Here is a 56,766-nt window from a genome sequence, read left to right as displayed (position 1 = left end):
TCTGACCAGCGTTTTCAGCAATCCGCTTCAGAGGCGCAGGCAAAGCACGAGCGACAATCAAAGCCCCAATCAACTCTTCATCCTTAAGACTGCTCTTTGCCCAAGTCTCCAAATCGGGAGCTAAGTGAGCCAGAGTTGTACCACCGCCAGGAACGATACCTTCTTCCACAGCAGCTTTGGTAGCGTTGATAGCGTCTTCTAGGCGCAGCTTTTTGTCTTTCATTTCTGTTTCGGTGGCTGCACCGACTTTTACCACGGCGACACCACCAGAGAGTTTAGCAAGACGCTCTTGCAGCTTCTCTTTATCGTAGGAAGATTCGGTTTCTTCAATTTGACGACGAATCTGCTCAACACGAGCCTTGACACCAGCTTCATTACCTTCGGCAACAATTGTGGTGTTGTCCTTGGTGATGGTGATGCGGCGAGCTTTGCCCAAGCTCTCCAGCTTGGTATTTTCTAACTTCAAACCAGCATCTTCAGTGACTAGTTGACCACCAGTCAATACGGCTATGTCTTCTAGCATAGCTTTGCGGCGATCGCCAAAACCAGGAGCCTTAACAGCAGCAACATTTAGTACACCGCGTAGGCGGTTTACTACTAAGGTTGCCAAAGCTTCTTTTTCGATATCTTCGGCAATAATCACTAGAGGGCGACCTGCACGAGCTACTTGCTCTAGAACTGGTACAAGGTCTTGTACTAAGGCGATTTTCTTGTCAGTTAGTAACAGATAAGGCTCATCGAAAATCGCTTCCATCCGCTCAGGGTCAGTGGCGAAATAGGGAGAGATGTAGCCTTTATCAAAGCGCATCCCTTCAGTGATTTCCAACTCAGTGAACATAGATTTCCCTTCTTCAAGGGAAATTACGCCTTCTTTGCCTACTTTGTCCATGGCTTGGGCTATCATCTGACCAACTTCTTCATCGTTGCCAGCTGAGATAGAACCCACTTGAGCAATGGCTTTAGAATCTTCTACAGGACGAGCGTGTTCAGCAATTTTATCTACCAGGAAGTTGGTAGCTTTATCAATACCGCGCTTCAGCAATATCGCATTAGCACCAGCTGCAACGTTCCGCAAGCCTTCTTTGACGATAGCGTGAGCTAAAACGGTGGCAGTAGTAGTACCATCGCCCGCAGCATCGTTGGTTTTAGAAGCAGCTTGACGAATTAGAGCCACGCCAGTATTTTCAATGTGGTCTTCTAATTCAATTTCTTTAGCGATGGTTACACCGTCATTAACAATTTGCGGTGCGCCAAATTTCTTTTCTAGGACTACGTTACGACCTTTGGGGCCAAGGGTAACAGCTACAGCCTCGGCTAGGATGTCAATGCCTCGCTCTAAGGCACGACGGGCGTTTTCGTTGTAGATAATGCGCTTTGCCATAGGTGTCTAAATTCAGGGAGTAAGTCAACTTTTTCTTGAATTGGGCATTGGGCATTAGGTATTGAGTATCGGGTATTGGGCATCGGTGATTGTCTTTGTTTTTGACATTTCCTGTTCCCTATTCCCTATTCCCTGTTCCCTATTCCCCATTCCAGTTAGATAACGACTGCTAAAATATCTTTTTCAGAAAGCAGTACATATTCTTCAGTGCCGAGCTTGATGTCGGTGCCGGCGTACTTGGAGTACAACACCTTGTCGCCGACTTTAATTTCCAATTCCTGACGGCTACCGTCGTCGTTACGCTTGCCAGGGCCAAGGGCGACTACTTCCCCTACCTGGGGCTTTTCTTTAGCGGTGTCGGGTAAATACAGACCACCTGCGGTTTTTTCTTCAGAGGCGCTCACTTTCACAAAAACGCGATCGCTTAAAGGTTTAACTGTAGAAACGCTTAGAGATACAGCTGCCATAATAATTTCTCCAGAGTTTAGCACTCTCGACTCCTGAGTGCTAATTTACCGAAAAGCATCATGCAATGGCAACAATTTCCTTAGTACGGGTTCCCGAACTAGAGGAACGCAGGACTACTTAAGTATAAATGCTTAATTATTCTTGACTTTCAGGTTCCGTTCCGTAAGTTCCGAATATTTTTATATAGACAACTTTATTTGCAAACCTGGGAAATTGTTATAGAACTGTAATCAGGGAGCCGCTCGATGAGTAACAATCCAGTGATCCAGTCCAGCCATCCAATCCCCAAAACTACTAAATCTCCAGAACATAAAGCCCTAAGTAATTGTGTAGAATCTCTAGGACTGGCTAAAATTCAGCGACACATTTTTGTTTGTGCTGACCAAATTGCTAAGTGCTGCTCAAAACAAGCTAGTCTGGAGTCTTGGGAATACTTGAAAACGCGACTTAAAGAGCTAAAACTCGACCAGACGCAAGATAGTCGTCCCATTTATGTCTTTAGAACTAAGGCTAATTGCTTGCGTGTTTGTTGTTCTAGACTGATAATGGTTGTTTACCCGGATGGTATCTGGTATCGCCAAGCAAACTCGGAAGTCATTGAGCGGATTATCCAAGAACACTTAATAGGCAATAGAGTGGTAAAAAAATATGCATTTTTAACCCATCTTTTGCCATAAACTTCCCTAGTTTCTTGTGAATGTCTCGTAAAGACTTCACATCCGAAGGATATGGTATGGCAGTAAGCTTTAAGAAAGCGCGGGTTGGTTTTGAGGTAGGGTCATCTTAAGCCAGTACTTACTTGTGAATCAGAAGGATTATTTAATTAGTGTTTTTTAGCCCGCCACTTTCAAAGCGATATATAATAGCGCATTATAGATACTACTGCTATACGTATCCTTGCTGGACTTTTGCCATCGAGCTACTAATTTCTTAAAAGTGCTTCAACACTTTTGGGACTTCGAGGCAGCAAAGGCAAGTTAAGTGGGAAAAAAGACAACATCTCAAATAATCCACCATAGAGGATAACTATTCAAGACATTGATGGACCGAAGCGCGACAAGTGCCACTGCTATGAAAGAGCCCAGCATGAAAGATCACAAACGACTTCTATTGATTGATGATGACCCTAACCTCATCTTGCTGGTGAAGGATTACTTAGAATTCCGGGGATATGAAGTCATCACCGCTGAAAATGGACGAGAAGCTCTGGAAATTTTAGAGCATGATGTTCCAGACATGATCATCTGCGACGTGATGATGCCGGAAATGGATGGATATACTTTTGTGGAACAAGTCCGGCAAAACGAACGAACCAGCTGGATTCCCGTTCTTTTCCTTTCAGCTAAGGGACAAAGCGCGGATCGAGTTAAAGGTTTGAATAAAGGTGCTGATGTATATATGGTCAAGCCCTTTGAGCCAGAAGAACTCGTAGCGCAAGTAGAATCCTCTCTCAAACAAACTATCCGTTGGAAAGAACACCAAGCAAAAGGAGGAGAAAACGGTTCCCGCATCCAGGTTCCCTTCGATGTGCAATTGACCCCAACAGAACTGAAAGTAGTCCAGTTTGTAGCCAGGGGTTTAGCTAACCGGGAAATTGCTGAAGAATTAAATGTTAGTCAGCGAACGGTTGAAAGCCATGTGTCCAACATGTTGGGCAAAACCAATCTCCATAACCGCACTGAACTAGCACGGTGGGCGATTGAAAATCAAATGGCTTAAATTTAGTACCAAGTCGTGAGTGGTGAGTGCTGAGTGTTTTTGACTCAGCACTCAATTTACCAACCATCTTCTTCAGAGTTGGATTGGTGCAATACTTCTAAATCCAGTTCATCCAGGTAAGTTAAAGCACTTTCAATTTGAGAAACAGTACCTCGTAGTTCCAGATTAAAACAACTACATTCAGGCACGTTTGCGCTTACCTGAGCATCAACAATAATTACCGTGATGCCATAATGAGAAACCAGTCGTGAAATGACTGGTTCCTCATGCAAATCTTTAGGTATGTGAACTTGGATGCGAGTTTGGGTGCGTCTATTATCTAAAATATCAGTATTAAATTTTACCTGTTTATTTGGAATTGCCATTCTAGCTTCCTACTCGACTTCTTGGATGAGGATTTCGCTTTGGACGATTTCTTTTAACACTAGCGTTACTTATCCCATGCAAGCAAGAAAGTATTTGCCTTTGCAAACCATAAATCTAGATGTAGTAAATAATTTCTTGTGTATTTCAGTTAAGGTTAAAACTCTGTTACCAAAGTCAACTTTTTAACGAACCACCAAGGCGCAGAGAGCGCAGAGAGAAGAAAGAGATGCTTAACCCAAGCATATTGAATTTTAACTAATCGCTTTATAAAATATGTGGCTACACAAGAAAAACCCGCAAATGCGGGTTTAAAAGTTTTTATTAGCCGATGTAGACAGGATTTATAATAGCCTGGGTTTCAAATTCTCAAATTAAAACTCGGCACTTTGCGGTGTACGCGGGAAGGGAATCACATCACGGATATTGCCCATACCCGTCATAAATTGCACGAGTCTTTCAAACCCCAAACCAAAACCAGCGTGGGGAACAGTACCATAACGACGCAAATCAAGATACCACCACAAATCTTCTGGGTTTAACCCTTGCGCTAATACACGGCGTTCTAGGACTTCTAAACGTTCTTCCCGTTGGGAACCGCCAACAATTTCGCCAATTTTGGGTGCGAGAATATCCATTGCACGGACAGTTTTTTCATCGTCGTTTAAGCGCATATAAAAGGCTTTGATTTGCGCTGGATAATCTGTGACGATCGCAGGCTTCTTAAACAATTGCTCAGCTAGGTAGCGTTCGTGTTCTGATTGTAAATCTAAGCCCCAACTTACAGGATACTCAAACTTGACATCAGCTTTTTCTAAAAGTTTTACTGCTTCTGTATAAGTTAAGCGTTCAAATTGATTATTAATAATATTTTCGGCTGTTGCCAACACAGTATTATCAATGCGCTGATTGAAAAATTCCATGTCTTCTGGGCAAGTTTCCAACACATATTTAAAAATATGTTTGAGAAACGCCTCGGCTAAGTCCATATCGCCTTTCAAGTCACAAAAAGCCATTTCTGGCTCAACCATCCAAAATTCTGCTAAGTGGCGAGAAGTGTTGGAATTCTCTGCGCGGAAGGTAGGGCCGAAGGTGTAGACGTTGCTAAACGCCATCGCCATAACTTCCGCTTCCAACTGTCCGCTAACTGTTAAATATGTGGGTTTAGCAAAAAAGTCTTGCGTGTAATCTACAGCTTGACTTTCTGTACGAGGAATATTCTTTAAATCTAAGCTGGTAACACTAAATAGTTCACCTGCGCCTTCACAATCGCTAGCGGTGATGATGGGTGTGTGTACCCACAAAAAGCCTCTTTCTTGGAAAAATTGGTGAATGGCTGTAGAACAAGCATTTCTGACGCGGAAAACTGCACCAAAGGAATTAGTCCGCGATCGCAAATGTCCAATGGTTCGCAAAAATTCAAAGGAATGGCGTTTCTTTTGCAGTGGGTAAGTTTCGGGATCAGCTTCACCGTAGACTTTGACTGTTTCTGCTTTCAACTCAATTCGCTGTCCTTTACCAACAGAAGCCACCAGCACCCCTGTTACCTCGACAGCAGCACCCGTATTCAACTGTTTTAAGATAGCTTCGTAGTCTGGCAAATCCTGATTAATTACGACTTGCAAATTAGCTAGCGATGAGCCGTCATTGAGTTCAATAAAAGCAAAACCTTTTGACTCGCGTTTGGTTCTTACCCAGCCTTGAACTACAACAGACTCATCAGGTTGACCACTTCGCAATATTTCTGCAATCCGTCGATTTACCATATTTACCCAGCACAGGATTTCAATATCCAGCCTATAATAACGCCCATTCCACCAAAGCGGACGGCTTGCCAGAAAGGTTTCTTAAGGCTACCCCAAGAGAATAACTGGCTTTCTAAGTTTACTTCTAGCATTTCCAACTGCTGTTTTATGTGCCCTAACTCCGCTTTGATTTCTGGAGTCTGGTGCTTATTATGATTTAGTTGGTTGAGGCGTTGTTGCCATTGTGCCTTTGAAAGGCGATCGCGTTGCACTTGATTGTAGCGTTCTTTTAAGGATAGGAGCGATCGCTCTACTTCTTCGAGTTCTTGCTCAAAATCTGGCTCTGGGTTTTCTGCTGGCGGCTGCGATTGTTTAGGCGGCTTCATTTACAAGTAGTAAACTAAGATTAAATGTTAACCAATTGTCATTAGTCATTTGTCATTTGTCATTGGTAATTTTTCAAAGGACGAAGCGCAAAGTCTGAGCAGAACGCGAGTGCGTCTCGTAGAGAGGCTTCCTCCGAACAGAACTTTGTAACAGAGGACAAAGGACAAAATAAAAAGGACTCATAATTATGTCTCAATCAACCCAGCTGCCTAAAACCAGCCAACTGAATGAATTTAGCACTCTGGAATTAGCCCAAGCCCTTATGGAAAGGCTAAGCATTTCCCCTGACGATTGGCATCGCCTCAAGTCTAACCGCAATTCTCGCGCCAATGAACAAATAGCAGCAGCAGTCGTGTATCTGCTCAAAAACCAGCCACAAGAAGCTCTCGCTAGATTAGAACAGGCGGTTGGTTGGCTAGATCGCTCTATTTCTGCCCCACCCTGTCCAAGCCACGGCGAACATAAAAAATAAGAGGACTGGAAAAAGTAACAATATCATTAACTATTGTTACCTTCTCTCCTTGTCTTGCTATCTCCTTGTCTCCCCCTGCTGTACTCACCGTCGCAGAGATAGCCGGGGGCGATTTTCCATTTGTTTACAAAGTCTTAATTCCGTGCCTTTGCGGTTCCACTCTACCTGATCAAAGATTTGATGCAGAAGACATAAACCACGACCACTTTCTGCCTCATCTGGTGGCAGATAATCTGTTAGTTCGTCGTCATCATTAGCAGATGAAGGACAAAAACCACTACCCTGGTCTGATATTACCCACCAATATTGATTATCTATTAAAGAAAAACGGACTACAACTCTTTTACTAGGATCAAGATTATTTCCATGTTTTGCTGCGTTTACTAAGGCTTCTTGGAGTCCTAGCCGCAGTTCCGCTTGGAGCTTTGCTGGAATTTCTGCCAACAACAAATCTAATATCGGACAAAGATAGAGAGTAGAGGCGAAACTAATTGTGCCCCAGTAACGTCCAACGGGACGAAGTGAAATGGTAATCACAAGAGAAACCCCATAGCTTTCAGTTAGCTAGACATCAGTTTGCTTTAACAGGCACCCTGATAAAAGTTGAGGTGGTCATGCTGCCTTCAAACTTGCGTCTTTAAAACTAAATTTTGAAAATGCTAGGGAGCATTGACTCAATGAATAAGTTAGGATTGCTTGAATATATAACGGCTGGTGGGATGATTAACCTGATAATACTAGCAACTTAAAAGCTGCTGAAAACTTGGATGAGTATTGTTATACTCTGCTATTTGCCGATTTGTAATTTAGACAACCCATTTCATGTTTTTAAGAGCCTATGCAACTTTAATTTCTTTAAACAAAATGAAATCTATTTTTAGCTTAATTCGATTTTAGCATTTTTAGTATGCACTAGACTACAAATTTCCAATTTGAGTTTTTGTGAAGGACTTAGCACCCTTATCCAAATGTGATAGCACAAGAAAGGCGGCAGCTTCCACATGAGCCGTTTGGGGGAAAAAATCAGCAGGTTGCACCCGTGTGATCTCATACTGCCCGTTTTGACAGAGTAGTTTGAGATCACGGGCGAGGGTAGCTACTTTACAGCTGAGGTAAACGATTCGAGATGGTTTCGTTTGCAGTAAAGTATCGATGACAGCGCGATCGCATCCCTTACGTGGCGGGTCAAGTAAAACTACTTCTGGTATTGTGCCCATTTTTGGGAGCAACTTTTCTACTGCCCCGACTTGGAATGTCACATTATTAATTTTGTTATGCTGAGCATTCAAAATAGCTTGTTCTACTGCTGCTGGTTGCACTTCTAATCCCGTAGCTTGGTGTACTTGCTTGGCAAGAGGTAAAGTTAAAGTTCCAATGCCACAATAAGCATCAACTAGCACCTCATGCCCTTGAAGATTAAGTTCTGACTGAATTATCTGCAATAGCGCCTCTGCTGTTTCTGTATAAACTTGAAAAAATGTATCTGGGCGCACTTGAAATTCCAATCCAGCAAACTTTTCTCGCAGATAGGGAACTCCGGCAATACAACGGGTTTCATTTCCAAAGATCACATTTGTGCGATCGCAATTCCGATTCAGAGAAACTCCCACCAACTGGGGATAGCGCTTTAACCATTCTTGGGCTTGGTTTTCAATTCCCGGTAGATTCCAGTCCTTCACCACCAAAGTCAGCAACATTTCCCCTGTGCGTCGTCCAATGCGTAAACCCAGATGGCGAATTTGCCCTTGATGACGCTGTTCGTTGTAAATTTGCCAACCCTGCTTTTGAATATCCTGTTTAACTTCAGCCAGCAAAGGATTTAATCGCATGTCCTGAACTGGACATTGATTTAAGTTAATTAATTGGTGGCTACCTTTTTGGTAATAACCAGCTTGGACTTGTCCGGTAGCCGATCTGCTTAGAGGATAAGTGGCTTTGTTGCGGTAGCCTAAAGCAGAAGAAGCCGCGAGTACCGGATCTACAGGTGGTTGGACAAAACCGCCAATGCGTTCCAAAGCTTGGATAACTTGATTACGCTTGGCTGCTAACTGGTAATTATAATTAATATGTTGCCACTGGCAACCACCGCACTTATCAGCCACAATGCAGCTAGGTCGAATCCGGTGGGGAGATGGTTGCAATAGCTCCTGGAGCTTGCCGTGAGCGTATTTAGGTTTAACATGCATCAAGCGTACAATAGCGCGATCGCCTGGAACGGTATCCGGGACAAATACTACGCGTTCATCAAAGCGTCCCACACCGTCGCCTGTATCATTTAAGTCGGCGATCGTAACTTCAATTAATTCACCCTGTTGCCAAATTATTTTAGTCATTAGTCATTAGTCAAAAACTTAGAAATTCTTCCCCTGCTTCCGCTGCTTCCGCTGCTCCCTCTGCTTCCCCGGCTTCCCCATCTCCCCCATCTCCCTCATCTCTCTTCACTTGTGTACCTACAACTCGTTAAACTAGCAAATAATATTTCTTTGCGTGATTGCAATAATCATGACTGTAATTAGCCAAGTTATTCTCAAAGCCGACGACGAACTGCGTTATCCCAGCAGTGGCGAACTCAAGAGTATCGAAGAATTTTTGCAAACCGGTCTACAAAGGACGCGGATTGCTGCTACCTTAGCTGAAAATGAAAAAAAGATTGTTCAAGAAGCAACTAAACAGCTTTGGCAGAAGCGTCCCGACTTTATTTCACCCGGTGGTAATGCTTACGGAGAACGTCAGCGTTCTTTATGTATCCGTGACTTTGGCTGGTACTTGCGCCTGATTACCTATGGCGTGCTTGCTGGCGACAAAGAGCCAATTGAAAAAATCGGTTTAATTGGTGTGCGGGAAATGTATAATTCACTCGGTGTTCCCGTACCAGGAATGGTAGAAGCCATTAGTTCACTGAAAAAAGCCTCCCTTGGCTTACTAAGTGCGGAAGATGCTATCGAAGCATCACCCTACTTTGATTACATCATTCAAGCGATGTCTTAATGCAAAGTGTGTGCTGTTTCTTGAAGTGGACTTGCGGTCTACTAGATTGAGTGCTAAGCATTAGCGCTCGATACGCATAAAATTCCCAATTTGATCATACCTTCCCCACACTTGGTAGTGGCTGTGGCAAATCTCTGTCAAGTTATCAACCAGTTGTGGGGACATTTTAAATGACCAATGACAAAAAGCCGACAGTTCCTTACGGAGGCTGTCGGCAATTAGTGTGTTCCCTATTAATGACTCGGCTAGAGTTCAGTTGTAATTAATTATGCTTACTTAGTAATTGCATGGAGACGATCTTAATCAAGGATACTTGTGATTGTCATCACTTGATTGTTACAGCTAAACTGCATATACCCTAGTAATTCCATACCTACTGTAGACATATAGACTTAATAGCATCTGTAATGTTCACTTACATGACAAAGACCAGTCATTTCTAGATGCTCGTAGGTCAGTGCAGAAAAAACCAATTATGTAAAAATTTAGTAAACATTGTGTGGGTATTTACTTGAAGAAAATAAAGAAAGAACTATCTACATTCCTAGAACTGCACCTAGAGGGCAAGTAAATCGATAGAATAATGCTCTGTTCAATTGGTGCATTACTTCCATGACCGCCACATCCGCTGCTCCCTTTTCCCCTGAAGAAATCGCTGCTGAAGGTCTAAAGCCAGAAGAATACGCAGAAATTGTCCACCGATTAGGGCGTCATCCCAACAAAGCTGAACTGGGAATGTTCGGGGTGATGTGGTCAGAGCATTGCTGTTACAAAAATTCTCGACCTTTACTCAAACAGTTTCCTACAGCCGGGCCCCGCATTCTCGTGGGCCCTGGTGAAAATGCTGGTGTTGTGGACTTAGGCGATGGGCTGCAATTAGCCTTTAAGATTGAATCCCATAATCACCCTTCAGCTGTTGAACCATTCCAAGGAGCCGCAACTGGGGTAGGAGGTATCCTGAGAGATATCTTTACAATGGGTGCGCGTCCTATTGCCATATTAAACTCGCTGCGCTTCGGTTCCTTAGAAGATGTAAAAACCCAGCGGTTGTTTAGCGGTGTTGTAGCGGGAATTGCCCATTATGGTAATTGTGTGGGAGTGCCCACTGTCGGCGGCGAAGTTTACTTTGACCCTGCTTACTCTGGCAATCCCTTAGTGAATGTTATGGCACTGGGGTTGATGGAAACACCAGAAATCGTCAAATCTGGGGCGTCTGGCTTAGGTAATCCCGTGCTGTATGTCGGTTCTACAACTGGACGCGATGGCATGGGAGGCGCGAGTTTTGCCAGTGCAGAATTGAGTGATGAGTCAATGGATGACCGTCCCGCAGTGCAAGTAGGCGACCCTTTTTTGGAAAAGTCGTTAATTGAAGCTTGCTTGGAGGCGTTTAAGACAGGTGCAGTTGTTGCTGCACAGGATATGGGAGCAGCTGGGATCACCTGTTCTACGTCAGAGATGGCAGCAAAAGGTGGTGTAGGGATTGAACTGGATTTAGATAAAATTCCTGTGCGTGAGTTGGGGATGGTTCCCTATGAATACCTACTCTCAGAATCTCAAGAACGGATGCTGTTTGTTGCCCACAAGGGACGTGAGGGTGAGTTAATCGACATTTTTCACCGTTGGGGGCTTCAGGCTGTTGTCGCCGGTACTGTAATTGCTGAACCCATTGTAAAGATACTGTTTCAGGGTGAAATAGCAGCAGAAATTCCAACTGAGGCATTGGCGGAGAATACTCCTGTTTATCACCGAGAATTGTTGGCTCAACCGCCAGAATATGCTCTGAAAGCTTGGGAATGGACGCCTGAGTCTTTACCCCCCTGTACAACTGCTGGTGTTGAAATCTCAGGACATTTGCAAACTTGGAATGATATTCTTTTAACTTTGCTTGATAAGCCCACGATCGCATCTAAACGCTGGGTATATCGTCAGTATGATCATCAAGTGCAGAACAATACAGTCATTCTACCGGGTGGTGCGGATGCTGCTGTAGTGCGTTTACGCCCCTTGGAAGAGAGCAGGGGGAGAAGTGCCATTACCCAACGCGGGGTTGCGGCTACGGTAGATTGTAATCCTCGTTATGTTTACCTTGATCCCTATGAGGGAGCTAAAGCTGTGGTGGCTGAGGCTGCACGCAATCTCAGTTGTGTAGGTGCAGAACCTCTGGCGGTGACGGATAACCTGAATTTTGGTTCTCCAGAAAAACCGATTGGTTACTGGCAATTAGCAGAAGCTTGTCGCGGTTTAGCTGAAGGTTGCCGAGAATTAGCAACACCAGTCACAGGCGGAAATGTTTCTTTGTATAACGAAACTCTTGATTCCCAAGGTACTCCGCAACCAATCTATCCTACCCCAGTTGTGGGTATGGTAGGGTTAATTCCCGATATAACTAAAATTTGTGGTCAAGGTTGGCAGGCGGCCGGTGACGTGATTTATTTGCTGGGATTACCTTTAGCATCCACAATCAGTTTGGGAGCATCTGAGTATTTAGCCACTATCCACGGCGTTGTTGCCGGAAAACCACCACGGGTGGATTTTGATTTGGAACGTCGTGTACAAAAAGTTTGTCGTGAGGGCATTCATGCTGGCTGGGTTCATTCAGCTCACGATTGTGCTGAGGGAGGAGTGGCTATTGCTCTAGCAGAATGTTGCATTGCTAGTAACCTCGGTGCTGAAATCAATTTAGAAATACCACCTACCCAATTACAACGCCTTGATGAATTGCTATTTGGCGAAGGTGGAGCGCGAATTTTAGTTTCTGTACCCTCAAAACACCACGAAGTTTGGGAATCCTACTTACAGGAACATCTGGGTAAGGAATGGCAAAAATTGGGTTTGGTGGGTAATTTCGACACTGATTTGGGGGTTTTAACCGCTAATAACCAAACTTTAATCAAGGTTAGGATCGAAGATATTAGCGATCGCTTTTACAATGCCATCTCTAGACGTTTAGCTATCCACACCACTACTTCTCAGTCCTGAGTCGAGAGTACTGACTTGTAAGTATCAGATTCACTCACAACTTACATAACTTAGAACTATTAGCGTCCCTGAGCATAATTACGGTACTGTTTTAATGGATGGTTAAAGATTTATTAAGAAATCTCGAACTGTCTAACTACACAATCCCAGTGACTTGACCCCCCCACCAGGAGCAAAGCTAGCATGATTCTCATCCATCCCGTCACTTCGGATGATTACCCCGAACAGACTAACAACCTAATCAATAATCATGAAAATCGTCCTGATAAGCCAGAAGAAGCTTGCGGTGTTTTTGGCATTTACGCACCGGGAGAAGACGTTGCGAAGCTGACCTACTTTGGATTGTACGCCCTCCAGCACCGGGGTCAAGAATCAGCTGGGATTGCCACATTTGAGGGTACACAAGTACACCTCCACAAAGATATGGGCTTGGTGTCCCAAGTCTTTAATGAATCCATCTTGAATCAGTTGCCTGGAAACCTAGCCGTTGGTCACACTCGATATTCCACCACAGGCTCTAGTCGCAAAGTAAATGCCCAACCTGCTGTACTTGAAACTCGCTTAGGTACATTAGCGCTAGCACATAATGGTAATTTGGTCAATACAGTGCAGTTGCGTCAAGAGTTGCTTGAGAACAAATGCAACTTAGTAACGACAACGGACTCAGAAATGATCGCTTTTGCGATCGCAGAAGCCATAAATGCTGGAGCAGATTGGCTAAAAGGCTCCGTTCAGGCGTTTCACCGCTGCCAAGGAGCCTTTAGTTTAGTCATTGGCACTCCCAGTGGTGTTATGGGTGTTCGTGACCCCAATGGCATTCGCCCCTTAGTAATTGGCACTTTGGCGGGTAATCCAGTCCGTTATGTTTTGGCTTCCGAGACTTGTGGTTTAGACATCATTGGAGCCGAATATCTGCGGGACGTAGAACCAGGTGAGTTAGTTTGGATTACCGAAGAAGGTTTGGCTTCTTACCATTGGAGCCAAAAGCCCCAGCGGAAGCTATGTATCTTTGAGATGATTTACTTTGCTCGCCCTGATAGCGTTATGCACAACGAAAGTTTGTATAGTTACCGAATGCGGTTAGGAAGGCAACTAGCTAAAGAATCTCCCGTAGATGCCGATATTGTGTTTGGTGTCCCTGATTCGGGTATACCTGCTGCTATTGGGTTTTCTCAAGCCTCTGGTGTAGCCTATGTTGAAGGATTAATTAAAAATCGTTACGTTGGGCGCACCTTCATTCAACCCACACAAACCATGCGTGAGTCGGGTATCCGCATGAAACTTAATCCCCTCAAAGATGTACTGGTGGGTAAGCGTGTGATCATTGTGGATGATTCCATTGTCCGGGGTACTACCAGCCGTAAACTAGTCAAAACTTTGCGTGAGGCTGGTGCAGTGGAAGTACACATGCGAATTTCTTCCCCGCCGGTAACTCACCCCTGCTTCTATGGCATCGATACTGATAGTCAGGATCAGCTAATTGCTGCTACCAAATCAGTAGAAGAAATTGCTAAGCAGCTCGAAGTAGATAGCCTCGCCTATCTCAGTTGGGAGGGAATGCTAGAAGCGACGCAAGAAGACACTAATAGTTTTTGTTCTGCCTGCTTCACTGGAGATTATCCCGTGACGATTCCTGAGCAGGTGAAGCGTTCTAAGCTGATTTTAGAAAAAGAAAAGGTTGTGGTGTAGAGACTGAAACTTGCGACTGGGGAATCTTAAGAGGGGGAAAGGGTTAAAGGTTAAAGCGCAAAGTCTGAGCAGAACGCGAGTGCGTCTCGTAGAGAGGCTTCCTCCGAACAGAACTTTGTAACAGAGGGTAAGGGGATAGTTTTCCCTTTCCCCCTTTTTCCTATACCCCATGCCCAGGCTAAAATTAATAAATCCCCCAACAGAGATGATTTATGCACCAGCCGATATCTGAGAGAGTCCGCTGGACTACCGCCGACTTAGAGTTGTTCCCAGATAACGGGAACCGCTATGAAATTATCGACGGGGAATTGTTTGTGACAAGAGCGCCTCACTGGAACCATCAAAAAGCCTGTGTCAGAATTTGTACTGCTTTGGATACCTGGTCACAAGCTACTTCTTTAGGACAGGTTGTACCTGCTCCAGGAATAATTTTTGGAGATAACGATAATGTTATTCCCGATGTGGTTTGGGCTAGTAATGAGAGGCTAGCTTTGCTGCTAGATGAGGCTGGGCATTTGACTGCTGCACCGGAACTAGTGGTAGAGGTGCTATCTTCCGGTAGTGAGAACGAAAAGCGGGACAAGGAACTAAAACTTAAACTCTACTCATCACGAGGTGTCAGAGAATATTGGATTGTAGATTGGCGTAAGCAACAGGTGGAAGTTTATCGACGTGAACAAGGAAGTTTAAAGTTAGTTGCCACCTTATTCAAGGGTGATGAACTGAGTTCACCCCTATTGCCTGATTTTACTTGCGCGATTGCACCCTTTTTTACTTAACACAATGAAAGCGATGTCTGACGACAAGCCGCTTTGCGTCTACGCTATTCAAAAACCTAATTATGCTGTAAAAACTCAACTTTAGGCAATAAGGGATCAGTCACAATACCCACACCGCTAAAACCCCAGCGTTTCAATAAGTTTCCCACCTGTGTACCAGGAATAGATTCCACAGCAAAACGGTTTGCAACTTCTGCCGCGTGGGTATTTAGATAGCTTAGGGCGTCAAAGTTTTCCCTAAACAACAACAGATAACTTGATGCATCATCGGCATTGGGACGAGCTATAAGGTAACGCCCGTCAGTTTGTGAACGCACCAGGTAATAGAGTTCAAAGAGCATGGAGATGAATGAGGAGAGGGGGAGCAGGGGGAGTAGGGAGAGCAGGGGAAGAATAAATAACTCCTGTCTCCTGTCTTCTGACAAATGACAAATGCCCAATGCCGTACAACAACTAATTAAGATTTTCTAGTTGAATGCGCGGATCGGCTGCTTTCAGCATCAAGTCGGCGATTAAATTGCCAACAATTAGCAGCACTGCACCCATTACCAAGCTTGCCATTAATAAATATAAATCTTGAGCTTGTAAAGCTTGTAAAGCCAATCTTCCTAAACCTGGCCAGTTGAAGAAAAATTCGGCAATGAATGCACCGTTTAATAAACCTGCTAATTCAAAACCTAATAAGGTAATTAAGGGATTTATCGCATTACGGAGAGCATGAACGTAAATCACACGATTTTCTGGCAGTCCTTTGGCACGAGCCGTTTGGATATAATCTTGACGTAGAACATCTAATAATTCACCACGAGTGATCCGCTGCAAACCAGCAAAGCTAGTAATTGAGAGGGCAATAGTTGGTAAAATCATGTGCCAGCCGATATCTAGTAATCTACCAAACCAAGAAAGTTCCGCATGATTAATGCTAGTCATGCTACCTACTGGGAAAAGCGGCGAGGTCATTTGAGCAAAAACTAGTAACGCTAGGGCGGTGATAAAACTGGGAAAGCCTTGTCCGGCGTAGCTAATCACCTGTAAAATCCGATCGCCTAGCTTATTTTGCTGGACAGCGGCAAAGATGCCTAAAGGGATAGCGATCGCCCAGGTTGCAATTAAGGATGCGATCGCTAATAGCAAAGTTGCTGGTACTCGTTCCCACAACAGCGACGAAACTGAACGTTGGTAAACAAAACTTGTACCAAAATCGCCTTTTGTGACAATTCGCCACAGCCACAGCCCAAATTGCTCTGGCCAAGACTTATCAAGTCCAAATTGCTGCTTGATTTCCTCTATTCTTTCTGGGGATATCTTCGGATTTTGCCGCAATGTATCTACATAATCCCCTGGAGCAAGTTGAATGATAAAAAACGACAATGCTGACGCTAAAAACAAAGTTAGTAGTGCCTGCAATAGCCGCTTCACTACATAAATAAAAGTCTCATTCGTGACTAATCTAATTAGCCAATCCCGTCCTGTCTCCAAGGAAATTCTCGTAGATGTCATTTGTCCTTTGTCCTTTGTCCTTTGTCAGTTGTCTAGTGACTAATGACTAATGATCATTGACTAATATTCAATTAAGGAAATAATCGGCACATCCGGCAGATGTTTACGTCCTTGCAAATCCCGTAGCTCGATAATAAACCCAAACCCCACCAGTTCACAGCCAATATTCTGCACCAATTTTGCTGTCGCCTTCGCAGTTCCACCCGTGGCAATTAGATCGTCTACAATCAAAATTCGGCTACCTGGGTGCAAAGCGTCTTGATGTACTTCCAGGCAGTCCATACCATACTCTAGTTCATATTCAATTGAGTGAACTGCTGCTGGTAACTTACCCCTTTTGCGGACGGGAATAAAACCAGATCCTAATTTATAAGCTAGAAGTGAGGCAAAAATGAACCCCCGCGACTCCATGCCAACAATATAATCTGCTTTGATCTCCGCTTCTATGCATTTTTGTGTAAAAATGTCAATAGTATAACGCAGTCCTTCCGGATCGCGCAGCAGTGTAGTGATATCCCGAAATAAAATTCCGGGTTTGGGAAAATCAGGGATGTCACGAATTAGAGACTTCAAATTCATAAAACAGAGATTGGGGAATAGGGCATGGGATATGGGGCATTGGGGAAAGGGGTAAGGGGGAAAGGGAAAAACCATCCGCTTACCCTCTGTTACAAAGTTCTGTTCGGAGGAAGCCTCTCTACGAGACGCACTCGCGTTCTGCTCAGACTTTGCGCTTTAACCTTTCTTCTTCCCGCCTTGCTAGTTTCTAGTACCTAGTCTCTAGCCCCCAATGCCCAATTCCAGATACCTGAAAAATCGTACACTATAATGTCATACGCTGGGGATCGAAGCTGTATCGCCATTTATTGACGATAATTAGAATCTAAACCAAGCTAGGGAAAGTATTGCGTTAATAAATGGGATGAACTAACTTATGCTTTAAAACTTTGATTTCAGTATACGGATTTTGAGTAGAAAGAGTTAAGTAATGTATATATCAGGTAGTCTTATTACTGCTACAAGTCTAACATTCTTGATTTGGCTACCTATCTTAAATTTGTTTTACCTAGTCTGTTGGAACCGCAAAAGGTATTTTTAGAATGAATGTCTCCGCAAGTTTAACGCCGTTCAACAGTCCAACCCAAGAATCGCTGCCGATGATTCTGGAGACTCTACCAGATCCGGCGATCGCTTCCAAGGGATGTCCTCGGAGAACCCGTCTGCAAATCGACCTGATTTTATTGGCAATTGAAGCTTTAGAACTTGGTGGTTCTGAAGCGATCCTGACTTTTGCCCAAGAGTTGGATCTTAAAGGAATTATTAAAGATAGAGTGAATTTATGGCGAATGCGTAGCTCTAACCCCTTGCGACGAGCGCATATCCGCCGCCCTTTAACCATTATGGAAGCCAAAGCTTTGGTGGTGATTGCTTGCTACATAGCGCGGCGTTTAACTGTTGTCATCCGCCAGTTATTAATGATATATCAACAAATGGATGAAAAGCAGATTCCACTAGAACAGAATTTGCGGCTATCTAATTACTTGGAGCGTTTTAGAGCGCATTTTAAGAGCCGGATGAATGCTCGACGTTCTGGTGTACTAGCATTGACTTCAGATGCAAAATTGGATGAGTTGGCGATAAATTTGTTAGGACAATTACTATTCTGTACCGGTACGGCGGGAATGCAGCGGTTCTGGATTAGTCTTTTTGACGGTGAAGTAGAATGAACATTCAACGTAGATACAGTCTGCCTAATTGTACGCTACTTTTAGAAGGGTTAAGTGATATAAATAGGGCCGCAAACTTTCAAGAACTGCGCCCAGAACTGTCAATATTGGTAAATGCAGAATGCTATTTATCTGGTTATAATCAGCCCTTGGTGGGAGGGCGAGAATTTTTTGAAAGTTTGGTCAGGGCGGTTAGTGCCTATGCCCAAGAATTTTTGAGTAATGTAACAAACCCTCAAGCACATAACCAGGAATCGGAACTAGTAGAGTTTCAGAAAATTGATAGTAATCAACACAGGTTAATAGTGCATTCGGAGAGTTCTCCAGAGAATTTTGAGTCTAACTCTAACTACCCTAAACCACCTATTCAAATAGATTTGACTACGGTACAGCTGTTTGACTTAGTAGAAGCAGTTGATCAGTTTTTTGCTGATACTCAAACATTACCAGAACTGTCACTAGAACTACAACCAGTTACCAGACGCTATGGTGGTGCTAGTTCAGCCTTTATCAAACAGGCAATACCTGCTGCTGTAGGAGTTTCAAGTTTAGCAGTGGCAGCGATCGCTTTTAACTTGATTCCGCCTCCCGAAGTGCGTCCACCAGAGCCGAAGTCAGATGAGCAGACTAGCTCTACAATACCCAGCGTCACTCCTTCAGCATCGCCGTCTGTAACACCTATAGCAGCTGCCGCAATTCCTACACCTGCGGCGATAGCTGCAACTCCTGCATCTACGACAAAGCCCACAGTAACAGATTTAGAAGCACTATTAAATACAGTTGCGGAAATTACTGATGCATCCCAGCTGCGGGCATTAAATCGTCAAGTGTATAACCAAATTCATCCAGCTTGGACTAATCGCTTAGGATTGAAACAGGAATTAATCTATCGTATAGGTGTTGCTGCGGATGGGGCGATCGTTGGTTATAAAGCACTGAATAAAGAGGCGAATCAAGGAGTCGGGCAAACTCCTCTGCCTAACCTCCTGTATAATCCTGCTAACCGCGCCCCCATTTCCAATGAACCGATCGCCCAATTTCGAGTAGTCTTTACTAGACAAGGTGTCCTAGAAGTTAGTCCTTGGCGGGGATACTTCAGGACACCAGAGGTAGTTGGGGAAAAAATTACTGACTCCAAAACAGTCAAGGGTTTAAACCAAAGGCTTTATAAGGCAGTTCGCCAAAGTTGGAGTGGTAAACCCACTTTTACGCGAGATTTAAAATATCGGGTAGCAGTCAATAAAGATGGTGTAATTGCCGACTACGAACCACTCAATCAAGTTGCCTTTGACTATTTCCGAGAAACACCTCTACCTAAGATGTTCCAAGCCATTTACGGCTCCAATGTAGCTGCTCCTAATAACAAAGAACCTCTTGCTCATTTCCAAGTCCTATTCAAGCCTAGTGGTACATTAGAAGTCGTTCCTTGGCAAGGATATCAGTAATTGGGGATTGGGGACTGGGAACTTTTAAGAGGGGAAAAGGCTAAAGGGGAAAGGGATGTTTTTTCCCTTTTCCCAATGCCCAATACTTCGGCTTCTCTATGAGACCAAGGCGTAGATTGCTTAAGCGTAGGGGTACACTCAGTACAAGTGCTCAATGCCCAATTCACCTTGTAATTCTCCTCATATAATTTCCCCACAACTGAGCTGCTTGAGCACTACTACCAGATGTGGGGGAATTATTGTCGTTTCCTAACCAAACACCAGTTACGAGTCGGCGGTTGGGAATAAAGCCAATAAACCACAAGTCAACGTTTTTGTCAGTTGTGCCTGTTTTCCCAGCTTCACCCAGCCCAATCGATGCACTGCGACCAGTACCTCTTGTGACTACCCCGCGCATCAAGCCAGTCATCTCATCGGCTACACCACTTGGCAGCACTCGTTTATTGGCATCCCGACGATCTCGGTCGAAGGAGTAGATCACACGGCAGGTTTTGACATTGTTGCGATCCTTGCAATCACCACTGTCTAGAATTCGACTGATTGCATGGGGAGGATTCCATACACCGCGATTGCCAATAGCACCGAAAGCGCCAGTCATTTCTAAAACATCAACCACGCTTTGACCTAATACTAAGCCAGGAACAGCATCAAGAGGCGACTTTATCCCCAAACGCTGCGCCATCGCTGCCACTCTATCCAGCCCGACTTCTCTGGCTACTCGCAGCGCGATGGGATTTTCTGAAAGTGCAAGTCCGGTGGCAATATCTAAATTAGTGTCAGCACCAGCACGACAGGGTTTGTAAGTAAAGCCTTGCCAACTTAAAGGAGAGCAAGAGTAACTTTTTGATGCTGGAATTCCTTGCTGAACAGCAGCACTGTAAGCAAAAATTTTGAAGGTGGAACCTGGTTGTCTTTTAGCTTGGACTGCACGATTGAACTGACTTTTTCTGTAATCAGTTCCACCTACCATTGCGAGAATGCTGCCACTACTGGAGTCAAGAGTAACTACTGCCCCTTGAGAAAAATTAAAATTTGCCCCAGCGCTGTTGACAGAATTACGTAAAGCTGCTTCTGCCTGAGCTTGAATTGCTGGATCGAGCTGAGTCTCAATGATGTAATTTCCTTCTTTGGCTGCTCCTTCTCCCAAAATTGATTCGAGTTCTTGGAAGACATAACTATAAAAATAAGGAGCGATCGTTTTGGCTTGTTGTTCGCAGACTTTGGGGCTAACTTGGACAGTGGAGCGTCTGGCTCGGTTGGCATCCTCTGGTTTAATTTTGCCCATCTCCAGCAATCGCTTAATCACGCGATTGCGGTATTCAGCTGCTTCTAACTTATTTGGCCCATCCCCGCAAAAATCGAAAGCGTTGGGGGCTGGTAAAATTCCGACTAAAGTCGCTGCTTCGGAGAGAGTTAATTCTTTGGCTGACTTATCAAAGTAATAGCGGGCAGCATCCTCAAAGCCGGAGGTATCAGCCCCTAAAAAAACCCGATTTAAGTAGGTCAGCAAAATTTCATCTTTGCTGTAAAAGGTTTCTAGCTTCAAGGAGACAATTGCCTCCCGCAGTTTGCGGCCAAGGGTATCTTGTCTGCCTACATATTCGCGGAACAAACTGCGGGCAACTTGCTGGGTTACAGTACTCGCTCCTTGCTGCACATCTCCACTGCGGCTATTTACCAATACGGCTCGTAAAATTCCTAAGGGGTCAACCCCAAAGTGCCAGTAGTAACGGCTATCTTCTGAAGCTACCACAGCAGCAGGCAAATAAGGGCCAAAGTCCTGCAATTGCTTCATGTCTACATGGGAGGTAGTCCGAGGCTCTCGCAGAGGAGTAGCTCCATCACGGGCGTAAACTACCACTGGGGCGCGGGTCGCTGTTGGTAGGGGTCTTACTGAAAATTTTAGCCACTCGACGCCAATTACTAACGCTAATAAGGCACTAGCACCGCTTACACCGTAAGTTGTCCATGTTGCCGCTTTGACATACCAGGCTGGTGGATCAACGTATTGCAGACGTACGGAGGCGGCAAGTTCTGGTGGCCCCAGAGTGAGGATATCGCCGTGACGCAGTTCTAAAGAACTGACTCGGCGCTTACCACGATAAATACCATTGGTGGAGTTTTCATCTTTAATGGTGAAAACAGGTGTACGTTGAGTAGAATCCCGCGACAGTGACAGGTGAATTTGGCTGACAACTGGGTTACGGATCACGATATCGCTGGATTTAGAACTACGACCTAGGATATAGCGATCGCCCAACAGCGGATATACCTCCGCTTTATCCGCCCCCGCATCCTGCACCCAGAGTTCCGGTACTTTGGCATTAGGCTTGAGCGCCAATTTGGAAAAATCAACCCTAGCTTGAATAGTATGTACTGCTTGAGTCAGTTGACCAAGTAACGTTTGAGGCTTTCGAGGGGGTTGGGTAGGGGAACTCATCGGCTATTCACATCACACTTTTTAGTGAAAAATCGGGGCAATTACAATCTCAAATGTTAATCTTCCACCATTTTACTCATAAGCCAAAGAATAAATTGGCTGTACGTAATTATCAAAGATTTAATTTTATACCCAAAAATATCTACAAAGTGTAACTACATTGTTAATTTTGTCACTTATCTATAGAGACATTATTGGTTTTACAATTGTCAAGTGCTGATTTTATCTGCTTTTTCTATTTAAAAAAAACAACCAATCCTTTGATTTTTGTAATTTTAAACACTACTAATCAAGAAATGAAGGATTTAATTTTCCCGCTTTAGCACATAAACAAATTCTGAAACAAACGTAAACATCCTCATTTAGGCAGATTTTATAAATCTCATTGTCTGATTTAATAAGTCGAGAGTTCCGTTGAGGTTAATTTTCAGAATGATGGGAAAATCTCTGACCCTGATTGGTACAGCTCTAACTTTGGCACTCTCCACTAGTGTTGCTGTCGCTCAATCTAGTAAATCCCCCATAGCCCAATCCAGTAGTGAGTCCACTAGTTCACCAACGGAAATCAAGATGTCGCCAGAAGGAATGAAAATTCTGTGCGAGAATTTCCCACTCAATTCCCGTTGTCCTGGTGGCACACCAGTCACTCCCAGCACTCCTGGTAGCACTACAGTACCAGAAGAAACTACACCTTCTGGTAGTACTACTCCCGAAAATACAACTCCAGCACCAGAAGGCGTCACCACACCTGAGCCTGGCAACCCCGGTAACTTGACTCCAGTACCAGGAAGCCCAACACCATCTGAACCTGGCAACCCCGGTAACTTAACTCCATTACCAGGAAGCCCAACATCACCTGAACCTGGCAGCCCTAGTAACTTAACTCCAGTACCAGGAAGCCCAACATCACCTGAACCTGGCAGCCCTAGTAACTTAACTCCAGTACCAGGAAGCCCAACATCACCTGAACCTGGCAGCCCTAGTAACTTAACTCCAGTACCAGGAAGCCCAACACCATCTGAACCTGTTAATCCCGGTAGTACTACCGAACCAGGCTCTAGTCCCAGTACAACTCCAGATTCCATGCCAACAGCTCCTACTCCAAGTAATTAAAAGTAAAAGCTAAGGATAATGTGCTGCGAATTTGTGGTCAATGATAGTTGGTGCATCTAACATTAGCCACCACCAGTTAAAATAATTGGTGGCTAATGCAAATATATGGAAACAATAGCTCAAGTCATCTCACATAGAAATGAGCAGTGTTTCACTCGTTAATAGCCTGGGGTTATCAATCCCAGGCTTAGTCGTTTCAAAATCCCTGGTAGATTTTTTAACCACAACCCACTGTCTTTGTTGGTATGTTATGCTCTGCAATAATACATAATACTTAATCTTTTGTTTATAAATAGTCTTTACAGTGCTAGGTTACCGCGATCTGCGATTAGAAGTCGGTGTTTTTTGCACAGAGGCAATTAGTAGGCAAACAATGCCAATACTAATGAATGAATCAGCTACGTTAAATACAGCAAAATTAATCAGGCGAAAATCTAAAAAATCAACGACGTAGCCTAAAACAAACCGATCAATACCATTACCCATAGCACCACCTAAAATCAAGCCATAGCCAAGTTGATCCCAAAGATTTAATACTGGGCCAAACAATGCTAATGCTATCAATACCAAACTCACTCCTAAAGATAGCCAGCGCAACCATTCTACTTTCCCACTTAATAGACTAAAAGCTGCGCCAGTATTGGTGACATAGGTGAAGTGAAATATACCCGGTAAGATTGGTAGTGTCTGTCCCAAGCTGAAAGTTTGCACCACCCAGTATTTTGTCAGTTGATCTAAGAAAAAAGCTATGAAGGAAGCAATCCAAAAAAGGCGGTTTTTTAAATACATCGTGAATTAGTCAAGAGTCAAGGGCAGCGAAGTTCTGATCAAAGGAAGCCTCCACTCAGACTTCTCTCAAGGGTCAACAGTCAAGGGTCAAGAGCCAATCTTTGGACTATGGACTCTGGACAGATGGACTAATGACTAATAAAACATTAAGTGACGCAATATAAATGCTATGACAGTGACGGCGCAGACTACGGCTAGTTGCCCAGGTAGTGCAAACCAAGAGTATCTAAGGATTGCTTGCATTAATGGTAAATTTTCTGTGCCTTTCCACTGAAAAAGATAGCTAATAATCAAATAAGTAATACCGCATAGGTGGAGAGTCAACAAGCCGCAAACGCAACTGAAGGCGAGAGTTTCTAGTCGCGGTCTAGCTTTAAAGGCGAAAAAGCCACAAACCCAAGCTCCAGGAACAAAGCCTAGCAGATAGCCAAACTGAGATAGCTTGACATAACCGATACCGCCGCCATCGGCAAATACAGGTAATAAGGTTAATCCCATGACTAAATAAGCAATTTGCGAGAGCGCACCAGCATTTTTCCCCCCTAAACAACCTACCAGCAACACTGCGCCAATCTGAAAGGTGACACCTAAAGAAAAAGTCTGAATTCCTTGCTTACTCCAACTCCAAGGTAAGGTGATGCCATGAGCTTCTAAGAAAGTGCCACCCATTGTCAGGAGTAAGCCAATCATAGACCATAGTAATTGATTGGAAACGGCAAACATTTATTAGGCAAAAAGGGAAGGGCAAAAGGGAAAACCAACAGAAACCAGTATAGACATTAATATCTAAATAAAATTTGTGCTGACACCTCAAGAAGTAGCATATTTCTTTTCGCCTCTTCGTTTAGTGTGTAACTTGTCAGTTCTGAAAATTTTAGCTCAGACGTTCATAGCCCAATTTTCGTAACTGAAGCGTGGTTTTAATTCCCCACTTGGGACAATAATGTATAAATGAATATTTAATAACTAGTATATATACTGTTAATTTAGCTTAACCTAGATTTCGCTACAAAATGTTTGAGATAGTTTTTTAACATACTAATTGGATTTTGGGCGATCGCGCAAATATTCTCTGTACATAAAAAATTTAATGTTTTTCTAGTAATAATTTCACCGATTAGATTATTTAGCTATTGGCTTCAGATTTATACAAGACAATGCATAGGCAGAATAAAAGTTTATTATTAAACTTAATTAAACCTGCGATATACCATTGTTTGTTATTCATTTACATATTTTTTGATAAGCTGATAGATGAAATTACACCACAGTTTGGGTTTTGTAAACATATATAAATTTCATTCTAAGTGTATATTTTATAACAAATTAATTTTGAAAAAGTAGCAATTTTATCTAACTAAAAAGGGAATAAGTGTTTGATCTTCATCTAAAAAAAATATGTTTTTTTCACTTTGTTAACCTTTTGTTTACCTTGAGCTTTACCATTTGAGGGTATCTTAGAAGCGCTCACCTGGAAATTTACTAAGAACCGATAGCGATGCTTTCACCTGTAAATGTAATAAAAAATCATCGTCTCACAGCTTCAATTTCAGTGTTAGCACTGACAATAGGATTAGCTGCTTGTGGCGGACAGCAAACTTCAGATAATACAACTACTCCTTCTGGAACTGCTACAGATACTACTGCCTCTAGCCCAGCTAAACTAGATCTTGGTGGAAACGTAAAATTAACAGGGGCCGGTGCATCTTTTCCTGCACCAATATACGATACCTGGTTCACAGATTTGAATAAAAAATATCCAAATCTGCAAGTTGACTATGCGTCAGTTGGTAGCGGTGCTGGAGTTCAGCAATTTATCAAGGGTACTGTAGATTTTGGTGCTAGTGATGTTGCTATGACGCCAGAAGAAATTAAGAAAGTACCACAGGATAAAGGTGTTATTTTACTACCTGTGACTGCTGGTAGCATCGTACTGGCTTACAACTTGCCAGATGTGCCAGAGCTAAAATTACCACGGGCAGTTTATACCGACATTTTGCTAGGCAAAATCACAACTTGGAACGACCAGAGAATTGCTGCGGCTAACCCAGGTGCCAAGCTTCCTAATCAGCCGATTGTAGTTGCTTATCGTTCTGATGGTAGTGGAACCACGGGTGTATTCACCAAACACCTGAGCGCTATCAGCCCAGAGTGGAAGAGTAAAGTTGGTGAAGGCAAGACTGTCAACTGGCCTACGGGAGTTGGTGCTAAGGGTAATGAAGGTGTTACCGCCCAAGTACAACAAACTCAAGGTTCTATTGGTTACGTTGAGTACACCTATGCCAAAGAAAACAATCTCAGGTTTGCTGCTTTGGAAAACAAAGCTGGTAACACGGTTGTAGCTAATGAAGAGTCAGCATCTAAAGCCTTAGAATCAGAAACTCTACCGACAAATCTTATTGCTTTTATTGCTGATCCGGCAGGAGCCGATGCATATCCCATCGTTACTTACACTTGGCTGTTGGCTTACAGCAAATATCCCGATGCGGCAAAAGCCAAGGCAATGGAAGCCGCTATCGAATACGGCTTAACTGAAGGTCAGAAGCAAGCTGCTGCATTAGGTTATATTCCTTTGCCCCAAAACGTAATTACAAAAGTTGCTGCTGCGGCTGATCAAATTAGTCCAGAGTATAAAATCAATGTTGGTGGTGGTGCTAGCGCTAGCAAGTAGTGCTTAGCAATAGTTAATACCCAGCAGTCAAAGTATGAAGCATGTCTAGTTAATAACTGCTTGACTGCTAGCTAGACTTGTTACTTGATTGGCATTTTTAACTTGGAACTTGAAATTATTGACATCTCAACTTCAAGAGATGATGAGGCGACAGTTTTACTAATCTGGTTGCCTCCCACATTTTTCTCTGATTTAATTGTGAAAGTCGGTAGTCATGGCTACAAATTCTCAAAATCTGTCATCAGCGATGAAAAATCGCTCTGAGGCTGAAAAATCTCTGGATCGTGGTTTTATTTGGCTGACTAAAATTTTCGCGTTTGCGATCGCTGCTACCTTATTATGGATTGCATTACAGGTTGCAATTGGAGCTTGGCCCGCTATCCAAAAGTTTGGTGCTGAATTTTTAGCTAACAGCACTTGGAACCCAGTTAATGATAATTACGGAGTATTGCCTCAAATTTATGGAACTCTTGTGAGTTCTTTTATTGGTCTGTTGATAGCTGTACCAATTGGGGTTGGCACCGCTATTTTACTGAGTGAGAATTTTCTTCCCTCAAAAGTGCGGCTGGTACTTGTGTTTTCGGTAGAACTGCTCGCAGCTATTCCCAGTGTTGTCTACGGAGTTTGGGGGATTTTCGTTTTAATCCCAATATTAACTGACTTGGGAAAATGGCTTAATAGTTACTTTGGTTGGTTGCCAATTTTTAGCACCCCTCCCACAGGGCCAGGAATGTTGCCCGCAGGAATCATCTTAGCGATTATGACTTTGCCGATCATCACAGCTTTATCGCGCGATGCCTTGATTTCTGTACCTCCGAGTTTGCGTCAGGCAGCAGTAGGACTAGGAGCAACACGCTGGGAAACAATTTTGAAAGTTCTCGTCCCAGCTGCCTTTTCGGGCATAGTTAGTGCTGTGATGCTAGCACTCGGCCGGGCAATGGGCGAAACAATGGCTGTGACAATGTTGATTGGCAACTCCAACAATATCAGCGCCTCTCTTTTAGCACCTGCCAATACGATCTCTTCTCTACTGGCAAATCAATTCTCAGAAGCCAGTGGTTTACAAGTTGCGGCTTTAATGTATGCCGCCTTAGTTCTGTTTTTCTTGACGCTAGTAGTCAATATTCTGGCAGAGTTGGTCGTTCTCCGAGTCAAGCGAGTGTAACGTAGGTTTGGGTTGAATTTATGACGACTTCTAGTTTTCCAGAGCGTAGTCTAACTCGCTCCGCCACGTCTCCTCGGACGCTGTTTAACACAGTAATGACTGTAATAGCATTTACCTGCGGAGTATTGGCACTTATACCTTTGCTAGCAGTGCTTTCTTACGTGATTATTCAAGGCTTTGGTAGTCTGAGTCCTAGCGTGTTTGTTGAACTGCCACCTAAAGCTCTACAAAAGGGCGGAGGTTTTGGTAATGCGATCTTAGGAACACTCTTAATGGTAGGAATTGGGGCGCTGATTAGCATCCCTTTGGGTGTTTTAGGGGCGATTTACATTACGGAATTTAGCTCTGCTCAAGTTGCCAGGGGTATACGTTTTGCAGCCAACGTCCTTAGTGGAGTTCCCTCCATTATTGCTGGGGTATTTGCCTATGGGATTGTAGTTTTAACATTAGTAAGACTGAATTTAGGCTCATATTCAGCTCTAGGTGGAGGATTTGCGCTGGCAATTTTAATGTTGCCAATTATTTTGCGAACTACTGACGAAGCTTTGCAGTTAGTATCGGACGATTTGCGACAAGCATCTGTGGGTTTAGGAGCAACTAACTTTCAAACAGTGAGTCAAGTGGTATTGCCAGCAGCTCTACCAGCAATTGTAACTGGTTCAACGTTGGCGATCGCCAGAGCATCTGGAGAAACTGCACCCTTACTATTTACTGCTCTATTTTCCAACTTCTGGCCCGATAGCTTATTCCGACCCACAGCTTCTCTTGCTGTTTTGGTTTACAGATACGCTATTTCCCCGTTTAAAAATTGGCAGTCACTAGCTTGGGCAGCCTCTTTGATCTTGGTATTGATGGTTCTAATTACAAGTATCATCGCTCGCTGGGCAACTCGCAAAAAAGTTTAATGAAGTGACATTCCCAGGGCGAATTTTCATTGCTAAAACTAATACTAGACTTACTTTATGGCTACTAACATCAGTACAGTGAATGACACTGAGACCGTTTTACGCACAGAAAATCTCAACGTTTACTACGGCAAGTTTTTAGCCTTACAAAATATTTGGCTAGATATTCCGAAAAATCAGGTGACAGCCTTTATTGGCCCCTCTGGTTGTGGCAAAAGTACTTTGATCCGATGCTATAACCGTCTCAACGACCTGATTGATTCATTTCGGGCAGAAGGTAAGATATTTTTTTACAATAAAAACTTGTATGCAACCGAGATTGATCCTGTAGAGGTGCGTCGGCGGATTGGGATGGTGTTTCAAAGACCAAACCCGTTTCCAAAATCAATTTATGACAATATTGCTTTTGGAGCCAAAATCAACGGCTACAAAGGTAATATGGATGAACTGGTAGAACGGAGTCTACGGCAAGCAGCTTTGTGGGATGAAGTAAAAGATAAACTACGCCAAAGTGGCTCGGCTTTATCTGGTGGGCAGCAACAGCGGCTATGTATTGCAAGAGCGATCGCAGTTCAACCAGAAGTTATATTAATGGATGAACCTTGTGCTGCTCTTGACCCCATATCCACCTTGCGCGTAGAAGAATTAATTCACGAACTTAAAGAGCAATACACTATCGTTATCGTCACCCATAACATGCAGCAAGCTGCGCGGGTTTCTGATAAAACTGCCTTTTTCAACGTTCGCTCTACAGATACAGGAGGTCGTATTGGCTTCTTAGTAGAGTACGACTCGACAGAAGTAATTTTCAACAATCCCAAGCAAGAAGATACCAGAGATTACGTCAGCGGCAGATTTGGATAAAGATTCCGTTAACTCTTTTTTTGAGACGCTACCCAAACACAATCTAAAATCGTATGACGCAGGTTTTACAGATTTTTAGATACAAAAAAGCAAAAAGGGCACAACATTAGTTGTGCCCTTAAAAATAGTATGTATAATAATCGCCTGTTGCGGTTTTAGCTAGCCGTGGCTTCGCATTTATTTTTATTGGAACGGCGGTAAAATCTGCGTCCCATCTCATCAATGGCTATATTTAAACCCGCGACATCACCGCTAGCTTTAGCATAATTGTAAACTGCCAAAGCTGCTACATATGCCTCACTACCCGTGGCTATATAAGTATCGTCCACCAATTCTTGCAGTTGCGTTAGAGATAGCAGCACTGGATATAACGCTTCATACAACGCCAAGTCGCGGCGCATCTCTTCTAAATCAAAAGAACGGGGCAAAAAGTCAGGGTTTTGTGTTGCAATTTCCAATGCTTTGCTGACAAATGCCCGACTTTTATCTCCCATCTTCAGCATTGCTCGGCGTTTTTCGGTTGTCAAATCAATCAAAAACGGTAACTTTTCGTGAATGGTGGTGATCGCCTGCATAACTGCTTCTTGATCTGCTGGAGCCAGATTAGCACTGATCTGATTTTTAGCCATTTTTAATACTCCTTTAGGATACTTATTTTCAGTATTCCCAAAGTCAACTGCTACACATCCAATTTACTGATTAGCTTATATCACTGCGATCGCCTCAATCTCTACCAACACATCTTTAGGCAAACGCGACACCTGAACACAAGCACGCGCTGGGGCTGTATCTTCGGGGAAATATTTGGCATAAACCGCGTTTACTGCGGCAAAATCATTCATATCAGCTAAAAATACAGTGGTTTTTACCACCTTTTGGAAATTTGCACCTGCTGCTGTCAGGATAGCTTCCAGATTAGCCATTACCTGCTCAGTTTGCTTTTTGACATCATCAGTGTAAACAACATCACCGAGGCGAGGATCGATTGCAATTTGTCCAGCCACAAATACTAATTGACCAGAAGCCGCGATCGCTTGATTATAAGGGCCCACTGGAGCGGGTGCGTTATCAGTACGAATTACTTTACGAGTCATAGATATCACTTTCTCTAACGATGCTTCCTGCTTACCGATTTCCATCTCAGAGGCGATCGGTTTGTAAACCTCTCCATCAGGCATTATCGCACCAGTCACAGGTATTCCTCTCCCCTCTTCCTTTGCGCCCTTTGCGTCCTTTGCGGTTCGTCCCTCTACCCCAACCTCGGACGTATCCCATAATGCCGATACCGCCAATAATCCCGCAGAATTTTGTCATGGTCAAAACATAAATTCTCAGGCACACGCCAAGACTCAAAAATGCCTACACCCTTAGCATCATCCCCCGCTTGAGGTTCTCCTGTCGCCGTCGCCAAAAACACAATGCTAATTGTATGCTGACGCGGATCACGATTGGGGTCAGAATACACCAGTAATTGTTCAACTAATTCCACCCGCAAACCCGTTTCTTCCTCAGCTTCCCGCCGTGCTGCTACTTCCACCCGTTCCCCATAATCCACAAAACCACCCGGTATAGCCCAACCTAAGGGTAGATTATGTCTTTCAATTAACACTATTGGCCGATGAGGTCGATCTACTAGTTCAATGATGATATCAACTGTCGGTGCAGGATTTCGGTAAGTCATAGTCAGTTAACAGTGAACAGTTAACAGTTAACAATATTCATTAGCTCTGTGACAACTGATAACTGAAATCCTGTTCCGTGATAAATTCGATGCGATTGGCTTTGCCACTGCCCCTTGGGCAATCGCGTAGCGTGTCGTTCAAAGAATCGCTCCCTCCTACTAATTCAGGTTAAATATGCCTTTTCCTAGATCAAGCGGTATTTTGCTGCATCCCACTTCCTTTCCCAGTCGATTTGGCATTGGAGATTTAGGCTTAGAAGCCTACCGCTTCATTGACTTTCTCAAAGATAGCCATCAACAATATTGGCAAGTTTTACCCTTGGGCCCTACTGGATACGGTAATTCTCCGTATATGTGCTACTCGGCAATGGCAGGAAATCCCTTGATGATTAGCCCAGAAAAATTGCTAGAAGAGGGTTTGCTCGCTGAAGAAGACTTTGCTAACTTACCAGCATTTCCAACGGAAAAGGTAGATTTTGAGCAGGTTGTGCCGATTAAGATTGGACTACTCAAAAAAGCCTGTGAAAATTTTAGAAATCATGCTACGCCCATACAGCAAAAAGAATTTGCAGGTTTTTGCGACAGCAAAGCCTATTGGCTAGACAATTATGCCTTATTTATGACACTGAAAGATGCAAATGACGGTGCAAGCTGGCATACATGGGAACAAGAGCTTGTCAAGCGGGAACCGCAAGCATTAGATCAGGTACAACGTCGGCTCAATGGAGAAATCTTCTATTACAAATTCATCCAATTTGAGTTTTTCCGGCAGTGGTCAGAGCTAAAAAGCTACGCCAACATGCGTGGTATAGATATTATCGGCGATATCCCTATCTACGTAGCTCACGATAGTGCCGATGTGTGGGCGCATCCTAACATCTTTTGTTTAGATGAAAAGACTGGAGAAGCCGCGCAAATGGCAGGAGTTCCACCAGATTACTTTAGCAATACAGGTCAGTTGTGGGGCAACCCAGTTTATGACTGGGAGGAATTGCAAAAACAAGACTTTAAGTGGTGGGTGCAGCGCTTTGAGGCAATGCTAGATTATGTAGATATTATCCGCATTGATCATTTCCGTGGCTTTGAAGCTTTTTGGTCTGTGCCACAAGGAGAAGAAACAGCTGTTAATGGAGAATGGGTTGAAGCGCCGGGAGAAGCTTTTTTTGAAGTTATTAAGCAGAAGTTGGGTAAGCTACCCGTCTTAGCCGAAGATTTGGGAGTAATTACCCCAGAGGTAGATGCGTTACGAGACAAATATGAATTTCCCGGTATGAAAGTTTTGCAGTTTGCCTTTGGTTCTGATGCCGATAATCCATTTTTACCGTTCAACTACCCGCGAAATGCTGTAGTTTATACCGGGACTCACGACAATGACACAACAATAGGCTGGTTCAACACAGCTGGTGAATCCGAAAAGCAAAACTTGCTGCTTTATTTAGGTTGTATCAGTCCTGAAGGCGTTCACTGGGATTTAATTCGACTAGCTTTAAGTTCCATAGCTAATCAAGCGATTATTCCTTTGCAAGATGTTTTGGGATTAGGAAACGAAACGCGGATGAATTTTCCTGGCGTTGCTGAGGGTAACTGGGAATGGCGCTATCAAGCGTCAGCTTTCACAGAAGAATTAAGCTCCAAGCTGAAAAGTCTTACTAAACTCAATGGACGCGCCCCGCAAGCACAATAAGGCTGGGGGGGTTGAGGAGGCTGGGGAAGATGAGGTTTAACTGATGCTCAATGCTCAATGCCCCATGCCCCATACCCTATATTTCAAGGTCTAGGCTTAGCAGCAATCTTGATTTCTTCTACTTTCCCTGGCTCTCCCATTTCCTTGGCTTTCTGCTGATTAACGCTCATTAAAACACCACCAGCATTATCAGTTTTCACTGTCAGTTGCTCTCGCGCTCTCCATGTACGGCGAGTTCCCTCTGGGAGAGTACCTTCAAACTCGGTTTTGCCATCAGCTACGACACGAATCCAAGATGATGCTTTTAAGGTGACACCAATCTGTACTGGTTGCACCTCTTGAATCCTACTGAGAGTGTCGCTAACCGGTTGGGCTTCTACTGATTGTTTTGGTTGTGTTAGCTCTGGTTTGACAACGTACTGTTTTTCTGAATCTGGCTCGCTTTGATTATTATTTGCTTGTAGCGCGGCATTATTCAATAACTGAGATAAGCCGTTCACAGTGCATAAAATTAGGAATATGTAAAGAAAGTAAAGATGAATAGGACGTAATTGAGCCAGGGGTGAAGTTTTCCCAATAGTTTGGGAGTTCACTGGTTGAGCACTGATAGGAAAACTGTTAGCAAATTCTGTTCCGTTAAAACCTAATGCGTCAGCGAATTGCCTGATAAAACCCTGAATATAGACTGGTTCTGGCAAATCGTTTAAATTACCTTCTTCAATCGCTTGCAATAAACGTCGGGGAATCTTTGTTAATATGACTACTTCTTCTAGAGATAAACCCTGTTCTTGACGCGATGCCCAAAGTTGAGCACCCATTTCTGCCAACTTTTCAGATCGTTGCTGCTCTAACGATAATACTGCCTGATCATTATTCTTCTTTCTTAGCCATTTCATGCTTTTTTACACTCCTTAACTCAGCTGAATCTTTAATAGGTTGCTTTACCTGCTCTTGTAAAAAGCGAATCTCATCATTTTTTAGGGAGCGATAGTTACCCTCTCTTAAAAAGGGTTCCTTCGGGGTTTGTAATTGAATTGGGCCTATGGCAGTCCGATGCAGCTTGATAACTGGGTATCCCAACTGTTGGGCGATACGGCGAATCTGGCGATTTCTTCCCTCCTGCAAAACAATTTCTAACAAGCTTTGATCAGCGAAACGTTCTATCAGGTGTACCTTGGCTAGTCGTGTTTTTCTTCCCTCTAATACCACACCCTGACGCCACATTTGCAGTACTGCTTTTGGGGGATGTCCTTTTACCAAAACACGATATGTCTTGGAAATACTATGGCGTGGATGGGTTAGCCTAAATGTCAGATCTCCATCATTGGTAAGTATTAAAGCTCCTGTAGAATCTGCATCTAGCCGCCCCACTGGGTGAATACCTAAACCTTCGCGTAATTCTTTTGGTAATAGATCCAGGACTGTCGTCCTTCCCTGCGGGTCGTCGCAAGTCGAAACCACGCCAGCTGGTTTATGCAGCAATAGATAGATTAAAGCCGGACGCTGCTTTTCAAAGACAGGCTGACCATCAACTGCGATCGCATCTTTTTGGGGATCAACTTTTTGACCTAAATGTGCAGATACCCCATTTATTTGTACACGCGACTGCCGAATCATTTCTTCGGCTTCACGACGTGAGGCAATACCCCACTGAGCAAGAATTTTTTGTAACCGTGCCTCCATGTGGAAATTGCTGATTTTTCTGTTAACAATTACATGATATTTGCATTTTGTAACAAGTAGACATAAATGTTACATTTAGGGTTTGTTTAAGTTCTCTCGATTTTTTAGCAAATAGTTATAAATAGAGTAGTTAGATGCCTGATCAAAATTTCCCATCAATCAACGCAAATAAGATCCGGGTAATTACGCAAGTGTTGACAACAGCACTCAAACTTTGGTTGAGAACGCAAGTTAGTCAAGTATCCCAACTGGAAGTAGAGATTAGAGCAAGCGATCGCCAAATTCTTTCTGGACGCATTCCTTTGGTATCCATTTTTGCTACTCATGCAGTTTATCAAGGTCTTTTAATTACGCAAATACAAATAGTGGCAGAAAATATTCGGATAAACATTGGCTCAGTACTTAAAGGACAACCACTACGCCTATTAGAAACAGTATCGGTAGTTGGCGAATTAACCATAGACGAGAAGGATCTTAATGCTTCTATCTCATCTGACCTATTATCTACTGCTTTCAATGACGTACTGGTTAAATTATTACCAGAATATTTTCCAGAATTTCAACCAATTAATTGGCAAAAAATTCTCCTTGACAATCAACAAATTATACTGTGCGGCATCCCAGCCACCAATAGTAAAACAACATCTCTGGAGATTTGCGTGGGTTTACAATTACTCAATGGTCATGAGTTGCAACTAACACACATCCCAATCAAGCACAATCAGGAACCACTCTTAGAGGGTAGTCATGTGTACAATCTGGATCTAGGCTCAGATGTCGATATTCAAGAACTAACGCTGATCCCTGGCAAACTGGTATGTTGTGGGCGAATTAATGTTAACCCTTGATGATTAAAAAATAAAATGCTAGTTCTTTATTTTCAATAATATAGTGGTTCTCAATTGCTTGCGATATCTTCTTGCAAGATGCGGTCAGAATACATCTACACTCTGACTTTTGGCTCCTTTAGATTGGGTATATTTATTCATCTAAAAACGGCTTTATTTATAATCACCGCTCTTTGTGTTTGGATACCATAATTAGCGGTAGCAGCAATAATTTTACTGCTATTCTCCTCTGTCTTAGTTAATTTTCCTAGTTTGTTAGGCAAGTATCAGAAAATACTCTTATAACAAACAATTAAGGCTACCAGTCCATAGCTAAAGCAGCCAGAGGATAGAGAGTTAAGAACCTAGATGTCCTGGAAAGTCCAAAAGGGCTTTCCATTTGCCTTAAGCCTTAACCTAGACCTCCTGCTGTTTGCAGATTAGAGCAGGTTAGGGTGAAGTTTACACTACAGATAAAAGTGTCACATAAGACCTATGACCCACCACCCCATTTGTTCACTTATCTGCTATGAGCGGCAACAGCAGTGTCACGAAATAGTAAACCAAAGGAGCTGTGAAAATATAACTATCGGTACGGTCTAAAATACCGCCGTGACCTGGGATTAACTGACCGGAATCTTTAACTCCAGCATCCCGTTTCAGCATAGACTCGGTAAGGTCGCCTAAAAGACTAGCAATGCCAATCAGCAAACCCAATGCAAAACCAGTGAAAAGGGATCTAGGTAAGTCGAGATAGTAAGCTCCAGCTAGAGCTACGGTAACACTGGAGGTGATACCAAAAATAGCACCTTCCACAGTTTTTTTAGGGCTGATTTCAGACAGACGGGTTTTCCCGAAGAATTTGCCAATAATATAAGCACCGATATCAGCTGCCCAAATACATAAGAAAGTCAGCAGTGTTAATGTCAAACCTTGTGGTAATGAGGCAAAATTTCCTTTTTCCCAAAAATCTGTCCAGGTTGGAGGCCAATAACCACCCAAAAATAGATTGCTGAAAGTAGCACTATCTATTGCTCGCAACCGCACCCAGTAACTTGGTAAATAGCCTACGTAAAATAATCCCATAATAGAAGCAGAAACATCGGCGATCGTGGCAAATTTGGGCTGAAATAATAAGTAAAAACAAATAAGTGTGCCAGCTATTGGCATCACCGCATCGGCTAAACTGCTATCAAGCGTAGAAATCACTAACAAAACTAGGCTGAAAGCCATAGTAGTTTTAGCCGCAGGAGCTATACCTCTGGCCCGCACCAAATTAAAATATTCCTGTTGACCCAAAAAGACGACAACCGCAAACATGAGGGTAAAGTACCAACCTCCCAACAGGGTCAAAGAAAGAGCAAGAGCGATCGCAACAATTCCACTAATAATCCGAGACCAAGGCATAGAAGTATTTGGGATTGGGTATTGGGTATGGGGTATTGGGTATTGGGTATTGGGTACTGGGTATTGGGTATTGGGGATTGAGTATTTGGAAAACTTTTTCCTAGTCCCTAGTCCCTAGTCCCTAGTCCCTAGTCCCCAGTCCCCAGTCCCTAGTCCCCAGTCCCCAGTCCCTAGTCCAGTTTCTCACCACTGAGGATAAAAATGGGATCGACGGCGGTAAAGGTTTGAGAAAAGCCGCGTGTTTCTAATCGATTAACCGCAGACTGAACAACTTCTATATTTCTAGCCCTTAACTGAGAAAATATCTGGGAAATAGCATACAGACTTTCTAAATTAGCAGCTGTGGCGACAACCCGGCCTGATGATGGTAAATAATGCCAAGCGGCTTGTAAAATTTCCTGAATAGGGCGTCCTCCCTCAATACAGACACGATGAGGGGTAAGTTTAAGGTCATGCAAACACTCTGGGGCGCTCCCTTCAATTACTTCGACATTCTTCACCTCGAAGCGATCGCAATTGCGTTTAATCAGATTGGCTACTTCTTCATCCCTTTCTACAGCGATAATCCGTCCGTTTGGACACAGCAGCCCCACTTCTACCGGAATTGTACCCGTCCCTGCACCAATATCCCACAACACTGAATCAGGTTTTAATCGCAGTTGGGCAATTAACAACAGCCGGACTTCTCGCTGGCTCAGGGGAATTCCTGGCAAGTGCTCGAACAATTCATCAGGAATACCAGGGGTAATGTAAGGCCAAAGTTGTGAGGGCATAGAATCACACAATTATACTAAAGATATCGGCTTGCCAATTCAACAAACTATAAGCTACAAAAACATTTAATTCGTAACATTATAAGTAATAATAATGAGTGGGGAAATGTTAGGCGATGTTTGGGAACAAGACGCTGCGCGTCTACGCTACGCAGTTCAGCAACAATTAGGAAAAAAAGCAGGGCGGCGGACACTGTTAGCGCGGGATCAAATCACTGGTGAATTAGTGGTTATCAAGTTACTTTCTTTTAGTAGTGACTTTGAATGGGATGATCTCAAGTTATTTGAGCGTGAAGCTGAAACCTTAAAATCTTTATCACATCCTTTGATCCCTCGCTATTTAGACTATTTTGAGGTAAATTCACCTATCAAAGGATTTGCTTTAGTACAAACTTATATCCCAGCACAAACTTTAGAGCAATACTTACAATCTGGACGGACTTTTACAGAGATTGAAGTCAAACAGATAGCTAAATCCCTATTAGAAATTCTGATTTATCTGCATGGGCTGCATCCACCTGTGATTCACCGTGATATTAAGCCTAGCAATATTTTATTGGGGGAGCGCTCTGGTAATAGTGCTGGTCAAGTTTACCTAGTAGATTTTGGCTCAGTGCAGACAGTTTTCGCCGCAGAAGGTGGAACTAGGACTGTGGTAGGAACCTATGGATATATGCCACCGGAGCAATTTGGCGCACGTACTGTTGCAGCTTCAGACCTTTATAGTTTAGGCGCAACTTTGATTTACTTAGTAACGGGTACTCATCCAGCAGATTTACCCCAAAAGGATTTTCGCATTCAGTTTGAGCAGTTGACTAATTTGAGTCCTAGCTTTACTAATTGGTTAAAGTGGATAACTGAACCCAGTTTAGAACGGCGTTTGAATTCTGCTAGTCAAGCACTTGCAGCTTTAGAAGAACCACAGTTGAGAAGCAGCCCTGCTTTGGTTCTTGGTAAACCAGCTGGTAGTAAAGTTCAACTGACCAAAAATTGGGATTCTCTAGAAATTATCGTTCCACCTGTTGGCTTTCACCCTTCAATTTTGTTTACAGGTTTGTTTGCGATCGCCTGGAATTCATTTATCCTATTTTGGACAATTGGCGCTCTCTCGGCCCCTTTTCCTGTCAATATCCCCTTTGCCTTGTTCTCACTTCCCTTTTGGGGTGCTGGCTTTTTTATGTTGTATACATTTCTCTTTCATTTATTTGGACGCATCCGCTTACGTCTTAATCACGAACAAATTGCCTTAACCTGGGAGTTGTTTACTTTTCAATTTCATCGTCCTCGTCCATCGCCAAGACAAAGCATCACCAAGCTGGTTTACATTCCGCAACACTTTACTAAAGACTCTGAAGGTAACAGAGTTGACGTTCCACCGCAACTGGATGTTTGGTCAGGAATCTATAAGTATCGGCTAGGTGGTACTGATGGCGGTATTAAACATGAAGCAGAACTTGAATGGCTAGCTAACGAATTAAGCGATTGGTTAGATTTACCAATCACACGAGAAAAAGCCTCCTAATGTCTATAGTTAATACAGGAAGCAAACAGGAGAGGCATATGTTTGGACTAGGATGGCCAGAAATAGGTGTAATTGCTATGGTCGCTATTCTAATTTTTGGCCCAAAAAAAATTCCCGAACTGGGAAACGCAATGGGTAAAACCCTACGGAGTTTTAGGGAAGGAATGAAAACTTCTGGTGACGATACTAATTCAGAACAAGAATAATAAGGGTCAATCAATTTTGAATTTTGGATTTACGTTAGCGTAGCGGACGCAGCGCAGCGAGTATTTTGAATTGAATGAGATCACAAGGGTACTTAGCTCTGAGGATTTTGGATTGACTCTAACAAGATTTGTTCCGCCCACAATTTGAGAAGTTGCAAGGAGGAGCCACTACTGCGGGAGGGTTTCCCGACAGCCAAGTATAGCAGTCGAAGTATAGGTTAGGACAATGTTGATTGCTCAAAGCCTTGTAGACGCGTTCGCGGAGCGTTCTCGAAGAGTAGCGGCTTCCCGTAGGGTAGTACTTGGATTTATACGGGCTAAACCATAGCTATCCGCGCTTCAGCACTCTGCTATAAGTGGCGGCGGCGTTGGTTTCCCTGCGAGCAAACTTCTCCCAATGCGAAGGAGCGCCTCGAACAGAAGGGGAGACGCACTCGCGTTCAGGGACGGGGCATGTAGCTTGCTTCTTTGCAGGAGTACCAAAAAAATCTAAAATCTAAAATTGGCACGGTCAAGGGTAAAAACTCTGGATTTTTGACTATTGACTTTAGACTCTTAAACACCACTTACGCGGTTGCCGGGAAACTCTAATCAAGCAGTGGCTCCTGTTGACTACAGCAGAGTATTAACTACAGAAGAAGGTGTAATCCCATTTTGGGAATCTACGATAGTCGTACCAGGATTTTGTTGAAGTATTTCTTCCTTGACTAAACCACGCAGCCTGATTAACTTAATAGCTCGTGTAACGCTTTCTGGCAAAATTACCACCAGACTGTTATCAGGAGCCATGTCTAAGGCTTTATTAATTGCTTGGGTTTCATCCAAAATTGATTCGTAGCGGCAATCAGACTTAACTTGGGTGATACCTTGAGTAATCAATTCAGCTGCCGATCCCCGTGGACGTCCTCTTGTGTCATCGTCTTCTTTGATGATGATGTAATTAAAAATTTGTGCTGCCAGTTTACCCAAGGTAACAAAGTCTTCATCGCGGCGATCGCCTGGGCCACCAACTACGCCAATCCGCACTCCTGTAGTCCAGTTGCGGACAAAAGCACCTACAGCTTCATAACTGGCTGGGTTGTGGGCATAGTCTACTAAAGCGTGGTAGTTGCCTAAATTAAATAAATTCATCCGTCCTGGCGTTTGACTAACTGAAGCACGGAAACTCTTCAAGCCAGCACGAATCTGCTCAATCGTGACATTTTGGACGAACGCTGCCAAACTAGCTGCTAAAGCGTTGGCAATCATAAACGGCGCACGTCCGCCCATTGTTATGGGTATCTGTTCTGCTCTTTCTATGCGGTGTGTCCAATCACCTTTGACAATAGATAAATAGCCATTTTCGTATACCGCTGCTACTCCACCCTTTTGGATGTGCTTATGCACTAATTCCGAATCTGGGTTCATGGTGAAGTAAGCAATATTAGCTTTAGTTTTTTCTGACATGGCGGCGACGCGGCGATCGTCAGCGTTGAGTACCGCATAGCCATCAGGGAACACAGCTTCCGCTACTACACTCTTGAGGTTAGCTAACTGGTCTATGGTATCTATGTCGCCTATTCCTAGATGATCGGCTGCGATGTTTAACACTACACCGACATTGGCAGCTTCAAAACCCAGCCCAGAGCGGAGAATGCCACCACGAGCCGTTTCTAGTACCGCTACTTCTACTGTCGGATCTTGCAGAATGACGTGGGCACTTTGGGGGCCTGTGTTGTCCCCAGCTTCTACTAAGTAATCACCGATGTAAGTTCCATCGGTAGTTGTATATCCTACTACTTTGCCTGTCTGTTTATAAATATGTGCTAAAAGTCGGGTAGTAGTAGTTTTACCATTAGTACCCGTGACGCTGAGAATAGGAATTTGACTGGATTGTTCGTTGGGGAACAGCATATCCATGACTGCTCCGGCGACGTTCCGAGGGATGCCTTGACTTGGGGCGACGTGCATCCGAAATCCGGGAGCGGCATTGACTTCGACAATCACACCATCCATCTCTCTCAAGGGACGGCTAATATCTGAGGTAACAATATCTAGTCCGGCAATATCCAAACCGATAATTTTCACTACCCTTTGAGCCATCCAAAGGTTTTCTGGGTGAATTTCATCGGTACGGTCTACGGCACTACCACCTGTACTTAAGTTGGCCGTTGCCCTGAGATAACAAATTGTGCCCTTGGGTGGCACGCTATTCAGGGTGTAACCTTGCCTTTCTAAAAGTTGGTAGCTGGTGCGGTCTAGTTCAATCTTGGTCAGGACGTTATCGTGTCCTTCACCACGATTTGGATCAAGGTTTGTTTCCTCAATCAGTTCGGCGATCGTGGATCTACCGTTGCCAATTACATGCGCTGGTACGCGTTCGGCTACTGCTACTACTTTGCCATTTACCACCAGTACCCTGTGGTCGCGTCCAACGTAATACCGCTCAACAATAATTGACCGAGAAACCTGTCTAGCAGCTTCGTAGGCAGCTTCGGCTTCTTCCCAACTTCTAATATCGATTGTGATACCACGTCCATGATTGCCATCTAAAGGCTTGATGACAATGGGGTAGCCGCCAACGTATTCAATGGCTTCTTGCAAATCGTCCAAAAAGTTGATCACCGTACCTCTAGGTACTGGTGCGCCGGCTGCTGCTAGGATGCGTTTAGTGGCTTCCTTGTCGCAAGCTAGTTCTACGCCCAGAATGCCAGTGTTGTCTGTCATTGTGGCTTGCATCCGCTTCTGATTGACGCCGTAGCCTAGCTGAATTAAAAAGCGTGCCTCAAGAGGCATCCAAGGAATACCTCTTTTTTCTGCTTCCTTGACGATCGCTTCAGTGGAAGGGCCTAAAGATGCATCACGGCTAAAGTCTTTCAGGTCTTGGATGTCTTGCTCTAGTTCTGCTTTGGGATAACGGCCTCGATCAACGATACTTTGACACAGCCGTACTGCGGCTCGTCCTGCGTAGCGTCCCGCTTCCTCATTCAGGTACTCGATCACTACTTGGAATATTCCGGGTGTGGCAGTTTCACGTGTGCGACCAAAGCCTACGTGCATCCCGGCTAATTCTTGTAGCTCTAGGGCTACATGTTCCACAATGTGACCCATCATCGTGCCTTCTTTCACCCGCATCAGAAAACCACCCCGACAGCCAGGCGAACAATAGTGACCCTCCAGACTTGGCAGCGCCTCTACTAATCCTTCATAAAAGCCAGGGATTTCATTCGAGGGCGTCTCGGTAAGGGTTTCTAAATCGAGGCGCATGACGATCAGCTTGTGGCGTCGAATGCTCCAGTAGTTTGGGCCGCGTAGGGTCTGGATCTTGAGGATTCTCATGGGAATAGGTAGATGGAGATTCGGAACCAAAATTCTAGTTTCTTACTGGAATTGACCGCTAAACTGTTTATGATGAACAGTTTTTTCTTTTTACATGGTATTCTTGTAATTTTTCTACGGCAGTAAATAAATCAGCGGTCAACTCAGTGTAACCTCAGATACTCTATCCCGTCAGCTGGAAATACGGTGTACAGCGGGCAGTACAGTCCGCTGGTATAGGTGAAACCGATCGCCATAGCTGAGGATATGCAGACGTAAATTATGCACAGTAAGTGGTTCATCAGCACCGACATGCGGTTCGTTTGTATGTGTTACCTCAGTGGGGTCAACAATCGTCACGCTGCCTTTGCCCATAACTTGTAACCAACCATCGCGTTCAAATACAGCACAAGTATCTTCGTCAATACCGATGCCTAAGCGATCGGGATGAGCTGCGATCGCACTAATCAGCCGTCCCATACGATTACGGTTGTGAAAGTGTTGGTCAACAATCACTTCGGGAATAAATCCCAAACCCGTTGCCATATCGACTAGGGAACGATTTGGAGACTCTCCACTACCACCGCCAGCAATCATATGATGTCCCATCACTGCTGCTCCTGCACTGGTGCCAGCTAACGTTAATTGCCCTGCTCTCACCCGCTGTCGGATAATTTCCATCGCTGGCGTATCTGCCAATACGCCACAGAGGCGTAATTGATCTCCTCCTGTCAAAAATATCCCACTACAGGCTTCTAAGGATGCTTTGATTTGAGGGGTTTCACATTGTTCTCGTTCACGAATATCTAAAATTTCAACCTTCTCAGCACCCATTTCTTCAAAAATCCGAATATACCGACCACCGATGATGGCAGGTTCACGAGAGGCAGATGGAATAATTGTAATATAGGCCTTACTAGCACCGGCACGACCAAAAAAAGTTCGCAGGATATCACGTCCGTGAACTTTGTCTTCTGCGCCTCCGATGACCAGAACAGCGGTTTTAGTTGCTTGGGGTGTCCTCATTTCCAGCGATTTAGCTTTTAATTGCGGCATTGTGTTTCTCCTGTCAACAACTTCAGGTGAATTTAACAAGGTTTAGTAGCCTAATGACTTTTACGCTTTGCTTGTTTGAGAGGACACTTTTGTGAAGTTTGGAGCGGCGACTAAAGTTCTGATAGTTTAGAAGCCAACCCACCCTAGGGGTTAGCCCTTGGCGTTCTCGTAGAGTAGCCCTTCTCTACGAGAGGCTGCGCCAACGGGTTCGCTAGTCGCCTGCGGAGGAGCCAGTTGCTCATGGGGGAAACCCCGATGAGCAACTGGCGTTGGAAACCCTCCCCGAAGTTTGGAGCAGAGGCTTCCTTTGCTCCAACTTTTCTTCTCCTGCCAAAGACCAAGGCGAATGCAGCGCTGTCTCACCGCAGAAGCGTCTACAAACTTCTTGCTTTCACACGATGTCTCAGTTTTCATGTGTCCGTTACTGTTCCTCAAAGCCAGCGCCTTGTTTTTCACCTGTCTACTCTTTCCAGGCTGGCAAAATAGTGCTTGGTGGCTAGAATTACGCTCTGGGCTTGGGGGCGAGCAGGTCTTGACACGCTTTTTTCTGAGGCTGGCTCGATGCATCCTGGAAGTTGTTAACTTAATCGGATTAATAATTTAAATGTAGTTGTGACAATATTTAAACATAAATTAAGTAATTAGAAAAACTTTTGATCCTACCAAGAATCTAAGAGTTCTGGTACTTTTAGATACTATTGATCAAGTTTATCTGTACTCTTACCCGACATTGGCTTCTTGTGTTTGCTAGACATTCAAATTTAAGATTAGTGTCCTTGAATACGAATAACTGTGCGCTTTGATATAGTTACGCTGTTTCCTGACTGTTTTACCTCTGTTTTAAGTTCTGGGTTGCTGGGTAAAGCCTTAGCCAAACAGATCGCCCAAGTGCATCTGATTAATCCACGGGACTTTACCAACGATAAGCACCGGAAAGTAGATGATGAACCCTACGGCGGTGGTGTGGGGATGCTGATGAAGCCAGAACCCATTTTTACTGCTGTGGAGTCGCTGCCGATTTTACCTCGAAGAGAGGTCATTTTGATGAGTCCACAGGGTGAAACAATCAATCAACCACTGTTACGAGAATTAACGACAAATTATGACCAATTAGTAGTTATTTGTGGGCATTACGAAGGAGTAGATGAACGGGTACTGCATTTAGTCACTCGTGAGGTGTCTTTGGGTGATTTTATTTTGACAGGTGGAGAAATTCCAGCAATGGCTTTAATTAATGGTGTCGTGCGTCTCCTACCAGGAACCGTAGCCAAAAAGGAATCTCTAACAGCAGAAAGTTTTGAAGAAGGATTGTTGGACTATCCTCAGTACACTCGTCCAGCAAATTTTCGTGGGTTAAAAGTACCCGATGTCTTACTCTCTGGGAATCACGCCGCGATCGCTCAGTGGCGTTACGAGCAACAGCTCCAAAGAACACGCGATCGCCGTCCCGATTTGCTAAAGAAATGGGAGCAGGGAAGCAGGGGAGCAGAGGGAGCAGAGGGAGCAGGGGAAGCTGGGGGAGAGTGGGAGAGAGAATCAAACCAATGACCAATGACCAATGACAAATGACAAATGACAAAAAGATGAATATTCGTATTGGTAATGGCTACGATATCCACCGACTGGTAAGCGATCGCTCCTTAATTTTAGGAGGAATTCAGATACCTCATGAACTGGGTTTGTTAGGCCACAGTGACGCTGATGTGCTAACCCACGCGATTATGGATGCCATGCTTGGGGCATTATCTTTAGGGGATATTGGTCATTATTTTCCGCCTAGCGATCCGCAATGGGCAGGAGCCGATAGTTTAGTACTATTAACTCAAGTACATCAGCTGATTCGAGATCAAGGCTGGCAGATAGGAAATATTGACTCAGTAGTAGTAGCAGAACGTCCCAAATTAAAACCGCATATTCATCAGATGCGTGACAAGCTAGCAGCTATTTTAGAATTACAACCGAATCAAATTGGCATCAAAGCTACTACCAACGAAAAACTAGGCCCTGTTGGACGCGAAGAAGGAATTTGTGCTTATGCCGTTGTCTTGCTAGTTGCTTCAGAGTAACTTTTTTTTGCTGCATCAGTGAAGCTATACGCACGCCTGCATTCAAGTGAAAACAAAGTATTTTTAAGCGCTAATTCCAATGAATTTGGTAAGCGCGAAGTTACAGAAGTTTTGCGGTGTAATGGTGTTCAGTATTTTAATAAAACTCAAAACTTCCTCGGTTGGCTACAATTTCAGTCAAATTGATTCCACTATTAGTGTATTTAAATTATGAAATTTCCTAGTAGTATCCTTACTGTAATTAAGCGTTTTTGGTTGCCAATAAGTCTGACTGTGGTAACAGCACTCACAGTTACCGCCTGCAACCCAGCTAACTTCAAAAGCGCAGCCGCTCAAGTACCGCAATTGGTAAGTGGTATTCTCAGTGACCCCAAAACCTTTAACTACCCCCTCAGTCAGGAGTTTCCGAATGTTTTTCCTCTGATTTACGAGGGGTTAACCTCCGAAAACTATGAAACGGGTGAAGTTGAGCCTGTTTTAGCAGAATCCTGGCAATTTTCTGATGATAAATTAAAGATTGTTTTTACTCTGCGCCAGGGTTTGAAATGGTCTGACGGAAAGCCGCTGACAGTAGACGATGTGGTGTTTACTTATAACGAAATTTACTTCAATGAAGCAATCCCCACAGATGTTAGAGATGTCTTGAGAATTGGCGAAAGTCGGAAGCTGCCAATTGTGAGAAAAATTGACAATCGACGGGTTGAGTTTACTGTTCCAGAACCTTTTGCCCCCTTCCTGCGTAGTGCTACAGGATACCCAATTTTACCAGCCCATGCACTACGGGAATCGGTGAAAACAAAAGACGCTGAAGGTAAGCCAATATTTCTGTCAAAGTGGGGTGTTGATACTCCTCCCGACCAAATTATCGTTAACGGCCCCTACAAGCTAGAGCGCTATGACACTAGTCAACGTGTAGTGTTCCGACGCAATCCCTACTACTGGCGCAAAGGGCCTCAAGGAGAATCTCAACCTTATATTGAACGAATAGTGTGGCAAATTGTGGAATCAACAGATACCGCTTTACTACAATTTCGTTCTGGTGGGTTAGATACTCAGGCAGTTACACCAGATTACTTTTCTTTGCTAAAAGTGCAAGAAAAACAGGGTAATTTCAAAATCTATAATGGTGGGCCATCAACTGGTACAACCTTTGTTTTGTTCAATTTGAATAAAGGTAAAAGGGATGGAAAACCGCTAGTTGATCCAGTAAAGTCGCGTTGGTTTAATACTGTAGAATTTCGGCAGGCAGTAGCTTATGCGATTGATCGAGAGACAATGATTAATAATACTTTTCGCGGCTTGGGTACTCCACAAAATTCACCGATTACCGTGCAAAGCCCTTATTACCTTTCGCCTAAAGAAGGGCTAAAAGTCTACAATTATAATCTAGAAAAAGCGAGGGAACTGCTACTAAAAGCAGGATTCAAATATAACGACAGAAAGCAACTAGTAGATGCTCAAGGAAACCGCGTCCGCTTCTCATTGCTTACCAATGCTGGAAACAAGATCCGCGAAGCAATTGGCTCGCAAATTAAACAAGACTTAAGCAAAATTGGTATTCAAGTTGATTTCACTCCACTAGCATGGAATACTTATACAGACAAGCTTTCTAATTCCCTAGACTGGGAAGCTTCTATGTTAGGTCTGACTGGTGGTTTAGAACCAAACGATGGAGCTAACGTTTGGTATCCTGAAGGGGGATTGCACATGTTTAATCAGAAACCCCAACCAGGACAAAAGCCGATTCAAGGTTGGGAGGTGGCTCCTTGGGAAGCGCAAATTGGTAAGCTTTACATTCAAGCAGCAAGGGAATTAGATGAAGCAAAGCGCAAAGAAATTTATGCCGAAACTCAACGGATTACCCAGGAAAATTTGCCGTTTATTTACCTAGTTAACCCTCTATCATTGTCGGCGGTACGTAATCGTTTTGAAGGGATCAGATTCTCCGCCCTTGGTGGGGCATTCTGGAACATTTATGAAATCAAAGTAACGGATTAGTCAATAGTTTTTGGTCATTAGTTGTTGGACTATAAACTTTTAACTATGACTAAAAATAATTACCAATGACAAGTGACAAATGACAAATGACAAAACTTTGCGATCGCTCCTAGAAGCCGTTGCCAATGGTAAAGTTACCCCAGATATAGCATTAGATTCACTCAAGGACTTAGCTTATGAAAGAGTGGGTGATTTTGCCAAAATTGACCACCATCGTCAGCTAAGAACTGGTTTCCCAGAGGTAATATGGGGCCCTGGTAAGACATCTGAGCAGATTGCTCAAATTATGGAGGTGATGCGCCTCCGCAACCCGGTAGTAATGGCAACCCGCATTGAACCAGCAGTTTATGCCGCACTGCAACCAAAAGTTAGGGGGTTGCGATATTACGAATCAGCGCGAATTTGTGCGATCGCTCCTTCTATCATCGAACCACAGTTCGGGGGTGAAATCGGCATTCTCTCTGCTGGAACTGCTGATTTACCCGTCGCTGAAGAAGCCGCTGTTACAGCCGAACTTTCTGGTTTTTGCGTCCAACGCCTCTGGGATGTCGGCGTTGCTGGGATTCATCGTTTGCTAAGTAACCGCCACGTCATAGAGTCAGCATCAGTGTTGATTGTTGTGGCAGGGATGGAAGGCGCTTTACCCAGCGTCGTTGCGGGTTTGGCGAATTGTCCTGTGATTGCTGTTCCCACCAGCATCGGTTATGGCGCAAGTTTTGGCGGGTTAGCTCCCCTATTGACAATGCTTAATTCTTGTGCTGCCGGAGTAGGTGTAGTAAATATTGATAACGGTTTTGGTGCGGCAGTTTTGGCGGGGCAAATTTTGCGGACAGCCGAGAAATTGCGGTTGGCATCGCCAGCATCTTAGGTTATGACAGTGACGTAATTACCGCCAACGCTACGCGCGATCGCGGGAGTTACCTATCACATCGGCTACCCATAACTAACAAATGCAGCCAATACCCCTTAATCACCAAATATGAGCCACTACAGCGATTTGATATCTCAGTTACTTTGGCATTTGCCAGTAAATTTGATGGTGCTAGCGCAAACAATTACTGACCCAGACCTGATGGGTCAAATTCAAAAATCTTGGAGCCATTTTATACAGACAGGCCAAGTGTGGGCATTATTGATTGGTTTGGTCATTGGTTATATGATTCGGAATCTCACTAGCTATGGTTAAATTTAAAAGTTAGAAGTCGGGAGGCAGAAGGCAGAAGGCAGGAAGCAGAAGGTAGAAAATAAGAGATAGTATTTGTGTTTATTCTCCCCCTGCTCCCCCCACTCCCCCTGCTCCCCCTGCTTTCCCATCTCCCCTCTCCCCTCGTCTCTATGACCGAAAAACAAACTTGGAGCCAGCGGTTTGAATCATCGTTGCATCCGGCGATCGCTCTTTTTAATGCTAGTATCGGTTTCGATATTGAATTAATAGAATATGACCTGACTGGTTCTCAAGCTCATGCCAAAATGCTGGCTCACACGGGGATTATTTCCCCAGAAGAAGGAGAACAACTAGTTGCTGGTTTAGAACAAATTCGCCAGGAATACCGCCAAGGAAAATTTCAGCCTGGTGTCGATGCTGAAGATGTACATTTTGCAGTCGAACGGCGACTGACAGAAATTGTCGGGGATGTGGGTAAGAAACTGCATACTGCGCGATCGCGTAACGACCAAGTAGGCACAGACACTAGGCTTTATCTCCGCGACCAAATTCAACAAATTAAGAGCCAATTACGAGAATTTCAAACTGTCTTACTAGATATAGCTGAACAGCACATTGAAACTCTGATTCCTGGATATACTCACTTGCAACGTGCCCAACCGTTGAGTTTAGCGCACCACCTTTTGGCATATTTTCAAATGGCCAAACGCGACTGGGAACGCCTGGGAGATGTTTACCGCCGCGTGAATATCTCACCCTTGGGTTGCGGTGCTTTGGCGGGAACCACTTTCCCCATTGACCGCCACTATGCAGCCGAACTCTTGAACTTTGACAGCGTTTATGCTAACAGCTTGGATGGAGTGAGCGATCGCGATTTTGCGATCGAATTTTTGTGTGCTGCTAGCTTAATCATGGTTCACCTCAGCCGCCTTGCCGAAGAAGTCATTCTTTGGTCAACTGAAGAATTCCGCTTTGTCACCCTCAAAGATAGCTGTGCCACAGGTTCCAGTATCATGCCCCAAAAGAAAAACCCTGATGTACCAGAATTAGTACGGGGAAAAACGGGACGTGTATTCGGTCATCTCCAGGCAATGTTGGTGATCATGAAAGGGCTACCCCTGGCATACAACAAAGACTTGCAAGAAGATAAAGAAGGTCTATTTGATACTGTCAACACAGTCAAAGCCTGTCTAGAAGCAATGACAATTTTACTGCGGGAAGGTTTGGAATTTCGCACTCAACGCTTAGCAGAAGCCGTGACGGAAGATTTTTCCAATGCTACCGATGTCGCAGATTATCTAGCAGCGCGAGGCGTTCCTTTCCGGGAAGCCTACAACCTTGTGGGTAAAGTCGTAAAAACCAGTATTGCCGCAGGTAAACTTCTGAAAGATTTGAAATTGGAGGAGTGGCAAGAACTGCATCCAGCATTTGCAGCAGATATTTATGAAGCGATATCTCCCCGCCAAGTTGTTGCGGCGCGTAATAGTTACGGTGGTACTGGCTTTGCACAGGTAAGAAAAGCTTTCCTTGATGCTCGCGCTCAAATTTCTGAACAGCAAGAGTAGGGAAAGGAAGATTTTTCCCAATGTTTTAATTTAGATAGACATGAATAAACTAAAGTTTGTAGTTAGCGCTAAAGTACTAACTACAAGCTACCAACAGCATTCGACTAAATGTATCAATATCTGTTACTAGACCAACTGACTGGAGGTTCTCCAACGATCGCGCTCGATTTTGCTCAGAGAAAGAGTAGCACGCATCTTGAATCAAGACAGGAATATAGCCTAGATCAGCCGCATGGCGAACTGTGGGTTCGATCCCAAACTCTAGCACTGCTCCGGCGATCGCAACCGCTTCAATGCGGGCATCACGCAAGGCTAAATCAAGATATGATCCAACAAACGCTGACATTGTGAGTTTGTCAAATGCCACTTCTGACGGCAGTGGTTTCAATTCTGGGATAATAGCATGGGCTGGAGAATTAGGCAGAAAGTTCGGTTTAACTTGTGCAACATTAGCTACTCGCTGTAAAGCCATCGCGCCTTTGAGTTGCGAGACTCCAGCAACTTCAGTCGGTAATGTAGTGTGACGTGAGAAAAAAATCCGCATTTGATGAGATCGCGCCGCTTCGATAACTGTCTTTACCTGCTGAATCAACGCAGCACTATCGGGCAATTGTTGAGCGATCCCGACCTGCATATCGTAAACCAAAAGTGCCATTTTTTGAGGACTACACACATCCTCTAGGGTCATGGGAATATTAAGCCCAAAAGCGGTTTGCATGATTAACTCCTAACAGCTGCAAAGAAATCTTGAGCACGTGTTTGAGCGTAGTATTGAGCGAACTCTTCATAAGTAGTAGCAGGATGACGAGTGAGAGTTGCGATCGCGTTAGTTACAGCAGACCCAGCCCCCTGTTTCCAACAATCAAATAACTCGAACTCAGCGTCTAAATACCATTCCGGTTCTCCATTGGCAAGTCGCGCAGCTTTAAGATCTGCGGGCGGAAGATCGACATACGCCACAGTTCGACCGAGTGCTTTTGCAAAAATGTCCGCGATTTCATTAAATGTAATTGCTTGAGATCCGGTCAAGATATAACTCTTGTTTTCATGTCCTGGTTCAGTTAGACAAACCCCCACCACAGCAGCCACATTACGAGCATCAACATGAGAGATTTTGGTATCTCCAACGCAATTGTAAATTGAGCCACTTTGCGCGATCGTTTGAGCAAACCAGCGCATATTCTGCATCAACATATTCGGGCGGAGGTGCGTCCATGCTATCCCTGACTGCTCTAAATGTTGTTCAATCTGGCGATGCCATTTCTGAAATGTACTCGGCAATTCACCTGCTCCCATTACTGAAAGTTTTACAACTTGTTGTATGCCTGCTTGTTTTGCAGCATCAATGAACGTGCATTCTAGTTCCACTTGATTAGGCAAATTAGGCAACACTAAAAATGCTTTTTCGATACCTTGCAAAGCTGCGTCCAGAGTTTCAGGTTGTGATAAGTTACCGATTGCCAGTTCTACCCCTTGCTGTGCTAGGTTAGTTGCCTTTTTCGGGTCGCGTACTAGTCCTCGAATTGAAGCTTTCCGTTCAAGGAGATAGTGAACTACCTCGCCGCCAATATTTCCGGTTGCGCCAGTTACAAGAATTGTCATCTCAAGTTCTCCTTGGCTAAAGAAATCTTTAAAATTTGAGACGTAGCCAATGTTAAAAGAGCCGCATCATGCGTGGCATTATTATACTAAGTCTTGGTGGAAACCAAGATAGCTGTCAGCAGGCTTCTTAAAATAGCTGGCATTGCTGTAAGTATTGGAGCTAGTAAAATCTTTATTAGACAAATCACGTCTCTACTGACGACTGAAGTCACATAACTAGTGATTCTTTATTCTTGTCTAATACTTAGTTACCAATAAATAAAGGCGTACATTTGTACGCCTTTATCACTAAAAGATTCAAAGAGCAAGGATTATAATAGGCAACTTACTCAGTATCAGCTGCTGCTGCGCCTTCTTCTTCCTCACTCTTAGGTGGTCTTTGTTGGAACCTTCTCTGCATTCTTCCTGTCGTAGTCCGTTTACGAAACTTTCTGGCATACGCCTGGTTCCGTAGCGCCTTTTCTTTTTTCGGGTTACGGCGCTTGGCCATGTTCACCTCATTAATAAACAACAAAAAAGGGAGCAACTAGGCATCACGTAGGCAATATCAGCTACCAATGTTATTGATATGCTTTTAGCCTAGTTCAGCAATTAATAAACTTTTAACAGTATACTAGTCTACCGTGTTTTCCTAGGCTATGTCAATACTACTTTAGAAATATGTACTTGGTAGCTAAACAAAAATACCTTTTATGAGATTAAAATAGGTTAGCTATATGTAAATTAGTTAACTAGTTGTTGCGGCTCTTTAAACTACTTGATATTTGATTAAAATAAACTTTAATTAGGAAATAGTAGAGAGTTAAAATTACCAATTAAGTCTTAAGAGTTAATGCAAGCAATGAAATTATGTAATTTAGATTTTTTATATTAATTTTCTGAATCAGTACTGCAAAACTAGTATTGATAGCTGCTGTGAGCAAGGCTAATACTGGCTATCTAATGAAATTGATGCATTAATGAATGTTATGTATATATATACACAGTACATTTATTTAAACCTGATGTTAGAATTAACAATATTCTACGGAAAACCTTAGAATAAAATCCCAAATCACAAACATTTTTGTATAAAACAAAACTCAACTAACATTTTATTAGTTGATTGTTATGTAAGTGTTAGGGAATTATAGAGTACAACACAAAAATTTGAAGATTGAACGTTCTTGCTTTTTTTGCGGCAGCTGTACAGTCCACACGTACCCTATGGCGCTATGGACAAACAGTACTGGGTATCATATTTCGGCATCCCATTACTGGCACTAGTATCATTCCGATTTTACCAGATGGTCGCATTGTACTGATTCGGCGACGCGACGATGGTCGCTGGGCATTGCCGGGAGGTATGGTGGACTGGGGAGAAGATATTCCTAGTACAATTCGCCGGGAGTTGAAGGAGGAAACTGGACTTGAATTAGTTGAAATTCGGCGTTTAGTTGGAGTTTACTCCGCGCCAGACCGCGATCCTAGAATCCATTCAATTTGTGTTGTGGTTGAGGCCCAAGTGCATGGGACAATGGAGGTTCAGGATACTTTGGAAGTCATAGAAATCCAGGCTTTCCCTGTCAATTCTCTGCCTCCAGGACAAATGTCTCACGACCACACAAGGCAGTTGCAAGACTATTTGAATGGGCTGACAACACTAGCATAAAACTATTTTGTCATTGGTCATTTGTCCTGTGCCAATTCCTAATGACTAATGACTAGTATTCTAAAAGTTAACTACTAAATTAAATATGGATACGCTATTCCGTAACTCCCGGAGAAAGCTTTCGCAAGGGCTAATATTCTGGCGTGAAGTTGGTGAAGGAACTCCTGTCATTTTTTTACATGGTGCTTGGAATGATAGCAGTCAATGGATATCTGTTATGAAATCGCTCTCACAAGATTTCCATTGCTTCTCACCTGATTTACTAGGGTTTGGTGAATCAGAGAATCCTAATATTCACCATTCAATTGATTTACAAGTCGAATGTCTATCTGAGTTTCTACAAGCAGTGAAACTAGAAAAGGTATATTTAGTAGGACATTCTCTTGGGGGTTGGGTTGCTGCTAGCTATACTCTCAAGTATCCAGAGAAAGTTGATGGTGTGGTACTGTTAGCACCAGAAGGTGTAGAAATACAAGGACAAGAAGAGTATTGTCGGAAAATGCGGCGATTACTAAACTATCCGCCATTAGTAGTTAAACTGTTGCGATCGCTAACTCCCTTGACTAAAATCCTGGGTTGGTATGAGAAAATTGCCCAAGACTTGCAGTTACGTCAGGAGTTATCACCATATCCTATAGCTTGCCAATTACTTTTCAAAAGAAAGCAAGCAGAAATTGAAGCGGAATTACTGCAAAAGCGGCTTTATATGATAGAAGTCCCAGTTTTAATTTTACAAGGTGGTCAAGATACACCAGATGCTCTAGCTAAAAGTCGGGTTTATGCTCAACTAACTGCGAAGGTCGAGTTGAAAATGATTCCTCATGCAGGAAATGATTTACCAGAATCTTGTGCTGAGGTTGTGGCGGTCGATATTCGGGACTTTATTAAAGGGAATTGAGTATTAAAACATTAATAATTTAGTTAGATGGAAGCGGGTTACGTATTGCTTCTAAAAAAATGGTGAGATTAATTAAACTAAATCATTGAGAGTTTGCTGCCAATCTGCTATATCTATACCTTTGCTCTCAAAGCGTGATATGTGTTTTAAATTTGTTGTCACAACTATCACTTCATCAAAACTCTTCAATTGGAGAATTGCCTGAGCGGCAAGAATTACATCACCATCCAAGCTATCATTGCTTGCGGTAGGCTTTCCCAGTTTTCGTACCCATGCCCATAACTCGGCTGCTTTTTGCATCGTTTCGGGAGTTAGGGGTATGAGACAAATTTGGCTAAGTTTATTGAGGCGGTTTATACTCTTTAAATTTCCTTGTCTCAATAGTTCACGCCGAAGTTCATAATCGGCTATTTCTGGCACACGTATAACAGTTTTATTTTCTCGCAAAAATTTCAACCACTCTTGTACTTTTGAGTATATTTTTGGATGCGTTACTTTACTCAAGGGATGAGTATCTAATAATATGACTCTAATCATCTTTACTATTATACTGACAGCTTATTCTGAGTTAAAGCTGCCTCAATTTGAGAATACTTTTCCTCATCGTATCCTGATTCATCAGCCATCCATTCATCAACTAGTTCTATTACCTGTTCTAAAGAATCATCCTCTTTTGCTTCCGATTCAGATAATTGGACAACTTGATGCCTTAATTCTCGTAACGAGTATAGGAAGCGATTTGTTGCATTTGTTATTGGTGGGTTTATGGTTGTAAGTGGAGCAAGGATATCAACGTCGCTATTCTCATTATGAATGAATGTAAATTTACGATAACTCCCATGAGCAGCAGTATTAGGAATTTTAACGTTACCCAATGGCAACGATTGCCTCTCAATCAAGGCATCGACTCTTGCCCTAACTGCTAGCAATTCAGCTAAAGAAAGGGCATCCAATTGCTGCATAATCACATCTAACTGTGAAGTTTGAGGCATAATGTCACCAAAGCTAAACTTCTCTCTTAATTCTAAGCTATCCGTGCTTTGGCTTATCTGCTGGTCGTGAAAATTCAGATTCTTATTCTCCATTCTCCGTTACTATTTTTTGCATTCCCCAAAAAATTAAATTTGGTTCTATTATCAAACATTCTGCAATTTCAGGATACAAGGCTTGTAGATAGTTTATCAACAGAGTGCGATCGCCTCCTTTAATCGCAATCTTTCCTTTAGGAAATAAACTCCACCACGCCTCAATAAAATCTTTGATTCCAGCTAATAAAGTGTAAATAACTCCACTTTGAATTGCCTCTTGTGTATTGAGAGCGAAGCGTGGAGGTAGCGTGAAATTATTTGTCTCTACAAGTGGTAATTGCCCTGTTTTTTGACCTAGAGTTGCAAATTGCAATCCTATTCCCGGCATAATTGCGCCTCCAACCAGACATTGGTTAGCATCTGCACCTGTAAAAGTCAGCGCTGTTCCAGCATCAATAACCAGCATGGGAAAACCCCAAGTTTTCCCCGCACCCCACAAAGCCAAGGCGCGGTCAATTCCCAACGTTGGATACATTCCCTTGAGCGGAACTTGGTCTAAGGTAATAACGCGAATATGGGGGTAATTCTGCCAAAGCGCTGTTTGCTTGGGAACTACAGAAGCTACAAAAATGGGTAGATAGGAAGATGTTTCTGCAATAATTTCTCTTTGTTTACCACTCAGCTTACTAAATGGAAAAATTTCTGTTGGCAAATCATCCAGTGTTCGACATTGAGCCATCTGCTGTATGACAAACTTAGGTAAATGGTCAGTATCCCAAACACACTCCAAAGCTTCGCCTATAAACAACGCCCAATGCAACCGAGAATTCCCAATTTCCAGAGCTAACCAAAGATTTTCTCTGTATTCTGGGTGTTTTGGTAGTTTCACACTTTTATTTTTTTTAAGTTAGCCATAGGTTTTTTAATAAAAATTAACATTCCCGGCGTGTAACAATAAAACTAGAGGAATAAATACTCAATTTGTCAAGGAGGGGGTTATGGTAGCGCTCACCGAAAAAACTGAAAAACGGCTCACCATACAGACTGTGGAAATCGCTCAAGATACGA

At 43.5% G+C, this 56,766-nt stretch carries 55 protein-coding genes and 1 pseudogene (2 of these 56 only partly in view); 26 read left to right on the top strand and 30 right to left on the bottom strand.

The window, feature by feature from the left end:
* Positions 1-1,381 carry the 5' portion of a chaperonin GroEL gene (gene groL / locus FNW02_RS03490; RefSeq protein WP_191756197.1) on the bottom strand. Its footprint begins 257 nt before the window's first position, so only the first 1,381 of its 1,638 coding nucleotides appear in the window; the start codon lies at positions 1,379-1,381; its stop codon lies beyond the left edge, outside the window.
* Between the two features lie 155 nt (positions 1,382-1,536).
* Positions 1,537-1,848: a co-chaperone GroES gene (gene groES, locus FNW02_RS03485; RefSeq protein WP_162394337.1), complete on the bottom strand. Its 312-nt coding sequence runs from the start codon at positions 1,846-1,848 to the stop codon at positions 1,537-1,539.
* Between the two features lie 246 nt (positions 1,849-2,094).
* On the opposite strand from groES, the gene FNW02_RS03480 reads away from it, so the two are divergent.
* Positions 2,095-2,526 carry a (2Fe-2S) ferredoxin domain-containing protein gene (locus FNW02_RS03480; RefSeq protein WP_191756196.1) on the top strand — a complete coding sequence of 144 codons (432 nt, stop codon included), beginning with the start codon at positions 2,095-2,097 and terminating at the stop codon, positions 2,524-2,526.
* Positions 2,527-2,890: 364 nt separating this feature from the next.
* A complete protein-coding gene (locus FNW02_RS03475) occupies positions 2,891-3,568 on the top strand; it encodes a response regulator transcription factor (protein WP_010997804.1) in 678 nt (225 codons plus the stop codon).
* Positions 3,569-3,624: 56 nt separating this feature from the next.
* Here the strand turns inward: FNW02_RS03475 and FNW02_RS03470 are convergent, their stop codons facing one another.
* From FNW02_RS03470 to FNW02_RS03460, 3 genes are all read right to left on the bottom strand, one after another.
* The gene (locus FNW02_RS03470; protein WP_191756195.1) at positions 3,625-3,933 is read right to left on the bottom strand and encodes an NIL domain-containing protein; all 309 of its coding nucleotides are present in this window, start codon (positions 3,931-3,933) and stop codon (positions 3,625-3,627) included.
* Between the two features lie 372 nt (positions 3,934-4,305).
* Entirely contained in the window at positions 4,306-5,697 is a 1,392-nt protein-coding gene (gene asnS / locus FNW02_RS03465) for an asparagine--tRNA ligase (RefSeq protein ID WP_191756194.1), read from the bottom strand.
* A 2-nt stretch (positions 5,698-5,699) separates the two neighbouring features.
* Positions 5,700-6,062 (bottom strand): sll0565 family protein, encoded by a 363-nt coding sequence (locus tag FNW02_RS03460; protein WP_191756193.1) that lies wholly within the window; start codon positions 6,060-6,062, stop codon positions 5,700-5,702.
* 188 nt (positions 6,063-6,250) lie between these two features.
* Here FNW02_RS03460 and FNW02_RS03455 point away from each other — a divergent pair, with 188 nt between their 5' ends.
* Entirely contained in the window at positions 6,251-6,535 is a 285-nt protein-coding gene (locus FNW02_RS03455; RefSeq protein WP_191756192.1) for a DUF6439 family protein, read from the top strand.
* An 84-nt stretch (positions 6,536-6,619) separates the two neighbouring features.
* Here FNW02_RS03455 and FNW02_RS03450 read toward each other — a convergent pair whose 3' ends face one another.
* Together FNW02_RS03450 and rlmD are read right to left on the bottom strand one after the other, a co-directional pair.
* The gene (locus tag FNW02_RS03450; RefSeq protein ID WP_191756191.1) at positions 6,620-7,072 is read right to left on the bottom strand and encodes an ATP-binding protein; all 453 of its coding nucleotides are present in this window, start codon (positions 7,070-7,072) and stop codon (positions 6,620-6,622) included.
* Between the two features lie 380 nt (positions 7,073-7,452).
* The gene (gene rlmD / locus FNW02_RS03445; protein WP_191756190.1) at positions 7,453-8,868 is read right to left on the bottom strand and encodes a 23S rRNA (uracil(1939)-C(5))-methyltransferase RlmD; all 1,416 of its coding nucleotides are present in this window, start codon (positions 8,866-8,868) and stop codon (positions 7,453-7,455) included.
* A 169-nt stretch (positions 8,869-9,037) separates the two neighbouring features.
* Between rlmD and FNW02_RS03440 the strand changes: the two genes are divergently transcribed.
* The 4 genes from FNW02_RS03440 (at position 9,038) to FNW02_RS03425 (ending at position 14,970) form a co-directional block, all read left to right on the top strand.
* Positions 9,038-9,523 carry an allophycocyanin subunit alpha-B gene (locus FNW02_RS03440; RefSeq protein ID WP_191756189.1) on the top strand — a complete coding sequence of 162 codons (486 nt, stop codon included), beginning with the start codon at positions 9,038-9,040 and terminating at the stop codon, positions 9,521-9,523.
* Between the two features lie 612 nt (positions 9,524-10,135).
* Positions 10,136-12,502 (top strand): phosphoribosylformylglycinamidine synthase subunit PurL, encoded by a 2,367-nt coding sequence (purL, locus tag FNW02_RS03435; RefSeq protein WP_191756188.1) that lies wholly within the window; start codon positions 10,136-10,138, stop codon positions 12,500-12,502.
* A 183-nt stretch (positions 12,503-12,685) separates the two neighbouring features.
* Complete coding sequence (purF, locus tag FNW02_RS03430; RefSeq protein WP_191756187.1) at positions 12,686-14,191, top strand: amidophosphoribosyltransferase; 1,506 nt, start codon at positions 12,686-12,688, stop codon at positions 14,189-14,191.
* Positions 14,192-14,403: 212 nt separating this feature from the next.
* Positions 14,404-14,970 carry a Uma2 family endonuclease gene (locus FNW02_RS03425; protein WP_191756186.1) on the top strand — a complete coding sequence of 189 codons (567 nt, stop codon included), beginning with the start codon at positions 14,404-14,406 and terminating at the stop codon, positions 14,968-14,970.
* A 56-nt stretch (positions 14,971-15,026) separates the two neighbouring features.
* On the opposite strand, the gene FNW02_RS03420 is transcribed toward FNW02_RS03425, so the two are convergent.
* The 3 genes from FNW02_RS03420 to FNW02_RS03410 form a co-directional block, all read right to left on the bottom strand.
* Positions 15,027-15,311, bottom strand: a complete 285-nt coding sequence (locus FNW02_RS03420) for a hypothetical protein (RefSeq protein WP_191756185.1) — start codon at positions 15,309-15,311, stop codon at positions 15,027-15,029.
* Between the two features lie 112 nt (positions 15,312-15,423).
* Complete coding sequence (locus FNW02_RS03415) at positions 15,424-16,470, bottom strand: ABC transporter permease (protein ID WP_191756184.1); 1,047 nt, start codon at positions 16,468-16,470, stop codon at positions 15,424-15,426.
* Between the two features lie 60 nt (positions 16,471-16,530).
* Positions 16,531-17,049: an adenine phosphoribosyltransferase gene (locus FNW02_RS03410; protein ID WP_191756183.1), complete on the bottom strand. Its 519-nt coding sequence runs from the start codon at positions 17,047-17,049 to the stop codon at positions 16,531-16,533.
* 521 nt (positions 17,050-17,570) lie between these two features.
* Here FNW02_RS03410 and FNW02_RS03405 point away from each other — a divergent pair.
* Positions 17,571-18,197 carry a DUF3038 domain-containing protein gene (locus FNW02_RS03405; RefSeq protein WP_162394323.1) on the top strand — a complete coding sequence of 209 codons (627 nt, stop codon included), beginning with the start codon at positions 17,571-17,573 and terminating at the stop codon, positions 18,195-18,197.
* Complete coding sequence (locus tag FNW02_RS03400; RefSeq protein ID WP_191756182.1) at positions 18,194-19,642, top strand: DUF4335 domain-containing protein; 1,449 nt, start codon at positions 18,194-18,196, stop codon at positions 19,640-19,642. Before FNW02_RS03405 ends, FNW02_RS03400 begins: the two co-directional genes overlap by 4 nt.
* A gap of 163 nt (positions 19,643-19,805) precedes the next feature.
* Here the strand turns inward: FNW02_RS03400 and FNW02_RS03395 are convergent, their stop codons facing one another.
* The 4 genes from FNW02_RS03395 to FNW02_RS03380 form a co-directional block, all read right to left on the bottom strand.
* Complete coding sequence (locus FNW02_RS03395; RefSeq protein WP_191756181.1) at positions 19,806-22,082, bottom strand: transglycosylase domain-containing protein; 2,277 nt, start codon at positions 22,080-22,082, stop codon at positions 19,806-19,808.
* A 503-nt stretch (positions 22,083-22,585) separates the two neighbouring features.
* A complete protein-coding gene (locus FNW02_RS39855; protein WP_191756180.1) occupies positions 22,586-23,167 on the bottom strand; it encodes a hypothetical protein in 582 nt (193 codons plus the stop codon).
* Positions 23,168-23,507: 340 nt separating this feature from the next.
* Complete coding sequence (lspA, locus tag FNW02_RS03385) at positions 23,508-23,984, bottom strand: signal peptidase II (RefSeq protein WP_191756179.1); 477 nt, start codon at positions 23,982-23,984, stop codon at positions 23,508-23,510.
* 135 nt (positions 23,985-24,119) lie between these two features.
* The gene (locus tag FNW02_RS03380; RefSeq protein ID WP_191756178.1) at positions 24,120-24,707 is read right to left on the bottom strand and encodes a biotin transporter BioY; all 588 of its coding nucleotides are present in this window, start codon (positions 24,705-24,707) and stop codon (positions 24,120-24,122) included.
* Between the two features lie 775 nt (positions 24,708-25,482).
* Here FNW02_RS03380 and pstS point away from each other — a divergent pair.
* The 4 genes from pstS to pstB all read left to right on the top strand — a co-directional run bounded on the left by pstS (position 25,483) and on the right by pstB (position 29,589).
* A complete protein-coding gene (gene pstS, locus FNW02_RS03375; RefSeq protein ID WP_191756177.1) occupies positions 25,483-26,655 on the top strand; it encodes a phosphate ABC transporter substrate-binding protein PstS in 1,173 nt (390 codons plus the stop codon).
* 214 nt (positions 26,656-26,869) lie between these two features.
* A complete protein-coding gene (pstC, locus tag FNW02_RS03370; protein WP_191756176.1) occupies positions 26,870-27,820 on the top strand; it encodes a phosphate ABC transporter permease subunit PstC in 951 nt (316 codons plus the stop codon).
* Between the two features lie 20 nt (positions 27,821-27,840).
* The gene (pstA, locus tag FNW02_RS03365; protein WP_191756175.1) at positions 27,841-28,725 is read left to right on the top strand and encodes a phosphate ABC transporter permease PstA; all 885 of its coding nucleotides are present in this window, start codon (positions 27,841-27,843) and stop codon (positions 28,723-28,725) included.
* 57 nt (positions 28,726-28,782) lie between these two features.
* Positions 28,783-29,589 (top strand): phosphate ABC transporter ATP-binding protein PstB, encoded by an 807-nt coding sequence (gene pstB, locus FNW02_RS03360; protein WP_191756174.1) that lies wholly within the window; start codon positions 28,783-28,785, stop codon positions 29,587-29,589.
* Positions 29,590-29,744: 155 nt separating this feature from the next.
* On the opposite strand, the gene FNW02_RS03355 is transcribed toward pstB, so the two are convergent.
* From FNW02_RS03355 to FNW02_RS03345, 3 genes and pseudogenes are all read right to left on the bottom strand, one after another.
* On the bottom strand, positions 29,745-30,218 hold the full coding sequence (locus FNW02_RS03355) for a hypothetical protein (RefSeq protein WP_191756173.1): 474 nt from the start codon (positions 30,216-30,218) through the stop codon (positions 29,745-29,747).
* 75 nt (positions 30,219-30,293) lie between these two features.
* Positions 30,294-30,782: pseudogene (locus FNW02_RS03350) on the bottom strand (Rid family detoxifying hydrolase); the annotation flags it as partial.
* Positions 30,783-30,838: 56 nt separating this feature from the next.
* Positions 30,839-31,270 (bottom strand): NUDIX domain-containing protein, encoded by a 432-nt coding sequence (locus tag FNW02_RS03345; RefSeq protein WP_191756172.1) that lies wholly within the window; start codon positions 31,268-31,270, stop codon positions 30,839-30,841.
* A gap of 175 nt (positions 31,271-31,445) precedes the next feature.
* Between FNW02_RS03345 and malQ the strand changes: the two genes are divergently transcribed.
* The gene (gene malQ, locus FNW02_RS03340) at positions 31,446-32,954 is read left to right on the top strand and encodes a 4-alpha-glucanotransferase (RefSeq protein WP_191756171.1); all 1,509 of its coding nucleotides are present in this window, start codon (positions 31,446-31,448) and stop codon (positions 32,952-32,954) included.
* 83 nt (positions 32,955-33,037) lie between these two features.
* Here the strand turns inward: malQ and FNW02_RS03335 are convergent, their stop codons facing one another.
* Together FNW02_RS03335 and FNW02_RS03330 are read right to left on the bottom strand one after the other, a co-directional pair.
* A complete protein-coding gene (locus FNW02_RS03335; protein ID WP_191756170.1) occupies positions 33,038-33,850 on the bottom strand; it encodes a helix-turn-helix domain-containing protein in 813 nt (270 codons plus the stop codon).
* Positions 33,825-34,637, bottom strand: a complete 813-nt coding sequence (locus FNW02_RS03330) for a pseudouridine synthase (protein WP_191756169.1) — start codon at positions 34,635-34,637, stop codon at positions 33,825-33,827. The genes FNW02_RS03335 and FNW02_RS03330 overlap by 26 nt, the downstream gene beginning before the upstream one ends.
* 134 nt (positions 34,638-34,771) lie before the next feature.
* Here FNW02_RS03330 and FNW02_RS03325 point away from each other — a divergent pair, with 134 nt between their 5' ends.
* Positions 34,772-35,485, top strand: a complete 714-nt coding sequence (locus FNW02_RS03325; protein WP_191756168.1) for an LmeA family phospholipid-binding protein — start codon at positions 34,772-34,774, stop codon at positions 35,483-35,485.
* Positions 35,486-35,980: 495 nt separating this feature from the next.
* On the opposite strand, the gene FNW02_RS03320 is transcribed toward FNW02_RS03325, so the two are convergent.
* Together FNW02_RS03320 and cbiT are read right to left on the bottom strand one after the other, a co-directional pair.
* Positions 35,981-36,871: a phosphatidate cytidylyltransferase gene (locus FNW02_RS03320; protein WP_191756167.1), complete on the bottom strand. Its 891-nt coding sequence runs from the start codon at positions 36,869-36,871 to the stop codon at positions 35,981-35,983.
* A gap of 170 nt (positions 36,872-37,041) precedes the next feature.
* Positions 37,042-37,644: a precorrin-6Y C5,15-methyltransferase subunit CbiT gene (cbiT, locus tag FNW02_RS03315; RefSeq protein WP_162394306.1), complete on the bottom strand. Its 603-nt coding sequence runs from the start codon at positions 37,642-37,644 to the stop codon at positions 37,042-37,044.
* 94 nt (positions 37,645-37,738) lie between these two features.
* Here cbiT and FNW02_RS03310 point away from each other — a divergent pair, with 94 nt between their 5' ends.
* Together FNW02_RS03310 and tatA are read left to right on the top strand one after the other, a co-directional pair.
* The gene (locus FNW02_RS03310; RefSeq protein WP_191756166.1) at positions 37,739-39,166 is read left to right on the top strand and encodes a serine/threonine protein kinase; all 1,428 of its coding nucleotides are present in this window, start codon (positions 37,739-37,741) and stop codon (positions 39,164-39,166) included.
* A gap of 38 nt (positions 39,167-39,204) precedes the next feature.
* Complete coding sequence (tatA, locus tag FNW02_RS03305) at positions 39,205-39,372, top strand: twin-arginine translocase TatA/TatE family subunit (RefSeq protein WP_191756277.1); 168 nt, start codon at positions 39,205-39,207, stop codon at positions 39,370-39,372.
* Positions 39,373-39,984: 612 nt separating this feature from the next.
* Here tatA and cphA read toward each other — a convergent pair.
* The 3 genes from cphA to FNW02_RS03290 form a co-directional block, all read right to left on the bottom strand.
* Entirely contained in the window at positions 39,985-42,690 is a 2,706-nt protein-coding gene (cphA, locus tag FNW02_RS03300; protein WP_191756165.1) for a cyanophycin synthetase, read from the bottom strand.
* 171 nt (positions 42,691-42,861) lie between these two features.
* Positions 42,862-43,725 carry a cyanophycinase gene (locus FNW02_RS03295; protein WP_191756164.1) on the bottom strand — a complete coding sequence of 288 codons (864 nt, stop codon included), beginning with the start codon at positions 43,723-43,725 and terminating at the stop codon, positions 42,862-42,864.
* A gap of 150 nt (positions 43,726-43,875) precedes the next feature.
* Complete coding sequence (locus tag FNW02_RS03290) at positions 43,876-44,181, bottom strand: hypothetical protein (RefSeq protein WP_191756163.1); 306 nt, start codon at positions 44,179-44,181, stop codon at positions 43,876-43,878.
* A gap of 336 nt (positions 44,182-44,517) precedes the next feature.
* Here FNW02_RS03290 and trmD point away from each other — a divergent pair, with 336 nt between their 5' ends.
* The 6 genes from trmD (at position 44,518) to argH (ending at position 50,519) form a co-directional block, all read left to right on the top strand.
* The gene (gene trmD, locus FNW02_RS03285) at positions 44,518-45,273 is read left to right on the top strand and encodes a tRNA (guanosine(37)-N1)-methyltransferase TrmD (protein WP_191756162.1); all 756 of its coding nucleotides are present in this window, start codon (positions 44,518-44,520) and stop codon (positions 45,271-45,273) included.
* A gap of 35 nt (positions 45,274-45,308) precedes the next feature.
* The gene (gene ispF / locus FNW02_RS03280) at positions 45,309-45,791 is read left to right on the top strand and encodes a 2-C-methyl-D-erythritol 2,4-cyclodiphosphate synthase (RefSeq protein WP_191756276.1); all 483 of its coding nucleotides are present in this window, start codon (positions 45,309-45,311) and stop codon (positions 45,789-45,791) included.
* Between the two features lie 210 nt (positions 45,792-46,001).
* On the top strand, positions 46,002-47,789 hold the full coding sequence (locus tag FNW02_RS03275; protein WP_191756161.1) for an ABC transporter substrate-binding protein: 1,788 nt from the start codon (positions 46,002-46,004) through the stop codon (positions 47,787-47,789).
* A 79-nt stretch (positions 47,790-47,868) separates the two neighbouring features.
* Positions 47,869-48,657, top strand: a complete 789-nt coding sequence (larB, locus tag FNW02_RS03270) for a nickel pincer cofactor biosynthesis protein LarB (RefSeq protein ID WP_191756160.1) — start codon at positions 47,869-47,871, stop codon at positions 48,655-48,657.
* Positions 48,658-48,768: 111 nt separating this feature from the next.
* Entirely contained in the window at positions 48,769-48,975 is a 207-nt protein-coding gene (locus FNW02_RS03265) for a hypothetical protein (RefSeq protein WP_191756159.1), read from the top strand.
* Between the two features lie 149 nt (positions 48,976-49,124).
* Positions 49,125-50,519 (top strand): argininosuccinate lyase, encoded by a 1,395-nt coding sequence (gene argH, locus FNW02_RS03260; RefSeq protein WP_191756158.1) that lies wholly within the window; start codon positions 49,125-49,127, stop codon positions 50,517-50,519.
* Between the two features lie 76 nt (positions 50,520-50,595).
* On the opposite strand, the gene FNW02_RS03255 is transcribed toward argH, so the two are convergent.
* The 3 genes from FNW02_RS03255 to FNW02_RS03245 all read right to left on the bottom strand — a co-directional run bounded on the left by FNW02_RS03255 (position 50,596) and on the right by FNW02_RS03245 (position 52,611).
* On the bottom strand, positions 50,596-51,237 hold the full coding sequence (locus tag FNW02_RS03255; protein ID WP_191756157.1) for a cysteine hydrolase family protein: 642 nt from the start codon (positions 51,235-51,237) through the stop codon (positions 50,596-50,598).
* Positions 51,238-51,239: 2 nt separating this feature from the next.
* Positions 51,240-52,121 carry an SDR family oxidoreductase gene (locus FNW02_RS03250; protein ID WP_191756156.1) on the bottom strand — a complete coding sequence of 294 codons (882 nt, stop codon included), beginning with the start codon at positions 52,119-52,121 and terminating at the stop codon, positions 51,240-51,242.
* 325 nt (positions 52,122-52,446) lie between these two features.
* Positions 52,447-52,611 (bottom strand): hypothetical protein, encoded by a 165-nt coding sequence (locus FNW02_RS03245; protein WP_167407613.1) that lies wholly within the window; start codon positions 52,609-52,611, stop codon positions 52,447-52,449.
* Positions 52,612-53,277: 666 nt separating this feature from the next.
* Between FNW02_RS03245 and FNW02_RS03240 the strand changes: the two genes are divergently transcribed.
* Together FNW02_RS03240 and FNW02_RS03235 are read left to right on the top strand one after the other, a co-directional pair.
* The gene (locus FNW02_RS03240) at positions 53,278-53,772 is read left to right on the top strand and encodes an NUDIX domain-containing protein (protein ID WP_191756155.1); all 495 of its coding nucleotides are present in this window, start codon (positions 53,278-53,280) and stop codon (positions 53,770-53,772) included.
* 85 nt (positions 53,773-53,857) lie between these two features.
* Positions 53,858-54,670, top strand: coding sequence for an alpha/beta fold hydrolase (locus FNW02_RS03235; RefSeq protein ID WP_191756154.1), 813 nt, complete (start codon positions 53,858-53,860; stop codon positions 54,668-54,670).
* Between the two features lie 72 nt (positions 54,671-54,742).
* On the opposite strand, the gene FNW02_RS03230 is transcribed toward FNW02_RS03235, so the two are convergent.
* The 3 genes from FNW02_RS03230 to FNW02_RS03220 all read right to left on the bottom strand — a co-directional run bounded on the left by FNW02_RS03230 (position 54,743) and on the right by FNW02_RS03220 (position 56,587).
* The gene (locus FNW02_RS03230) at positions 54,743-55,207 is read right to left on the bottom strand and encodes a type II toxin-antitoxin system VapC family toxin (RefSeq protein WP_191756153.1); all 465 of its coding nucleotides are present in this window, start codon (positions 55,205-55,207) and stop codon (positions 54,743-54,745) included.
* 8 nt (positions 55,208-55,215) lie between these two features.
* The gene (locus tag FNW02_RS03225; RefSeq protein ID WP_191756275.1) at positions 55,216-55,662 is read right to left on the bottom strand and encodes a hypothetical protein; all 447 of its coding nucleotides are present in this window, start codon (positions 55,660-55,662) and stop codon (positions 55,216-55,218) included.
* Between the two features lie 82 nt (positions 55,663-55,744).
* Entirely contained in the window at positions 55,745-56,587 is an 843-nt protein-coding gene (locus tag FNW02_RS03220) for a pantothenate kinase (protein WP_191756152.1), read from the bottom strand.
* Positions 56,588-56,696: 109 nt separating this feature from the next.
* Between FNW02_RS03220 and FNW02_RS03215 the strand changes: the two genes are divergently transcribed.
* Positions 56,697-56,766: the start of a diflavin flavoprotein gene (locus tag FNW02_RS03215; protein WP_191756151.1), read on the top strand. Its footprint extends 1,655 nt past the window's final position; only the first 70 of its 1,725 coding nucleotides appear in the window; it begins with the start codon at positions 56,697-56,699; the stop codon falls past the right edge of the window.

Source organism: Komarekiella delphini-convector SJRDD-AB1 (genome assembly GCF_014831675.1).
In the GTDB taxonomy this organism is placed as follows: Bacteria; Cyanobacteriota; Cyanobacteriia; order Cyanobacteriales; family Nostocaceae; genus Komarekiella.
This window is presented reverse-complemented; position numbering and strand designations above follow the sequence as displayed.

What these genes read in the sequence shown, in the direction of transcription:
- groES (WP_162394337.1), bottom strand. Translation starts at nt 1,848, where the DNA reads ATGGCAGCTGTATCTCTAAGCGTTTCTACAGTTAAACCTTTAAGCGAT.
- FNW02_RS03480 (WP_191756196.1), top strand. Translation starts at nt 2,095, where the DNA reads ATGAGTAACAATCCAGTGATCCAGTCCAGCCATCCAATCCCCAAAACT.
- FNW02_RS03475 (WP_010997804.1), top strand. Translation starts at nt 2,891, where the DNA reads ATGGACCGAAGCGCGACAAGTGCCACTGCTATGAAAGAGCCCAGCATG.
- FNW02_RS03470 (WP_191756195.1), bottom strand. Translation starts at nt 3,933, where the DNA reads ATGGCAATTCCAAATAAACAGGTAAAATTTAATACTGATATTTTAGAT.
- asnS (WP_191756194.1), bottom strand. Translation starts at nt 5,697, where the DNA reads ATGGTAAATCGACGGATTGCAGAAATATTGCGAAGTGGTCAACCTGAT.
- FNW02_RS03460 (WP_191756193.1), bottom strand. Translation starts at nt 6,062, where the DNA reads ATGAAGCCGCCTAAACAATCGCAGCCGCCAGCAGAAAACCCAGAGCCA.
- FNW02_RS03455 (WP_191756192.1), top strand. Translation starts at nt 6,251, where the DNA reads ATGTCTCAATCAACCCAGCTGCCTAAAACCAGCCAACTGAATGAATTT.
- rlmD (WP_191756190.1), bottom strand. Translation starts at nt 8,868, where the DNA reads ATGACTAAAATAATTTGGCAACAGGGTGAATTAATTGAAGTTACGATC.
- FNW02_RS03440 (WP_191756189.1), top strand. Translation starts at nt 9,038, where the DNA reads ATGACTGTAATTAGCCAAGTTATTCTCAAAGCCGACGACGAACTGCGT.
- purL (WP_191756188.1), top strand. Translation starts at nt 10,136, where the DNA reads ATGACCGCCACATCCGCTGCTCCCTTTTCCCCTGAAGAAATCGCTGCT.
- purF (WP_191756187.1), top strand. Translation starts at nt 12,686, where the DNA reads ATGATTCTCATCCATCCCGTCACTTCGGATGATTACCCCGAACAGACT.
- FNW02_RS03425 (WP_191756186.1), top strand. Translation starts at nt 14,404, where the DNA reads ATGCACCAGCCGATATCTGAGAGAGTCCGCTGGACTACCGCCGACTTA.
- FNW02_RS03420 (WP_191756185.1), bottom strand. Translation starts at nt 15,311, where the DNA reads ATGCTCTTTGAACTCTATTACCTGGTGCGTTCACAAACTGACGGGCGT.
- FNW02_RS03415 (WP_191756184.1), bottom strand. Translation starts at nt 16,470, where the DNA reads ATGACATCTACGAGAATTTCCTTGGAGACAGGACGGGATTGGCTAATT.
- FNW02_RS03410 (WP_191756183.1), bottom strand. Translation starts at nt 17,049, where the DNA reads ATGAATTTGAAGTCTCTAATTCGTGACATCCCTGATTTTCCCAAACCC.
- FNW02_RS03405 (WP_162394323.1), top strand. Translation starts at nt 17,571, where the DNA reads ATGAATGTCTCCGCAAGTTTAACGCCGTTCAACAGTCCAACCCAAGAA.
- FNW02_RS03400 (WP_191756182.1), top strand. Translation starts at nt 18,194, where the DNA reads ATGAACATTCAACGTAGATACAGTCTGCCTAATTGTACGCTACTTTTA.
- FNW02_RS03395 (WP_191756181.1), bottom strand. Translation starts at nt 22,082, where the DNA reads ATGAGTTCCCCTACCCAACCCCCTCGAAAGCCTCAAACGTTACTTGGT.
- FNW02_RS39855 (WP_191756180.1), bottom strand. Translation starts at nt 23,167, where the DNA reads ATGGAATCTGGAGTTGTACTGGGACTAGAGCCTGGTTCGGTAGTACTA.
- lspA (WP_191756179.1), bottom strand. Translation starts at nt 23,984, where the DNA reads ATGTATTTAAAAAACCGCCTTTTTTGGATTGCTTCCTTCATAGCTTTT.
- FNW02_RS03380 (WP_191756178.1), bottom strand. Translation starts at nt 24,707, where the DNA reads ATGTTTGCCGTTTCCAATCAATTACTATGGTCTATGATTGGCTTACTC.
- pstS (WP_191756177.1), top strand. Translation starts at nt 25,483, where the DNA reads ATGCTTTCACCTGTAAATGTAATAAAAAATCATCGTCTCACAGCTTCA.
- pstC (WP_191756176.1), top strand. Translation starts at nt 26,870, where the DNA reads ATGGCTACAAATTCTCAAAATCTGTCATCAGCGATGAAAAATCGCTCT.
- pstA (WP_191756175.1), top strand. Translation starts at nt 27,841, where the DNA reads ATGACGACTTCTAGTTTTCCAGAGCGTAGTCTAACTCGCTCCGCCACG.
- pstB (WP_191756174.1), top strand. Translation starts at nt 28,783, where the DNA reads ATGGCTACTAACATCAGTACAGTGAATGACACTGAGACCGTTTTACGC.
- FNW02_RS03355 (WP_191756173.1), bottom strand. Translation starts at nt 30,218, where the DNA reads ATGGCTAAAAATCAGATCAGTGCTAATCTGGCTCCAGCAGATCAAGAA.
- FNW02_RS03345 (WP_191756172.1), bottom strand. Translation starts at nt 31,270, where the DNA reads ATGACTTACCGAAATCCTGCACCGACAGTTGATATCATCATTGAACTA.
- malQ (WP_191756171.1), top strand. Translation starts at nt 31,446, where the DNA reads ATGCCTTTTCCTAGATCAAGCGGTATTTTGCTGCATCCCACTTCCTTT.
- FNW02_RS03335 (WP_191756170.1), bottom strand. Translation starts at nt 33,850, where the DNA reads ATGAAATGGCTAAGAAAGAAGAATAATGATCAGGCAGTATTATCGTTA.
- FNW02_RS03330 (WP_191756169.1), bottom strand. Translation starts at nt 34,637, where the DNA reads ATGGAGGCACGGTTACAAAAAATTCTTGCTCAGTGGGGTATTGCCTCA.
- FNW02_RS03325 (WP_191756168.1), top strand. Translation starts at nt 34,772, where the DNA reads ATGCCTGATCAAAATTTCCCATCAATCAACGCAAATAAGATCCGGGTA.
- FNW02_RS03320 (WP_191756167.1), bottom strand. Translation starts at nt 36,871, where the DNA reads ATGCCTTGGTCTCGGATTATTAGTGGAATTGTTGCGATCGCTCTTGCT.
- cbiT (WP_162394306.1), bottom strand. Translation starts at nt 37,644, where the DNA reads ATGCCCTCACAACTTTGGCCTTACATTACCCCTGGTATTCCTGATGAA.
- FNW02_RS03310 (WP_191756166.1), top strand. Translation starts at nt 37,739, where the DNA reads ATGAGTGGGGAAATGTTAGGCGATGTTTGGGAACAAGACGCTGCGCGT.
- tatA (WP_191756277.1), top strand. Translation starts at nt 39,205, where the DNA reads ATGTTTGGACTAGGATGGCCAGAAATAGGTGTAATTGCTATGGTCGCT.
- cphA (WP_191756165.1), bottom strand. Translation starts at nt 42,690, where the DNA reads ATGAGAATCCTCAAGATCCAGACCCTACGCGGCCCAAACTACTGGAGC.
- FNW02_RS03295 (WP_191756164.1), bottom strand. Translation starts at nt 43,725, where the DNA reads ATGCCGCAATTAAAAGCTAAATCGCTGGAAATGAGGACACCCCAAGCA.
- ispF (WP_191756276.1), top strand. Translation starts at nt 45,309, where the DNA reads ATGAATATTCGTATTGGTAATGGCTACGATATCCACCGACTGGTAAGC.
- FNW02_RS03275 (WP_191756161.1), top strand. Translation starts at nt 46,002, where the DNA reads ATGAAATTTCCTAGTAGTATCCTTACTGTAATTAAGCGTTTTTGGTTG.
- larB (WP_191756160.1), top strand. Translation starts at nt 47,869, where the DNA reads ATGACAAATGACAAAACTTTGCGATCGCTCCTAGAAGCCGTTGCCAAT.
- FNW02_RS03265 (WP_191756159.1), top strand. Translation starts at nt 48,769, where the DNA reads ATGAGCCACTACAGCGATTTGATATCTCAGTTACTTTGGCATTTGCCA.
- argH (WP_191756158.1), top strand. Translation starts at nt 49,125, where the DNA reads ATGACCGAAAAACAAACTTGGAGCCAGCGGTTTGAATCATCGTTGCAT.
- FNW02_RS03255 (WP_191756157.1), bottom strand. Translation starts at nt 51,237, where the DNA reads ATGCAAACCGCTTTTGGGCTTAATATTCCCATGACCCTAGAGGATGTG.
- FNW02_RS03250 (WP_191756156.1), bottom strand. Translation starts at nt 52,121, where the DNA reads ATGACAATTCTTGTAACTGGCGCAACCGGAAATATTGGCGGCGAGGTA.
- FNW02_RS03245 (WP_167407613.1), bottom strand. Translation starts at nt 52,611, where the DNA reads ATGGCCAAGCGCCGTAACCCGAAAAAAGAAAAGGCGCTACGGAACCAG.
- FNW02_RS03235 (WP_191756154.1), top strand. Translation starts at nt 53,858, where the DNA reads ATGGATACGCTATTCCGTAACTCCCGGAGAAAGCTTTCGCAAGGGCTA.
- FNW02_RS03230 (WP_191756153.1), bottom strand. Translation starts at nt 55,207, where the DNA reads ATGATTAGAGTCATATTATTAGATACTCATCCCTTGAGTAAAGTAACG.
- FNW02_RS03225 (WP_191756275.1), bottom strand. Translation starts at nt 55,662, where the DNA reads ATGCCTCAAACTTCACAGTTAGATGTGATTATGCAGCAATTGGATGCC.